General features: G+C 66.5%; 48 protein-coding genes and 2 pseudogenes (2 of these 50 only partly in view). 16 read left to right on the top strand and 34 right to left on the bottom strand.

All coding sequences use genetic code 11. The annotated features are described in order from the left end of the window. Positions 1–1284 carry the 3' portion of a M36 family metallopeptidase gene (locus tag BSE24067_RS00505; RefSeq protein ID WP_151062800.1) on the top strand. Its footprint begins 435 nt before the window's first position, so the window shows 1284 of its 1719 coding nt (coding positions 436–1719); its start codon lies off the left edge, out of view; it ends in the stop codon at positions 1282–1284. Between the two features lie 256 nt (positions 1285–1540). After that, positions 1541–1906 carry a YbjQ family protein gene (locus BSE24067_RS00500; protein WP_151062801.1) on the top strand — a complete coding sequence of 122 codons (366 nt, stop codon included), beginning with the start codon at positions 1541–1543 and terminating at the stop codon, positions 1904–1906. A 64-nt stretch (positions 1907–1970) separates the two neighbouring features. On the opposite strand, the gene BSE24067_RS00495 is transcribed toward BSE24067_RS00500, so the two are convergent. Both BSE24067_RS00495 and BSE24067_RS00490 read right to left on the bottom strand, forming a co-directional pair. Then, positions 1971–2342, bottom strand: a complete 372-nt coding sequence (locus tag BSE24067_RS00495) for a DUF1493 family protein (protein WP_151062802.1) — start codon at positions 2340–2342, stop codon at positions 1971–1973. Further along, positions 2342–2773, bottom strand: a complete 432-nt coding sequence (locus tag BSE24067_RS00490) for an STM2901 family protein (RefSeq protein ID WP_151062803.1) — start codon at positions 2771–2773, stop codon at positions 2342–2344. Before BSE24067_RS00490 ends, BSE24067_RS00495 begins: the two co-directional genes overlap by 1 nt. Positions 2774–2891: 118 nt before the next feature. On the opposite strand from BSE24067_RS00490, the pseudogene BSE24067_RS00485 reads away from it, so the two are divergent. Further along, positions 2892–3104, top strand: a pseudogene (locus BSE24067_RS00485) (YbjQ family protein); the annotation flags it as partial. 48 nt (positions 3105–3152) lie between these two features. On the opposite strand, the gene BSE24067_RS00480 reads toward BSE24067_RS00485, so the two are convergent. The 4 genes from BSE24067_RS00480 to betC form a co-directional block, all read right to left on the bottom strand. Further along, entirely contained in the window at positions 3153–4403 is a 1251-nt protein-coding gene (locus tag BSE24067_RS00480; protein ID WP_151062804.1) for an MFS transporter, read from the bottom strand. Positions 4404–4636: 233 nt separating this feature from the next. Continuing rightward, positions 4637–5776, bottom strand: coding sequence for a porin (locus tag BSE24067_RS00475; protein ID WP_040140797.1), 1140 nt, complete (start codon positions 5774–5776; stop codon positions 4637–4639). Positions 5777–6030: 254 nt separating this feature from the next. Then, positions 6031–7002, bottom strand: a complete 972-nt coding sequence (gene choX / locus BSE24067_RS00470; protein WP_151062805.1) for a choline ABC transporter substrate-binding protein — start codon at positions 7000–7002, stop codon at positions 6031–6033. Between the two features lie 45 nt (positions 7003–7047). Continuing rightward, positions 7048–8583, bottom strand: a complete 1536-nt coding sequence (gene betC / locus BSE24067_RS00465; protein WP_151062806.1) for a choline-sulfatase — start codon at positions 8581–8583, stop codon at positions 7048–7050. A 200-nt stretch (positions 8584–8783) separates the two neighbouring features. On the opposite strand from betC, the gene BSE24067_RS00460 reads away from it, so the two are divergent. Both BSE24067_RS00460 and purU read left to right on the top strand, forming a co-directional pair. Beyond that, positions 8784–9710 (top strand): choline sulfate utilization transcriptional regulator, encoded by a 927-nt coding sequence (locus BSE24067_RS00460; protein WP_174904666.1) that lies wholly within the window; start codon positions 8784–8786, stop codon positions 9708–9710. Between the two features lie 226 nt (positions 9711–9936). After that, positions 9937–10821: a formyltetrahydrofolate deformylase gene (gene purU, locus BSE24067_RS00455; RefSeq protein ID WP_151062808.1), complete on the top strand. Its 885-nt coding sequence runs from the start codon at positions 9937–9939 to the stop codon at positions 10819–10821. A gap of 142 nt (positions 10822–10963) precedes the next feature. Here purU and BSE24067_RS00450 read toward each other — a convergent pair whose 3' ends face one another. The 11 genes from BSE24067_RS00450 to BSE24067_RS00400 form a co-directional block, all read right to left on the bottom strand. Continuing rightward, positions 10964–12619 carry a trimethylamine N-oxide permease gene (locus tag BSE24067_RS00450; RefSeq protein WP_151062809.1) on the bottom strand — a complete coding sequence of 552 codons (1656 nt, stop codon included), beginning with the start codon at positions 12617–12619 and terminating at the stop codon, positions 10964–10966. 178 nt (positions 12620–12797) lie between these two features. Next, positions 12798–13661 (bottom strand): glycine betaine ABC transporter substrate-binding protein, encoded by an 864-nt coding sequence (locus tag BSE24067_RS00445; protein ID WP_151062810.1) that lies wholly within the window; start codon positions 13659–13661, stop codon positions 12798–12800. A 133-nt stretch (positions 13662–13794) separates the two neighbouring features. Beyond that, on the bottom strand, positions 13795–14943 hold the full coding sequence (locus BSE24067_RS00440; protein ID WP_151062812.1) for an FAD-binding oxidoreductase: 1149 nt from the start codon (positions 14941–14943) through the stop codon (positions 13795–13797). A 36-nt stretch (positions 14944–14979) separates the two neighbouring features. Then, on the bottom strand, positions 14980–16221 hold the full coding sequence (locus BSE24067_RS00435; RefSeq protein WP_151062813.1) for an aromatic ring-hydroxylating oxygenase subunit alpha: 1242 nt from the start codon (positions 16219–16221) through the stop codon (positions 14980–14982). Positions 16222–16273: 52 nt separating this feature from the next. Further along, positions 16274–17059 carry an electron transfer flavoprotein subunit beta/FixA family protein gene (locus BSE24067_RS00430; protein WP_151062814.1) on the bottom strand — a complete coding sequence of 262 codons (786 nt, stop codon included), beginning with the start codon at positions 17057–17059 and terminating at the stop codon, positions 16274–16276. After that, positions 17056–18225, bottom strand: coding sequence for an electron transfer flavoprotein subunit alpha/FixB family protein (locus tag BSE24067_RS00425; RefSeq protein WP_151062815.1), 1170 nt, complete (start codon positions 18223–18225; stop codon positions 17056–17058). Before BSE24067_RS00425 ends, BSE24067_RS00430 begins: the two co-directional genes overlap by 4 nt. Before the next feature lie 4 nt (positions 18226–18229). Further along, on the bottom strand, positions 18230–20155 hold the full coding sequence (locus tag BSE24067_RS00420; RefSeq protein ID WP_151062816.1) for a (Fe-S)-binding protein: 1926 nt from the start codon (positions 20153–20155) through the stop codon (positions 18230–18232). 3 nt (positions 20156–20158) lie between these two features. Next, complete coding sequence (locus BSE24067_RS00415) at positions 20159–22222, bottom strand: NADH:flavin oxidoreductase (RefSeq protein WP_151062817.1); 2064 nt, start codon at positions 22220–22222, stop codon at positions 20159–20161. 82 nt (positions 22223–22304) lie between these two features. After that, complete coding sequence (locus BSE24067_RS00410) at positions 22305–22838, bottom strand: DUF5943 domain-containing protein (protein ID WP_151062818.1); 534 nt, start codon at positions 22836–22838, stop codon at positions 22305–22307. Positions 22839–22976: 138 nt separating this feature from the next. After that, a complete protein-coding gene (locus BSE24067_RS00405; RefSeq protein ID WP_151062819.1) occupies positions 22977–23948 on the bottom strand; it encodes a dipeptidase in 972 nt (323 codons plus the stop codon). Positions 23949–23991: 43 nt separating this feature from the next. Continuing rightward, on the bottom strand, positions 23992–25266 hold the full coding sequence (locus BSE24067_RS00400) for a serine hydroxymethyltransferase (RefSeq protein ID WP_069243290.1): 1275 nt from the start codon (positions 25264–25266) through the stop codon (positions 23992–23994). Positions 25267–25713: 447 nt separating this feature from the next. Here BSE24067_RS00400 and BSE24067_RS00395 point away from each other — a divergent pair, with 447 nt between their 5' ends. Then, positions 25714–26754 carry a GlxA family transcriptional regulator gene (locus tag BSE24067_RS00395; RefSeq protein ID WP_244130514.1) on the top strand — a complete coding sequence of 347 codons (1041 nt, stop codon included), beginning with the start codon at positions 25714–25716 and terminating at the stop codon, positions 26752–26754. Positions 26755–26898: 144 nt separating this feature from the next. Here the strand turns inward: BSE24067_RS00395 and BSE24067_RS00390 are convergent, their stop codons facing one another. Further along, complete coding sequence (locus BSE24067_RS00390) at positions 26899–27873, bottom strand: fimbrial protein (protein WP_151062821.1); 975 nt, start codon at positions 27871–27873, stop codon at positions 26899–26901. A 575-nt stretch (positions 27874–28448) separates the two neighbouring features. On the opposite strand from BSE24067_RS00390, the pseudogene BSE24067_RS00385 reads away from it, so the two are divergent. Beyond that, positions 28449–28797: pseudogene (locus BSE24067_RS00385) on the top strand (helix-turn-helix domain-containing protein). 35 nt (positions 28798–28832) lie between these two features. Here the strand turns inward: BSE24067_RS00385 and BSE24067_RS00380 are convergent. Next, the gene (locus BSE24067_RS00380) at positions 28833–30245 is read right to left on the bottom strand and encodes a discoidin domain-containing protein (RefSeq protein ID WP_151062822.1); all 1413 of its coding nucleotides are present in this window, start codon (positions 30243–30245) and stop codon (positions 28833–28835) included. A gap of 317 nt (positions 30246–30562) precedes the next feature. Here BSE24067_RS00380 and BSE24067_RS00375 point away from each other — a divergent pair, with 317 nt between their 5' ends. Both BSE24067_RS00375 and BSE24067_RS00370 read left to right on the top strand, forming a co-directional pair. Then, entirely contained in the window at positions 30563–31984 is a 1422-nt protein-coding gene (locus BSE24067_RS00375; protein WP_151062823.1) for an aminotransferase-like domain-containing protein, read from the top strand. An 8-nt stretch (positions 31985–31992) separates the two neighbouring features. Then, positions 31993–32820, top strand: a complete 828-nt coding sequence (locus BSE24067_RS00370; RefSeq protein WP_170297413.1) for an ATP-dependent serine protease — start codon at positions 31993–31995, stop codon at positions 32818–32820. 168 nt (positions 32821–32988) lie between these two features. Here the strand turns inward: BSE24067_RS00370 and fdhA are convergent, their stop codons facing one another. The 8 genes from fdhA to BSE24067_RS00330 form a co-directional block, all read right to left on the bottom strand. Next, positions 32989–34185, bottom strand: a complete 1197-nt coding sequence (fdhA, locus tag BSE24067_RS00365; protein ID WP_151062825.1) for a formaldehyde dehydrogenase, glutathione-independent — start codon at positions 34183–34185, stop codon at positions 32989–32991. 305 nt (positions 34186–34490) lie between these two features. Beyond that, positions 34491–35681 (bottom strand): HlyD/EmrA/EmrK family protein, encoded by a 1191-nt coding sequence (locus BSE24067_RS00360; protein ID WP_151062827.1) that lies wholly within the window; start codon positions 35679–35681, stop codon positions 34491–34493. After that, positions 35681–37501 (bottom strand): efflux transporter outer membrane subunit, encoded by a 1821-nt coding sequence (locus BSE24067_RS00355; protein WP_174904665.1) that lies wholly within the window; start codon positions 37499–37501, stop codon positions 35681–35683. The genes BSE24067_RS00360 and BSE24067_RS00355 overlap by 1 nt, the downstream gene beginning before the upstream one ends. A gap of 8 nt (positions 37502–37509) precedes the next feature. Further along, entirely contained in the window at positions 37510–38448 is a 939-nt protein-coding gene (locus BSE24067_RS00350; RefSeq protein WP_151063002.1) for a glycosyltransferase family 2 protein, read from the bottom strand. A 10-nt stretch (positions 38449–38458) separates the two neighbouring features. Then, complete coding sequence (locus BSE24067_RS00345; protein ID WP_151063003.1) at positions 38459–40048, bottom strand: DHA2 family efflux MFS transporter permease subunit; 1590 nt, start codon at positions 40046–40048, stop codon at positions 38459–38461. Continuing rightward, entirely contained in the window at positions 40045–41328 is a 1284-nt protein-coding gene (locus BSE24067_RS00340) for a glycosyltransferase (RefSeq protein WP_151063004.1), read from the bottom strand. The genes BSE24067_RS00345 and BSE24067_RS00340 overlap by 4 nt, the downstream gene beginning before the upstream one ends. Positions 41329–41345: 17 nt before the next feature. After that, positions 41346–41915: a methyltransferase family protein gene (locus BSE24067_RS00335; protein WP_151063005.1), complete on the bottom strand. Its 570-nt coding sequence runs from the start codon at positions 41913–41915 to the stop codon at positions 41346–41348. 67 nt (positions 41916–41982) lie between these two features. Beyond that, positions 41983–42885 (bottom strand): alpha/beta fold hydrolase, encoded by a 903-nt coding sequence (locus BSE24067_RS00330; RefSeq protein WP_151063006.1) that lies wholly within the window; start codon positions 42883–42885, stop codon positions 41983–41985. A 716-nt stretch (positions 42886–43601) separates the two neighbouring features. Between BSE24067_RS00330 and betI the strand changes: the two genes are divergently transcribed. The 3 genes from betI to betA are packed head-to-tail and all read left to right on the top strand — an operon-like array spanning position 43602 to position 47411. Further along, entirely contained in the window at positions 43602–44186 is a 585-nt protein-coding gene (gene betI, locus BSE24067_RS00325; protein ID WP_151063007.1) for a transcriptional regulator BetI, read from the top strand. A 32-nt stretch (positions 44187–44218) separates the two neighbouring features. Continuing rightward, positions 44219–45688 carry a betaine-aldehyde dehydrogenase gene (gene betB / locus BSE24067_RS00320; RefSeq protein ID WP_151063008.1) on the top strand — a complete coding sequence of 490 codons (1470 nt, stop codon included), beginning with the start codon at positions 44219–44221 and terminating at the stop codon, positions 45686–45688. A 22-nt stretch (positions 45689–45710) separates the two neighbouring features. After that, positions 45711–47411 (top strand): choline dehydrogenase, encoded by a 1701-nt coding sequence (betA, locus tag BSE24067_RS00315; protein ID WP_151063009.1) that lies wholly within the window; start codon positions 45711–45713, stop codon positions 47409–47411. A gap of 80 nt (positions 47412–47491) precedes the next feature. Here the strand turns inward: betA and BSE24067_RS00310 are convergent, their stop codons facing one another. The 6 genes from BSE24067_RS00310 to BSE24067_RS32215 form a co-directional block, all read right to left on the bottom strand. After that, the gene (locus BSE24067_RS00310) at positions 47492–48616 is read right to left on the bottom strand and encodes a hypothetical protein (RefSeq protein WP_151063010.1); all 1125 of its coding nucleotides are present in this window, start codon (positions 48614–48616) and stop codon (positions 47492–47494) included. 237 nt (positions 48617–48853) lie between these two features. Next, positions 48854–49357: an activator protein gene (locus BSE24067_RS00305; protein WP_151063011.1), complete on the bottom strand. Its 504-nt coding sequence runs from the start codon at positions 49355–49357 to the stop codon at positions 48854–48856. Positions 49358–49481: 124 nt separating this feature from the next. Next, complete coding sequence (locus tag BSE24067_RS00300) at positions 49482–50306, bottom strand: OmpW/AlkL family protein (protein WP_151063012.1); 825 nt, start codon at positions 50304–50306, stop codon at positions 49482–49484. A 75-nt stretch (positions 50307–50381) separates the two neighbouring features. Further along, positions 50382–51635, bottom strand: a complete 1254-nt coding sequence (locus BSE24067_RS00295; RefSeq protein WP_151063013.1) for a DUF2957 domain-containing protein — start codon at positions 51633–51635, stop codon at positions 50382–50384. Positions 51636–51706: 71 nt separating this feature from the next. Continuing rightward, the gene (locus tag BSE24067_RS00290; protein ID WP_151063014.1) at positions 51707–53305 is read right to left on the bottom strand and encodes a DUF2957 domain-containing protein; all 1599 of its coding nucleotides are present in this window, start codon (positions 53303–53305) and stop codon (positions 51707–51709) included. A gap of 498 nt (positions 53306–53803) precedes the next feature. After that, positions 53804–54151, bottom strand: a complete 348-nt coding sequence (locus BSE24067_RS32215) for a hypothetical protein (protein WP_254600342.1) — start codon at positions 54149–54151, stop codon at positions 53804–53806. A 153-nt stretch (positions 54152–54304) separates the two neighbouring features. On the opposite strand from BSE24067_RS32215, the gene BSE24067_RS00280 reads away from it, so the two are divergent. The 3 genes from BSE24067_RS00280 (at position 54305) to BSE24067_RS00270 (ending at position 56880) form a co-directional block, all read left to right on the top strand. Beyond that, a complete protein-coding gene (locus tag BSE24067_RS00280) occupies positions 54305–55249 on the top strand; it encodes an ABC transporter ATP-binding protein (RefSeq protein ID WP_151063015.1) in 945 nt (314 codons plus the stop codon). 5 nt (positions 55250–55254) lie between these two features. Then, positions 55255–56025, top strand: coding sequence for an ABC transporter permease (locus BSE24067_RS00275; RefSeq protein WP_040138628.1), 771 nt, complete (start codon positions 55255–55257; stop codon positions 56023–56025). 153 nt (positions 56026–56178) lie between these two features. After that, positions 56179–56880, top strand: a complete 702-nt coding sequence (locus BSE24067_RS00270) for an oxygen-binding di-iron domain-containing protein (RefSeq protein WP_151063016.1) — start codon at positions 56179–56181, stop codon at positions 56878–56880. A gap of 33 nt (positions 56881–56913) precedes the next feature. On the opposite strand, the gene BSE24067_RS00265 is transcribed toward BSE24067_RS00270, so the two are convergent. Then, positions 56914–57144 carry a hypothetical protein gene (locus BSE24067_RS00265; protein WP_151063017.1) on the bottom strand — a complete coding sequence of 77 codons (231 nt, stop codon included), beginning with the start codon at positions 57142–57144 and terminating at the stop codon, positions 56914–56916. 154 nt (positions 57145–57298) lie between these two features. Between BSE24067_RS00265 and BSE24067_RS00260 the strand changes: the two genes are divergently transcribed. Beyond that, positions 57299–57671: the 5' portion of an ATP-binding protein gene (locus tag BSE24067_RS00260; protein ID WP_151063018.1), read on the top strand. Its footprint extends 1397 nt past the window's final position; the window shows 373 of its 1770 coding nt (coding positions 1–373); its start codon is at positions 57299–57301; the stop codon falls past the right edge of the window.

Below are 57671 nucleotides of genomic sequence, written 5' to 3'. Positions count from 1 at the left end.
AAGGACGGCCGCATCCTGTACGTCGCGAGCAACACGATCAACGGCGTGGTCGCGACCACGCGCAAGGCGCAGGCCGTCGACCAGCAGCAGGCGCGCGACCGCGCACGCTCGTATCTTGGCGTGAGCGGCTTCACGAGCGTCGATGCAAAGCTCGTCGCGTTCGTCGACAAGGCCGGCACGCATACCGCATGGAAGGTGCGCGGCCGCCCGCAGGACGGCCCGAAGGGCGACTGGGAACTGCTGATCGACGCGGACAGCGGCGAGGTGCTGCGCGCCGAGGACAAGGCGCTCTACGCGACGGACGGCACCGGTTTCGTGTTCCGCCCGGATCCGTTGTCGCCGACGAAAAGCAGCTACGGCAGCACCGGCTACAAGGACAACAACGACGCCGACTCGACGCAGCTCACGGCCGCGCGCGTGCGCGTGACGCTGAAGGATCTCGCGCAGTCGAACGCGCGCTACGTGCTGTCGGGCCCGTATGCGTCGTGCGTCGATTTCGACGCGCCGCGCGACAACGCATGTCCGTCACAGGCAACGCCCACGTTCGAATTCACACGCGGCAACCTGTATTTCGAGGCGGTGAACACGTACTACCACATCGACACGTTCCTGCGGTACGTGAACCAGACGCTCGGTATCAACGCAATGCCGTACCAGTACACGGGCGGCGTGCAGTACGACCCGCACGGCGAATCGGGCGACGACAACTCGTCGTATTCGTCGAGCACCGGCCGGCTGACCTTCGGCCAGGGCGGCGTGGACGATGCGGAAGACGCGGATGTCGTGATCCACGAACTCGGCCACGGGATCCACGACTGGGTGACGAATGGCGGCCTGTCGCAACAGGAAGGGCTGTCGGAAGGCACCGGCGACTATCTGGCCGCCGCGTACAGCCGCGACTTCAACCAGTGGAGCCCGGCCGACGCGCAGTATTACTGGGTCTACAACTGGGACGGCCACAACGAATACTGGGGCGGCCGCGTGACGAACTGGAACGTCGGGCGCACGTATGCGCAAGCACGCGGCGCGGAGATTCATACGGCCGGCCAGTACTGGGCGTCGTGCAATCTCGTCGCGCGCGACGCGATCGGCGCGCAGGCAATGGACAAGGCGTTCCTCAAAGGGCTGTCGATGACGAACAGCTCGACGAATCAGAAAGCCGCCGCTCAGGCGGTGCTGACGGCCGCCGCCGCGCTCGGCTACAGCAGTGCGCAGCTCACCGCGATCGGCAACGCATACAACAAGAGCTGCACGTACGGCGTGACCGTGCCGCAGAAGTCGTAACGCGCGAGCAGGCGGAGGGCGAGTCGCGCGATGTGCGACGCGCCCTCGTCTCTCCGACATCGCAACCGTTCGGCCGATCGTGGCAACGACGGCGGCAGCAGCGACGACGGTCAAGCACCGAACGATCTGCGTCGAACATTTTTTTTCGCAGGAACGCACGCACGAACGCATACCGTTGCTAACGCCTTCCGCCTTTCGCCTTTCGCCTTCCGGATAGAATCGCTGTTCGATCACTCCCGCATCACGGTGCGCCGCCATGACCGAATTCTCCCGCTCCCCCGATACGTTGACGCCCGAGCGCGTCACCACCGCGTTCGACCTGCCCGACCACACGATCGTCCGCTCGCTCGGCGTCGCGCAGGGCATCGTCGTGCGCTCGCGCTCGATCGTCGGCTCGTTCGGCGCGTCGCTGCAGACGCTGTTCGGCGGCAACATCACGCTCTATACGTCGCTGTGCGAAAAGGCGCGCCAGCACGCGTTCGACAAGATGCTCGACGATGCGCGCAAGCTCGGCGCGAACGCGGTCGTCGCGATGCGCTACGACTCGACGGAGATCGGCACCGGCGTCACGGAAGTGATCTGCTACGGGACGGCCGTGCATGTGGCGCCGGTTTCAGGCTAAATCCCGGAAGCGCCCGCCGGCATACCGAGCCGCACCGGGCGGCTCGCTGTGGCCTTTGAAGGATTCAGTGCAGATTGCTCGTCACGGCCTCGATTTCTGCCGTATCCCACCGCCCGCGTCGCATTGCTTCAGCCAGCATTCCGAGCGTCAGCGCGACGAGCTGCGGGTCACGATATTTCTTCGAGAAGATCCCCATGACCGATCTGACGACATCCCAACTATCAGGCCCAAAGTATCGGCTGTAAGGAAAGTCTTGAGCGGCGACATTGAATTTCTCCGCCCATTTGTCGATAAACTCGACAGCATCGACGCCCGTCAGACGAAGGTCTTCTTCGAGCCTGCTGTCCGGCGTCAGTTTCAGCGCGCCGCCAAAAATCGGCCGGCCGAGTTCCTCTCGCGCAAAAGCTTCGAGTCGATTCCAGATTTCGTCCGCCATCACAGCACTCGATCTTCAGGTTTCACGATTCGGTTGTACGACGCGACGGAGTTTCGCACGATAAAGAAAACGTCGGTCGAAAGCATGACAACCCCGACAATGGGAATCGCCCGACCGACGAATGCCCCGAGACTCCGGGTCATCGCAATGCGGAGCCCCCCGACGCCTGCCTTCGTAATCGTTGGCAATCGGATTTTGACATTGAAGGGCAACAAAGTACGAGCCGCCATCGATACAACCGAGGTGCCGGCCACCGCGCCGCGGAGCTTCCCGGCGACCGGCACATCGTTCTGGCCGAGCAATATTGCTGCCGCACTGGCGAGGTCGGCAAACCCCAGCTGTTTTTGGGCTTCGTCCAGTGCTACATATACGAACAGATCGGCGGGTGTAAGGCCGTGATGGATACCGTAGGTGTATCGGTTATTTCTCATCGTCTTCCTATTTTCGCGCGGGGCGACGCTGCTCTCTCAGCGTGAAATGCCCCGATTGTGTTGCTTAGACGACGAATCCTAACCGCTACTTGCTTTCCCGCATCTTGATATTTCAACAGGGGCAGCGACGCTATCGGGCGACAGTATCGCGCCGTACGCGTCGCTGTGCGAGAACGCGCGCCAGCACGCGTTCGACAAGATGCTCGACGATGCGCGCAAGCTCGGCGCGAACGCGGTCGTCGCGATGCGCTACGACTCGACGGAGATCGGCACCGGCGTCACGGAAGTGATCTGCTACGGCACCGCGGTGCGCGTGACGCCGGCCGCGTAAGCGCGCCGGCACACCGTTGCGCACGAAACGATCGGCGCACAGCCGGCTTCAATGATCGCGTTCGAGCGACTTCATGTTCGTGAGCTGCGGAAAGAGCCGCATCCACGCCAGCGCGACCGCGATGGTCGCCACGCCGCCGACGACGATCGCCGTCGGCGCGCCCCACCATGAGGCCGTCACGCCCGATTCGAATTCGCCGAGCTGATTCGACGTGCCGATGAACAGCGAATTGACCGCGCTCACGCGGCCGAGCATGTCGTCCGGCGTGCGTAGCTGCACGAGCGACAGCCGCACGACGACGCTGACCACGTCCGACGCGCCGAGCGCCGCCAATGCGATCAGCGACAGCGCGAAATGCCGCGACATTCCGAACACGATCGTCGCGATACCGAACGCGATCACGCCGCCGAACATCGCGCGGCCCGGCCGCCCCTTCAGCGGAAAACGCGTGAGCCACAGCGTGCCCGCGAGCGCACCGACCGCGGGCGCCGCGCGCAGCGCGCCGAGGCCCCATGGCCCGACCTGCAGGATGTCGCGCGCATAGATCGGCAGCAGCGCGGTCGCGCCGCCGAACAGCACCGCGAACAAGTCGAGCGACAGCGCGCCGAGGATCGCCGGCTCGCGCCGGATGAACGCGATGCCGGAAAACACCGAACGCAGCGTGACCGGTTCGCGCGCGGGCGGCGCGCTGCGCAGCGGAATCGTGCCGCTCAGCAGCGCCGCGATCGCGAACGCGACGACGCTCGTGCCGAACGCGACGGGCGCACCGATGCCGTACAGCACGCCGCCGAATGCAGGCCCGAGAATCTGCGCGGCCTGATTCGCGGACGTCGACAGCGCGGTCGCGCGCGGCAGGTCGCCGCGCGGCACGACGGCCGGCAGCAGCGACGACACCGACGGCGATTCGAACGCACGCGCGGTGCCGACGATCGCCGCCAGCGCATACACGCCCGGCGCCGTGAGGCCGCCTTTCACCGCGCCGAACAGGAACACGCCGGCGGCCAGCGCCTCGACGCTCTGGCAGATCGTCGCGATCCGGCGACGGTCGTAACGGTCGGCCACTTGCCCGACGACGAGCGTCAGCGCGAACATCGGCACGAACTGCGCGAGCCCGACGAGCCCGAGCGCGAATGCGCTGTGCGTGAGCGCATACACGTACCAGCCGATCGCGACCGACAGGATCTGGAATGCGAGCGACGACATCACGCGCGTGCCCCAGAAGCGCTGGAACGGTGCGTGACGGAACAGGTTCGCGGGTAACGGCGGCGGTGACGCGGATTCGGGTAACGGGGCGGTCATCGGAGAGACGTCTTCGGACGGAGGCTGGCGATCGTGAGGCTGCCGATCGGCGGGGCGCGATGCGGCCAAAGCGCGATGATAGCGTCAACCGCCGGAACGCTGCCGGATGTCCGCTCCCGCGCGACGACACGCTGCTCGCCGCGCCGCATCGTACCGCAAAAAAAAAGCGCGAACCATGGTTCGCGCCAAAGAGAGACCTCGCTGAAGACGTCGAAAGATGTAATCCGCCTCGCTCAGAAAGAATGCCGCATCCCGATCCGCACGTCGGCCTGCGTCTGCGTCGTCGATGGCGTGAAGCTGTAGCCGATCACCGCATCGACGCCCTGCGACGCGCGCAGGTAATCGCCGGAGATATATACGTCGGTGCGCTTCGACAGCAAATAGTGCAGGCCGGCCGTGCCCTGGTTCCAGTGGTGGCCTTCGAAGCGCGTGTGCTGGTAGCCCGCGATGAAGCTCAGCGCCGGCGTGAACTGATACAGGCCGCCGCCTTCGTACACCTGCATGTGCGACGACTGGCCGAAGCCCTTGATCGTCGTGTACGAATAGTTGGCGTCGAGCGTCAGCTTGCCGATCGTGTAGCTCGTGCCGATGCCGAACGTGCCTTGGCTGTCGACGTCCATCGCGGTGTTCGAGAACAGGTCGGTGCGCGCGCCGGTCGCCGGATCGACGGTCACGGTCTGCTGCCCGAGGAACGTATGCGTGCCGATCATCGCGTACGGATCGAACGCATAGATGCCGTTCGGGTTGTTCAGGCGCGTGTACGCGGCGCCGATCGAGAAGTCGCCCTTCGTGAAGCTCGCGCCCGCGCTCCATGCGCTGTTGCGGTGGAAGTTGCCGGCGACGTTGCCGAACGAGTACATCGCGCCGAACTTGAACCCGTTCAGGTCGTTCGACAGGAATTTCACCGAATTCGGCAGGCGGTCGCCGTTGAAGCGGTCGAAGTCGCCCTGGTGGATCGCGTAGCCGCTGCCCCATGCCGAGATGTTGTAGATCGACACGAGTTCGTTCGTGATGTCCAGCTGATTACCGAACGACAGCGTGCCCCAATCGTTCTGAAGACCGACATAAGCCTGACGCCCGAATTCCGCGCCGCCGAAGCCGAGCTGCCCGTTGCCGAGGTGGAAACCGCTTTCGAGCGTGAATACCGCCTTCAGGCCGCCGCCGAGGTCTTCCGTGCCCTTCAGGCCGAAGCGGTTGCCGTACGCGATGCCGTCGTCGAACTTGACCACGTGCGAGCCGCCCGTGTTGTTCACGTACGTGATGCCCGCGTCGATGATCCCGTACAGCGTCACGCTGCTCTGCGCATGACCGATGGCGGGAATACAGGCCGCGCATGCGAGCGCGGCGGCTACGGCAACTTTCTTTTGCTTCATTGTCGACTACCCCCTGAACCGTTCGATGGAAGGAACCGCCGCTCGACGCGTGCCGCAATACGCCGGCTGATTCGAATTCGGTACGTCCGCTGGCTTCGGTATTTCGTTTTCCGCAATAACGCAGCCATTGGCGAAAAATACAAACCCATATTTCGCGTCACCCGTCTGAAGGCGACACCAAATGGTCTTGATGCGACTGGTGGGGAAAACACGGAGACGGGCGGCGCGGCAAAAACCGGCCGCCCGGACGGGCATCAACGCGCGTCGAGCGCCGCACGAACGGCCGGCAGCGCCGGCGTGCCGGACGCCGTGGTCACGCCGTCGAGCCAGCCTGCGACGAGCGCCGGGTCGGCCTTCAGCACGCGCTGCGCCGCGACCGCGGGCGACGTCTTGTTCTCGAGCATGTCGGCGATCATCCTGTTCTCGACGTCGACGGAGAACGTCATCTGCCGGAACAGGCGCGCGAGGTTCGCGCACTGGCCGGCAAAGCCCGCGCGCGTGACCGTGTTGACCGTCGCGCCGCCGTAGTTCGGGCCGAAATACGCGTCGCCGCCCGACAGGTACGTCAAGTGGAACTTGGTGTTCATCAGGTGCGGCTCCCACGCGAGAAACACGATCCAGCGCTTGTCGCGCACCGCGCGCTCGACCTGCGTGAGCATGCCCGTCTCGCTCGATTCGACGAGCGACCAGTTCGCCGGGCCGAGCGCGTGGTCGGACAGCATCCGCTTGATGTTCTGGTTCGCCGGCGCACCCGGCTCGATCCCGTAGATCTTGTCGCCGAAGCGATCCGCATGGCGCGCGAGATCGGCGAACGTGTGCACGCCCGCCGCCGCGACGTAGTCGGGCACCGCCAGCGTGAACTTCGCGCCGCTCAGGTTCGCGTGCAGCACGTCGATCGTCTTCTCGTCGACGAACGGCTTCACGAGCGGCGCCTGCGCAGGCATCCAGTTGCCGAGGAACACGTCGACCTGCCCTTTCTTCAAGCCCTGGTACGTGATCGGCACCGACAGGTTCGCGACGTCCTGCCGATAGCCGAGCGCCTTCAGCACGACGCCCGCCATCGCGTTCGTCGCGTCGATGTCGGTCCAGCCGGGCGCCGCCATCTTCACGTCGCGACACGTCTGCGGATCGGCCGCGTGCGCGGCCTGCTGCATCGCCAATGCGCATGCGGCCGCGGCCAGCGCCGTGCCGAGCCTGCGGTTTGCTGCGTGGGTGAGCCGTTTCATGGTGTGCTTCCTCCGTCGTTCGTCAATGTCCGGGATGCGGATCGTTCAGCGCCCGACGCGCGGAAAGCGCGCCATCGCTTCGAGCGTGTCGAGTTCGATGTGATTGCGCATGTAGCGCTGGCTCGCATCGGCAAACGGCTGCCAGTCCCACGCCTGGATGCGGCCCTGCGTGGTCGCCGCGTAATGGAAGCGGCGGCGCCGCTGGCTCGCGCGCACCTGTGCGTCGAGCGCCGGCAGGTTCCAGCGTCGCGCGGCTTCCGCGCGGAATGCGGCCAGCACGTCGGCGGCTTCAGGCAGGCCGGCGAGGTTCGTGCGCTCGCGCGGATCGTCGCCGAGGTTGTAGAGCTGATCGGGGTCGGCCGGGCAATGCACGTACTTCCAGTCGCCGCGGCGGATCATCACGATCGGTGCGATCGCGCCTTCCGCGAGATATTCGCCGAGCGCGACGTCGTGCGCGGGCGTGCCCTGCAGATGCGGAACGAGACTCGCGCCGTCCACAGGGTCCGGCCAGCCGCCGGCCGGCGCCACGCCGGCCAGGTCGACGAGCGTCGGCAGCAGGTCGACGTGCGACACGGGCCCGCGCACGCGTGCGGCGCCGAAGCGGCCGGGCGCGTGCACGATCAGCGGCACGCGGCAGCCGCCTTCGAAGAACGTCATCTTGTACCAGAGGCCGCGCTCGCCGAGCATGTCGCCGTGGTCGGACGTGACGATCACGATCGTGTCGTCGGCGAACCCGCATTGCTCCAGCGCGGCCAGCACGCTGCCGAACTGCGCATCGACGTACGACGTCGCGCCGTAGTATGCGCGGCGCGCGGCGCGGATCTGCGCGTCCGTCGGCGGCGTGCGGTCGTTTTCGCAGACGAAGCGCAGCCGCTGCGAATGCGGATCGCTTTGCGCGGCATCGAGCCGCACGGCCGGCATGTCGATTTCTTCGTCGTCGTACAGATCCCAGTACTCGCGCGTGATCGCATACGGATCGTGCGGATGCGTGAGCGACACGACCATGCAGAACGGCCTTTCGTCGTGGCCGGCCGCGCGCTCGCGCGCGACGTCGTACAGCTTCTGCTTCGCCGCGAACGTCACCTCGTCGTCGAAGTCGAGCTGGTTCGTGCGTACGCACGGGCCGGCCTCGAGCACCGAACTCATGTTGTGATACCAGCTCGGCCGCTCGGCCGGACGATCCCAGTCGGGCACCCAGCCGAAGTCGGCCGGATAGATGTCGGTCGTGAGCCGCTCCTCGAAGCCGTGCAGTTGATCGGGCCCGCAGAAGTGCATCTTGCCGGACAGCATCGTCCGGTAGCCGCCGGCACGCAGGTAGTGCGCGAAAGTCAGCGTTTGCGCGGGCAATTCGGCGGCGTTATCGTAGGCGCCGATACCCGACGGCAGCTTGCCGGTCAGCAGCGAGAAGCGCGACGGCGCGCACAGCGGGCTCGCGCAGTACGCGGCGTCGAACACCACGCCTTGCTTGGCGAGGCGGTCGAGCGTCGGCGTGCGCGCGACGCGGTTGCCGTATGCCGGCAGCGCGAACGGCGTCAGCTGGTCGGCCATCAGGATCAGGATGTTGGGAGTCTTGTTCGTCATCGCGGTCGTGGGGAAATCGGTGTTCGAACGGAGCGGCGCGGCGCTTCGGCGGCGACGCGGCCGGCATGACGGACGCAGCGTGCAGAAAGTGCGGCGCGCACGTTTCGCGACTGGCAGAATCGCGGAAAGGCGGCCGCAACGCCGTGCCGTCCGAAGCACTATCGCCCGCCCGAATTCGCGCGGGAAGGCGTCCGGCCCTTATGAGGCCATTAGAGGGACTTATGTCGAAGCCCGAACCGTTACCGTCGATGCAGGCACTGCGCGCGTTCGAATCGGCCGCGCGTCTGCAGAGCTTCACCGCCGCCGCACGCGAGCTCGGCTCCACGCAGCCGGCAGTGAGCCAGCAGGTGTTCCAGCTCGAGGCGGAACTCGGCGTGCCGCTGTTCGAGCGCAGCCCGCGCGGCGTCACGCTGACGACGGACGGCCAATGCTTGTACGAAGCCGTGCGGGTAAGTCTCGATACGTTGCGCGGCGCCACCGCGACGCTGCGCGCGCGCCGCGAGCACGGCGCGCTGACGATCGTCACGGATTTCGGTTTCGCGACCTACTGGCTGATGCCGCGCCTCGCGGGCCTGAAGCGCGTGATGCCGGACGTCGACGTGCGGGTCGTCACGTCGCAGGATTACGACGCGCAGCGCGACCACGCGGACATCGCGATCCTGTTCGGCGACGGTCACTGGCCGTCGTGCACGGCGGCACGCCTCTTTCCCGAGTCGGTTACGCCGGTGTGCTCGCCGGCGTTCCGCGACGCGCATCCGCACGTCGCGCGGCCCGACCATCTGCACGCGCTGCCGCTGCTGCACGTGCAGCCGACCCGGCCCGAGCGCTGGCTGTCGTGGGCGGCCTGGTTCGACGCGCACGGCCTCGACACGCTGGCCGCCGCGCGCGGCGTGACGTTCAACAGCTATGCGCTGGTGATCCATGCGGCGCTGCTCGGCGAGGGCGTCGCGCTCGGCTGGTCGCCGCTCGTCGACGAGCTCGTCGCGTCCGGGCAGCTCGTGAAGCTCGTCGACGCGCCGGTCGTCACGTCGCGCGGCTACTTCCTCGTGCGGCCGCCGCAGCGGCCCGAGCCGGATGCGACGCACGTGTTCCGGCGCTGGCTGCTCGACGCGTGCGCGTCGGCGTGACGGGGCGCTCGGCTGCACGCTCGAACCACGCTGAACGCCTGCGTCGGCACGGCCGGACCGGCGGCCCGGCGCGCGGCGCTGGCGCGCCGATACCAGCCACACGGCGGGTTGGTTCTATCCGAGCCCAAATCGTCCTGATTTACTTGAGTCTCCCGCGGCCCGCGTCGCGCGGCGCCGTTGTGCGCCGCCGCACGGCTTTCGCGCTCCATGACATCCGAGGAATTTCATGACCGCCGACTCACGCCCCGATCAATTCGTCCTGACGCTGTCGTGCCCGAGCGCGGCCGGCCAGGTCGCCGCCGTCGTCGGCTTTCTCGAGCGCCATCGCTGCTACGTCGATGCGCTGAACGTGTTCGACGACGATCTCAGCAACCACTTCTTCGTACGCTGCGTGTTTCATCCGACGGATGAAACGCTTCAGATCGACGCGCTGCGCCAGGAGTTCGGGCCGATCGCGGCCGCGCTCGCGGGCGGCCCAGGCGACACGCAATGGGCGATCCATGACGTGAATGCGCGTCCGAAGGTGCTGATCATGGTGTCGAAGCTCGAGCATTGCCTCGCGGACCTGCTGTTCCGCTGGCGGATGGGCGAGCTGAAGATGGACATCGTCGGCATCGTGTCGAACCATCCGGACTTCGAACCGCTCGCCGCGCAGCACGGGCTGCCGTTCCGCCACTTTCCGATCACGGCCGACACGAAGGCACAGCAGGAAGCGCAATGGCTCGACTTCTTCGAGTCGAGCGGCGCCGAACTCGTGATCCTCGCGCGCTACATGCAGGTGCTGTCGCAGGAAACCAGCGCGAAGCTCGCGAACCGCGCGATCAACATCCACCACTCGTTCCTGCCCGGCTTCAAGGGCGCGAAGCCGTATCACCAGGCGCACGCGCGCGGCGTGAAGCTGATCGGTGCGACCGCGCACTTCGTGACCGACGATCTCGACGAAGGCCCGATCATCGAACAGGTGGTCGAACGCGTCGATCATGCGCTGCGGCCGGAGCAACTGCTTGCGGTCGGACGCGACGTCGAATGCATCACGCTCGCGCGCGCGGTGAAGGCATTCATCGAGCGCCGCGTGTTCCTGAACGGCGACCGGACGGTGGTGTTTCCGTAAGCGCCCGCATTCGGCGAGCCGCCAACAAAAAAACCGACCGGCAACCAGCCGGTCGGTTTTTTTCGTGCAGTCGTTCGTCGCTTCGCGCGACGGCCGCCGGTGCGGTGCCGGCTTCGCCGCGCGAAGCGCCGCCCGCTTGCGTCTATTTCACCCACGCGAAGTAGTACGACAGCCAGATCGTGAGCGCCGCGCCGACCAGCGCCGCGTACGGCATCAGGCTCAGCCACATCGCGCGCTTCGGCACTTCGAGTTCCATGTCGCGCTGCATCTGCGCGGGGAACCGGCCGCGATCCTGCCAGTAGTGGCGATACAGGAACACCGGCACGATCAGCAGCATCGCGATCAGCCCGTTGCGCAGCGTGCCTTCGCCCTGCAGGTTCGCGCCCGCGCCGACATAGACGAGGTTCGCGTAGCCGCAGATCGAACCGGCGACGAGCAGCCACGTCGGGCAGCGGAACGGCCGATCCCAGTTGCCGCGGTCCATCCGGTGGATCCAGCCGGACTGCAGGTTCAGGAATACGAACAACATGTAGCAGACGTTCGAGATCGACAGCACCGTCATGTAGTCCGACATCATCAGCAACACGAGGTTGAAGCCGAGATCGGTCCACATCGCCCGCGTCGGCGAGCCGTGCTCGTTCACGTGCGACAGGTACTTCGGCAGCCAGCCGTCGACCGATGCCTGATACAGCGTGCGCGACGAGCCCATCATCGACGTCATCACGATCAGCAGGATCGACAGCATCAGCATCACGACGACCGCATTCGCGACCCACGCGCCGCCGCCGACGATCTTCGCCATCGCGGCCGCGACGCCGGTGCCGTCGCCGATCGCCGGATCGAGCATCGCCTGCGTGCCGAGCGCGCCCTGGAATGCCATCGGCACCAGCGTCATCACGACGAGACACAGCGCGCCCGACCAGAAGATCGCCTTCGCGGTGTCGCGCCGCGGATCGCGGAACTCGCGCGTGTAGCAGACGGCCGTCTCGAAGCCGTACGACGCCCAGCCGGCCATGAACATCGCGCCGAGCGCCATCGTGACGCCCTGCCCGTTCCACGAGCCGAACGTCGCGGCGGTGAGGTTGCCTTGTGCGTCGTGACCGAGCGGCAGTAGCGGGAGCAGGTTCGACATCGGCACGTCGCCGGTGACGAACGGCACGATGCCGACGATCAGGAGCGGAGTCAGCGACGCAATGCCGAGAATGCGCTGTGTGCGCGCCGCCTTCGATGCGCCGCTGTGCTGAAGCTTGAACGTGATGAGAAGCAGAATCGTCGCGATGATGAACGTCGCATTGATTCGCAGAGACAGACCAGGCTTGATGAACCCGAGATCCGCCACCTTGAGCTGCCACTGCAGCACCGCCGCGTTGGCGGGAAAGAGACTCGTGAGCGCGTAGCTCGCCGCGAGGCCGCAACCGAGCGCGAGCATCGGCGACCACGCGAGCCAGTTGCACCACACGGAAACCGGGGCAATCAGCTTGCTGTAACGGACCCAGCCGATCGCGCCATACACCGACGCGCCACCCGATTTATGGGGAAATAGCCCCGATATTTCCGCATAAGTCGCGCTTTGAATCAGCCCCATCGTGATCGCGGCGATCCAGATCGCCCACGCGGGCTGACCGATCGTCGCGCATACGCCGCCGATCGTGAACAGCACGCCTGCCGGCACGCCGCTCGTCACCCAAAAAGCGTCTTTCCAGGTCAGGCCACGATGCAGCGTATGGCCCGTCGAATCATGTGAGATGGTTGCCTCAACATCACTGGTGCGATTCGCACGCAGTCCTGCCTGACTCATCCAAGTCCTCCTGAGATGACTCCGCACAAGGGCCGTAGTGTAACAACTTACGGGCTTTTTTGCAGAATCGGTAAAAGAAAACCGGGATATGGCCGCATGAATTCACGATTGTTTCGGATTCCTGCGTGCCATTCCCGGCATATTGTTGTGATGATTGTCGCGACGAATCGCCGCGGTGTTACTGCGCGCCTTCAGTCCACGAATTCACGCGGTCCGCATGCGCGGCGATCCATGCATCCGCGGCCGCTTCCGGCTTCGAGCCGTTCTGGATCGCGAGCATCACGCTGTCGATTTCACCCGGCTTCCACTGGAATTTCTTCAGGAACGTGACGACCGGCTTCGCCTTCGTTTCGAGCTGCGGATTCACGACGCTGTCGACGTGCTCCGCGCCGCCGAACACCTTCTTCGGATCCTCGAGGAAGCGCAGCTTCCACTTCGCGAACATCCAGTGCGGCGCCCAGCCGGTCACGATCACCGGCTTGTTCGCGCCGACCGAGCGCGACAGCTCGGCCGTCATCGCGCTGCCCGAACTCGGCATCAGCGTGTAGCTGAGCCCGTAGTTCTTGATCGCTTCGTCGGTCTTGCGCATCACGCCCGCACCGGCGTCGATGCCGACGATGCGGCCGCCGAAGCTGCTCTTCTCGGCGTTCAGATCCTCGATGCTCTTTGCCTTCACGTAATCGGGGACGATCAGGCCGATCTTCGCGTCGGGAAAGTTCGCGCCGACGTCGACGACCTTGCTCTTGTATTCGCTCCAGTAGGAGCCGTGCGTGACGGGCAACCACGCCGACAGCGTCGCGTCGAGATCGCCGCGCGCCACGCCCTGCCACATGATCCCGGCCGCCACCGGCACGAGCTGGACCTGGTATCCGAGCTTCTTCTCGATCACGCGGGCAGCGACGTTCGACGTCGCGACGCTGTCGTCCCAGCCTTCGACGTAGCCGATCTTCAGCGTCGGCTTCGTATCGGCAAGCGCCGACGCACTCAGTGCCACCATCGCCGACAGCGCACCACCCCACAACAGTTTTCCGAACAGCTTCATGGTCGATCTCCTTGATATGCGCTTACCGCGCGTTGCCTCTCTAGGTTCTTCAACCACAAATCCACGGTATCGTTCTTTTCCGACAGATGCTTGTCCGAACGCGACGCGTCCGGACAGCCGGTGGCGTAGTGGACTACTTGTCGATCACGAGATCCGACAGCGGCTTGCTGCAGCACAGCAGCACCATCCCCTGGTCGATCTCGCGCTGGCGGATGCCGCCGTTGTGCTTCATCTCGACCTGCCCCGACACGAGCTTCACCTTGCAGGTGCCGCACATGCCCTGCGTGCACGATGCGGGCAGCCGCACGCCCGACTGGCGCGCCGCGTCGAGCACGTGCTGCCCGGAGGCGCACGAAATTTCGCGGTTGCTCTTCGCGAAGCTGACCGTGTACTGCTTCGTCGCGACGTCGCCGCCGTCGGCCGCAGGCACGAGTTCGGCGAGCACGTCGTCGCTCGCCGTCTGCGCGAGCGTTTCGAACGAGAAGCTCTCCTCGTGATACTGCTTGCGGTCGAACCCGGCTTCGTCGAGCAGGTCGCGCACGGCCTTCATGTACGGCGCGGGGCCGCACGTGAAGATCTCGCGCTCCATGAAGTCCGGTGCGATCAGCTTCAGCAGCGGCAGCGTCAGGAAGCCCGTCACGCCCGGCCAGTTCGTGCGCGCGCCGACGCGCTCGACGACGAACGACGTGCGGAAGTTCGTGTGATTCGACGCGATCAGATCGAGCTCGCGCGCGAAGATGATGTCGTCCGGCGTGCGTGCGCTATGCACGAACACGATGTCGCGATCCTCGGCGAGATCGTGGTGCGCGCGGCTCATCGACATCAGCGGCGTGACGCCCGAGCCGGCCGACAGGAACAGGTACTTGCGCGCCGGATGCCGTGCGCACGTGAATTCGCCGGCCGGGCCGAGCACGCGAATCGACGCGCCCGGCTGCAGGTTGTCGTGCAGCCAGTTCGACACCTTGCCGCCCGGCACGCGCTTCACCGTGATCGAGATCGTGTGCGGCCGCGCCGGCGACGACGAGATCGTGTAGCACCGGTTGATCGTCTCGCCTTCGATGTCGAGCTCGAGCGTGATGAACTGCCCCGGCTCGAACGAGAACGCACGGCCTTGCGGCGAACGGAAGAAGAAACTCTTCACGTCGTGGGTTTCCTGCCGAACGTGGCAGCACACCAGCGTTTCCTCGACGTCGCTCGTCCAGCGCTCCGGAAGCGCGTTCCAGAACGCCGGGTGGGTGACCCGGCTGTCCGCCGGCTCGAAATTGGCCGCATCTCGCATCATGTGTAGCTCCGCTTCAGTGCTGGGTAGTGCCGGGTACTACGCGCCGGTTTGTGCGGCGAGCCGGCCGATGTACCAGGCCGAGAATTTTTCGACGAGACCTTCCGTGTACGGCGAATACGGGCCGGGCTCGTACGCGCTGCTGGTCGCGCCGCGCTGCGAGAATTCGACGAGCGCGCGATCCTGGTCGTTGGTCGCGTTCCACACGGCCGTCAGGTTCTTCACGTCGTAGTCGATGCCTTCCTTCGCGTCCTTGTGCACGAGCCACTTGGTACGAACGAGCGTCTTGCCGGCCGACAGCGGAATCACCGAGAACGTCACGATGTGGTCGCTCATGAAGTGGTGCCACGAGTTCGGCTGCGTCCAGAACGACAGGCCGCCGAGGTCGGCCTGCTCGAACTTGCCGAGCAGCTTCTTCGATGCGACCTTCGCGTCGAGCGTCTGCGATTCGCCGTGACGGTCGAGCGGCAGGCGCTGCGTGCGGAAACCCGTCACGTCGAGCAGCTTCTCGATTTCGGCGGACGGCAGGCCCATCTCGGCCCACTCCTTGCCGCGGCGCACGCACGTTTCGGCGAACGCGTCCATGCCTTCGGCGTTCGCGTCGGAGCGCTGGTAGCCGAAACCGTATTCATACAGCGAGATCGTCAGCTCCGGATGGTTCGCGACGCAGTGATAGCATTCGCGGTTGTTCTCCATCGTGAGCTTCCAGTTGCCTTCCTCGATGATGTCGATCTGTGCGGCGATCTTCGTGTTCGGCAGATCGTGCGGCAGCAGATACGGCTCCATCTCGGCGCGCAGCTGCGCGAAGTCGGCCGGCGGTTCCTCCGCGAGGCACACGAAGATCAGGCCCGCGAGATTCTGCACGTGCACCGATTTCAGGCTGTGCTTGCAGCGGTCGAACTTCTCGCCCATGTGCTCGGCGAACATCAGCTGGCCCGTCAGGTTGTAGGTCCAGCTGTGGTACGGGCACACGATGTTGCCGACCGAGCCCTTGTCCTCATTGCACAGGCGCGCGCCGCGGTGACGGCACACGTTGTGGAACGCGCGGATTTCCATGTCGTCGTCGCGCACGATCAGGATCGAGTCGCTGCCCAGTTCGACGGTCACGTAGTCGCCCGGCTCCGGAATGTCCGGTTCGATCGCGACCTGGATCCAGTGCTGGCGGAAAATCGCCTCCATGTCGAGGGCGAAGATCTCCTCGCTCGTGTAGAACGGCGCCTCGAGGCTGTAGCCTTCCTTGCGGCGTTCGATCAGTGCACGAATGTCTGCCGATACTTTCATCGTTTGCTCCGGATTCCTTGCATCCCAGTGTGGTTGCCGACAGGCATCAAAATCAGTAGTCGATGAGCTGATGCTCGCGCAAATACGCGAGGATCACTTGTGCTTTTTCGACTGAACTCCCTTCATTTACGACGTTGCCGCCGCGGCTTTCGGTCGTTGTCGCGGACAACATCCGCGCATGCCCGGAGCGCTTCTCGGCGGCGACCAGCTTTACGGGTTTACGCTCGATCGGCCCGACCTTCCACGCGGCCGCATCGGCATCCGCGCCGGTCGACGCGAGCGCCGGGCGGATCGCGCCGGCCCGCAGCCGCGCATACGCGTAGCGCGGCGCCACGTTCGCGAGCGGATGGACCGCGACGACGGCCGGCAGCGCCGTGTCGACGCGCCGCCGCAGCCCTTTCGGCAAGAATTGCCGGACCGCCGCGCGGCCGCCGCCAACCGTCACGTCGACGGCCGAGCCGACGAGCGGATAGCCGAGCGCCGCGGCGACGCGATACGGGAGCATGCCGGTGTCGTACGCGCCCTCGGCGCGCGTGCCGGTCAGCACGAGGTCGTAGCCATCGACGCGGGCGGCGATCGCGTGCACGGCATCGTCGCCGTCGCGGCAGGCCAGCACCTCGACCTGGCGCGCGCCGAGCGCAAGGTATTCGGCGAGCGCCTCATTCGCGGGGTCGCCCGCGTGAATCACGTCGAGCTGCGCGCGATGCTGCTCCGCGAGCTGGCGGCCGACTTCGAGCGCGGCCGCGTCGTTGCGGCTGTAGCGCGCCGTGCCGCTGACCGGGTGCCGGCCCACGGACACGAGCACCGCGATGCGTTGCAACTGGCGGGGGGCGTTCATGCTGCGACTCCTTCGGTTTCACGGCTGCCGACCGCAGCCGGCGTTTGACCGCGCGCCGCGCGCGCGGCCTGCACCTGTTCGATCAGCGCGGCGATCGTCGCCTGCGCGTCGCCCACCACCGTCAGGTTCGCGCGCTTCGCGATCGGCGCGCTGCCGTCGAGGTTCACCGCGATCACGTGGCGGCAGTCCTTGATCCCCTGCAGGTGCTGCACCGCGCCCGAGATGCCGAACGCGATGTACACGCTCGCCTCGACCGTCTTGCCGGTGGCGCCCACCTGCTTGTCGCGCGTGAAGTGACCGTTGTCGACCGCGACGCGGCTCGCGCCGATCGCCGCGCCGAACACGCCCGCGAGCCGCTCGAACGCGCCGATGTCCGACACGCCGTTGCCGGCCGACACGATGAAGTCGGCTTCCTCCAGCGCGACCTGCGCCGCGTCGATTTCCTCGAGGCCGAGGTCGCGGTACGGTTGCGCCGCACCGCCGGCCGGGCGGATGAAGTCGGCGGCGACGCGTTCGCCCGCGCCGACGAACGGCAGCTTCGCCTCGACCGCGTTCTGCGCGAGCAGGATCACGTCGGGCAAGCCGCGCGTCGCGAACGCGCGACCGGCATGCGCATACGCGCCGACATGCTTCGCGTCGATCTCGACCACGTGCGTCGCGACGCTGGCACCGGCCGCCGCCGCATAACGCCGGCCGAGATCGCCGTCGCCGGTCGCGTTGTCGGGCACGAACACGTGCTTCGGCGCGAGCGCCGCGGCGCACGCCTGCAACGCTTGCAATTCGCTTTCGGGCGCGAACGCGCGGCGGTCGAAGCCGGCGAGCTCGAGCAGCTTGTCGACGCCGAGTTCAGCCGCGTCGTCCTTCAGTTCGCCGAAGACCAGCAGCGCGACTTCCGTCTGCGCGTCGGCCAGCACCGCGGCGGCGGCGATCGCCTGCCGCGCATGATCGTCGAGCGCGCCGCGCTCGGCATGCGCGACCACCAGCATCACGTGCTTCGGGTCCTGCACTGCGCGGCGCGGCTTCGCGGCCGCGGCGCCGTGACCGTGCGCGGACCACTGCGCGGCGCTCGCGTCGGCGCTGCCTTCCTCGCCGAGCGTGATGCGCTTCAGGCCGGCGGCCGTGATGATGAACGGCCGGCGCGGATCGATTCGTTTGATCGTGTTCATCGATTCACTCCAGCGAGGCAGCAACGAGTTCGGCCACGTCGAGCACGTCCGGGCGCGGGCCCACGACACCTTCGAGCATCGCCGTACAGTTCGGGCATCCGACCGCCACCACGTCGGCGCCGATCGCGCGCGCGTCGGCGATGCGGATGTCCGGAATACGCTGCTTGCCCGGGATGTCCGTCAGCGGCGCACCGCCGCCACCGCCACAGCAGCGCCCGCGCATGCCGTTGCGCTCCATCTCGACGACCTGGATGCCGATCGTCTTCAGCAGCTTGCGCGGCGATTCCGTCTCGCCGTTGTAGCGGCCGAGGTAGCACGGGTCGTGATACGTGGTGCGCTTCTCGCGCAGCGCGTCGACGGCCTTCGGCGCGATCTTGCCGCTGTCGGCGAGCTCCGCCATGTACGTCGTGTGATGCTTGACCGTCACGCGCAGCCCGAGCGCGCGGTATTCGTTGCGCAGGCTGTGCATCACGTGCGGGTCGGCCGTCACGATCTGCTTGTACGACAGCGAGCCGAGCGTGCCGATCAGGCGCTTCGCCATCTGCTGGAACGTCGCTTCGTCGCCGAGACGGCGCGCGACGTCGCCGGTGTCGGTCTCGGTGCCGCCGAGCACCGCGTAATCGACGCCCGCCTTGTTCAGCACCTTCACGAACGCGCGCAGCGTACGCTGATAACGCATGTCGAACGCGCCTTCGCCCGCGACGATCAGCACGTCGACCGGCTTGCCGGGTTGTGCGACCGGCGCGTTCAGGTCGACCGACCAGTCGTAACGTGCGGCCGTGTCGTAGCCGCCCATCGTGCCGGTTTCGCGCAGGTTCGCGAGCACTTCCTGGCCCTTGCCCGGCACCGTGCCGTGCACGAGCGTGCGGTTGCGGCGCATGTCGACGATCGCATCGACGTGTTCGATCAGCATCGGGCACTCCTGCACGCATGCGCGGCAGGTGGTGCACGACCACAGCGTCTGTTCTTCGATCAGGCCGGACACGATCGGGCCGTTCGGCTCGCCGCGATGCTGGCCGACCGCGAGGCCCGGCGTCGGGCTGCCCGCGTACGCGGCATCGGTGCCGCCCGCCATCCCGACGACGAGATCCTGGATCAGCTTCTTCGGGTTCAGCGGCTGGCCCGACGCGAACGCGGGGCACGCGGCTTCGCACTTGCCGCACTGCACGCACGCGTCGAAGCTCAGCAGCTGGTTCCAGCGGAATTCGACGGGCTTCGCGACGCCGTATTCCTCACGCTCGATGTCCGGCAGCTTCAGCGCGGTCGGCGGCGTGGCCGTGCCGTTGCCCGTGAACGAGTCGCGGGTTGCCGCGAAACGTTCCTGGCGCGGGTGGAACGCGAGATGCAGCAAGCCGGCGATCGCATGCTTCATCGGGCCGCCCTTCGCGGCGCCGACCGTCATCGTGAATGCGCCGACGCCGATCAACAGCGCGCAGAGCACCGCGAACGCGCCTGACATCGCGCCGGCCGGCACGACCATGAACAGCACGAGGCCGAGCGCGAACGAGCCGAGCAGCCACGGCAGCGCATTCCACGGGCCGCGCGACAGGCGGGCCGGCACGTTCTTCGCCGCGCGGCGGCGCCAGACGAACACCACGCCGACCAACATCGCGAGCGCCGCGAGGAAGATCAGCTTGTCGAGCCACGGCGAGTAGATCGCGAGGCCGTAGTTGACGAACACCAGTGCGAGCGCGGCGATCGCGCCGCCGGCGGTCGCGACGTGGGTCTTCGCGATGTACGGATCGCGCGCCACCACATGGTGCAGATCGACGAAGTAGCGCTTCGGGATCGCGAACAGGTTCGCGACGCCGAACGAGCCGGGCGCCGTCGCGCGCCCGAGACGCCAGTAGGACGAGCGCTTCGCGACCGCGAACGCGAGCCCCGCCACCGACAGCCACAGCAGTGCGGTAATGAGGAAAGCCGGATTCATTTTTTAGAAATCCTTGACGAGACGCAGCGAGTCGTAGATCGCACCGTGGACGTTGTGCATCGAGATGCAGTCGCCGACACGGAACAGCAGGAAGCGGCCGTTGCCCAGTTCTTCCGACAGGCACGGCTGCGGCTCGGCCGCGAACAGCGTGTGCGGATCGATCTGGCCGCGGTTCACCGACTCCGGCTTGAGCTTCCAGTACAGCTCGTCGTTCGGCGACGAACCGTTCTCGATCACGACCTGGTCGACCGCGCGCTCTTCCAGTTCTTCCGTGTATTCGTTGCGCAGCACGGCGATCTTCTTGCCGTCTTCCTCGTACACGCGGTCGAGCATCGTGTTCGGCGTCTGGATCACGCCGAGCGCATACAGGCGGCGATAGAAGATCGGGAACGTCGTGCCGCCGCAATCGTCGGCCACCTTCACGTCGGGCGTCACCACCTCGACCTTCGAGCCGCGGCTCGCCATGAAATCGGCGACGCCGGCGCCCGCATGCGTGCTCACGCCGTCGAACAGCAGCACGTTCTGCTTCGGCTCCACCTTGCCGGTCAGGATGTCCCACGAGCTGACGGCCAGCCCTTCGGCGACGCCCCATGCCGGCACCTGCCACGTGAAACTCGAACCGCCGGTGGCGAGCACGACGATGTCCGGCTTCTCGGCCATGATCATCTTCTCGTCGGCGGCGACGCCGAGGCGCCGATCGACGCCGATGCGCTTCGTTTCCATGTCGAACCAGCGGATGATGCCCGACATCTGTTCGCGCTGCGGCGCCTTCGCGGCGATCATCACCTGGCCGCCCACTTCGGCGTTCTTCTCGAACAGCACGACGTCGTGGCCGCGCAGCTTCGCGACGCGCGCCGCCTCGAGGCCGGCGGGGCCGGCGCCGACCACGACGATCTTGCGCTTCGGGCCGCGCGACTTCTCGATGATGTGCGGCATCGTCGCTTCGCGCGACGTCGCGGCGTTCTGGATGCACAGCACGTCGAGGCCGTTGTACTGGCGGTCGATGCAGTAGTTCGCGCCGACGCACTGCTTGATTTCGTCCTCGCGGCCGTCGCGGATCTTGATCACCATGTGCGGATCGGCGATTTGCGCGCGCGTCATGCCGACGAGGTCGATCATCCCGTTCGCGAGCAGGCGCTCGGCCTGGCCCGCATCGCGGATGCTCTGCGCGTGCATGACCGGAATCTTCACGACCGACTTGATGCCGGCCGCGAGATGCACGAACGGCTCCGGCGGCAGCGCCATCGGCGGCATGCAGTTCGCGATCGTGTTGTGCGTGTCGCCGCCCGAGCCGACCACGCTCAGATAGTCGATCAGGCCCGTCTCGGACATCGCCTGCGCGATTTCCTTCAGCGCTTCGTGATCGAGGCCGTCCTCGTGGAACTCGTCGCCGCACATGCGCAGGCCGACGCAGAAGTCCTTGCCGACCGCTTCGCGCACGGCCGTCAGCACTTCGATGCCGAAGCGCAGACGGTTCTCCAGGCTGCCGCCCCATTCGTCGGTGCGATGGTTCGAGCGCTTGCTCCAGAACTGGTCGATCAGGTGCTGGTGCGCGGCCGAGATTTCGATGCCGTCCATGCCGGCCGCCTTCACCCGCTTCGCGGCAGCCGCGAAGTCGCCGATGATGCGGCGGATTTCCTCGATCTCGATGATCTTCGCGTTGCCGCGGTGCACCGGCTCGCGCACGCCCGACGGCGACATCAGATGCGGCCAGTGCTCGCCGTGGAACGACGAGCGGCGGCCCATGTGCGTCGCCTGGATCATGATCTTCGCGCCGTGCTTGTGCATCGTGTCGGCCAGACGCGTGAGCGGGTCGATGATCTTGTCGTTCGACAGGTTCACCGACTTCCACCAGCCTTGCGGGCTGTCGATCGACACGGGGCTCGAGCCGCCGCAGATCGCGAGGCCGACGCCACCTTTCGCCTTCTCTTCGTAATAGCGGATGTAGCGGTCGCCCGGCAGGCCGCCCGGCTCGGCATACACCTCCGCGTGCGCGGTGCTGACGATCCGGTTGCGCAGCGTCAGCTGGTTCAGCTGCATGGGTTTGAACAGGTGGGGATAACGCATCGCAGGCGACCTCTGGCGTTCGAATGTCTCGTGTTGCGGGTGTTGTTGTGTTGCCGTGTTGCTGTGTCGTGACGTCAGCGCATCAGTGCGCGATCGGCGACACTTCGAAGACGCAGTGGTCGTGGTGCTCGGCCGCACACTGCACTTCCTTCGACTGCGCGCGCGGCGCGCCCTTGCCTTCCGGCGTCGTGTCGTTGACCCAGTCCATCGCGCCGGCGAACCAGCCCGCGAACATGTAGCAGAGCTTGCCTTCCTTGCCCGGCTGCTGGAGCACGAACGACGAATGGCGCAGCTCGATCTTCGCGCGTGCGCCGGCCGGATCGGCCTCGATGATCGAGAACAGGCCCCAGCCGCGTTGCGACAGGCGCTTCAGGTAATGCTCGAACACGGCCATGCCGGTGATGCCATGCAGCTTCGCTTCCTTGTCGCACCAGTGGTACGCGGACTTGTAGCCGGCCTTGTACAGGATCTCGGCATACGCTTCGACGCCGAGCGCTTCCTCGACGGCGACGTGGTTGTTCGTGAAGAAGTGGCGCGGCACGTACAGCATCGGCAGCGCGTCGGTGGTCCAGACGCCGGTATCGGGATCGACGTTGATCGGCAGTTGCGGTTGCATCGTGGTGACTCCGTGAGGAAAAATTGCCGCGCGGCTCGGGCGCTGGCGCGACATCGTCCGCGTGCCCGCGCGCCAGGCGCCGGCACGTCCCGATTGTTCTAGTGTTGAATTTCTGCTGGCGTTCGGGCCGGCGGGCGCTTACGCGCCCCACACATCCTTGAACACGCGCACCCAGTTCTCGCCCATGATCTTGCGGATGCGCGACTCCTTCCAGCCGTGGCGTTCCATCGCCGCGGTCAGGTTCGGGAATTCGCCGATCGTGCGGATGCCGTCCGGGTTGATCACCTTGCCGAAGTTCGTCAACTGGCGATAGCGGCCCTTGTCGTGCGTCAGCATGTCGAAGAACTCTTTCGCGTAGTCCTGCGTGAAGTCCGTGCCGATGCCGACCGCGTCTTCGCCGATCAGGTTCACGACGTAGTCGATCGCTTCGATGTAGTCGTCGATGTTCGCTTCGATCCCGCGCTTCAGGAACGGCGCGAACATCGTCACGCCGACGAAGCCGCCGGCGTCGGCGATTTCCTTCAGCTGCGCGTCGCTCTTGTTGCGCGGATGTTCCTTCAGGCCCGACGGCAGGCAGTGCGAGTAGCACACCGGCTTCTTCGAGAACGCGATCGCTTCCGACGACGTGTTGCCGCCCACGTGCGACAGGTCGACCATGATGCCGACGCGGTTCATCTCGGTGATCACTTCGCGGCCGAAGTCCGACAGCCCGCCGTCGCGCTCGTAGCAACCGGTGCCGACGAGGTTCTGCGTGTTGTAGCAGAGCTGCACCACGCGCACGCCCATGTCCGCGAACGCCTCGATGTAGCCGATGTTGTCTTCGAACGCGTGCGCGTTCTGGAAGCCGAGGATGATCCCCGTCTTGCCTTCCTTCTTCGCGCGGAAGATGTCGTCGGTCGTGCGCACCAGCGTCAGCAACTCGCTGTTGTCGCGGATCTTCTTCTTCATCACGCCGATGTTGTCGACGGTCTTGGTGAAGTTCTCCCACACCGACACCGTGCAGTTCGCGGCCGTGATGCCGCCACGGCGCATGTCCTCGAACACCGGCTTCTCGAACTTCGAGATGTTCAATCCGTCGATGATGATGCTGTCCTGATGCAGCGTGCTCATATCTGCCTCTCGCTCCAGTCTCTGCTGTGTGTGGGGTCGTCGATCAGTAAATCGGGAAGCGCTCGCAGAGCGCGAAAATCTCGCGGCGCACGCGCTGTTCGGTCGCGCGGTCGCCTTCCGGGTTTGCGCGCAGCGCGTCGAACACTTCGAGAATCAGTCGGCCGATCTCGCGGAACTCCGCGACGCCGAAGCCGCGCGTGGTGCCGGCCGGCGTGCCGAGGCGGATGCCGGACGTGACGGTCGGCTTCTCGGTGTCGAACGGAATGCCGTTCTTGTTGCAGGTGATGCCCGCGCGTTCCAGCGCCTGCTCGACCGGCGCGCCCTTCAGGCCCTTCGGGCGCAGGTCGACCAGCAGCAGATGGTTGTCGGTGCCGCCGGTGACGAGATCCACGCCGCCCGCCTTCAGCACTTCGCCGAGCGCCTGCGCGTTCGCGAGCACGTTGTCGATGTAGGTCTTGAAGTCGGCGTGCAACACTTCGCCGAACGCGACGGCCTTGCCGGCGATCACGTGCATCAGCGGGCCGCCCTGCAGGCCGGGGAACACGGCCGAGTTGATCTTCTTCGCGATCTCCTCGTCGTTGGTCAGCACGAAGCCGCCGCGCGGGCCGCGCAGCGTCTTGTGCGTGGTCGACGTGACGACGTGCGCGTGCTCGACCGGATTCGCATGGCGGCCGGCGGCGATCACGCCCGCGATGTGCGCCATGTCGACCATCAGCTTCGCGCCGACGCTGTCGGCGATCGCGCGGAAGCGCGCGAAGTCCAGCGCGCGCGGGTACGCCGAGAAGCCGGCGATGATCAGGCTCGGCTTGTGCTGGTGCGCGAGTTCCTCGACCTGGTCGTAGTCGATGCGCATCGTGTCGCGGTTCACGCCGTACTGGACCGCGTTGAACCACTTGCCCGACAGCGCCGGCTTCGCGCCGTGCGTCAGGTGGCCGCCTGCGTCCAGCGACATGCCGAGCACCGTGTCGCCCGGCTTCGCCAGCGCGAGCATCACCGAGCCGTTCGCCTGCGCGCCCGAGTGCGGCTGCACGTTCGCATAGCCGGCGTTGAAGATCTGCTTCACGCGCTCGATCGCCAGCGCCTCGACCTCGTCCGCGAATTCGCAGCCGCCGTAGTAACGCTTGCCGGGATAGCCTTCCGCATATTTATTGGTCAGCACCGAGCCCTGCGCCTCGAGCACCGCGCGCGACACGATGTTTTCCGACGCGATCAGCTCGACCTGCGACTGCTGGCGCTCGAGCTCCTTCAGGATGGCGCTGCGCACCGGCGCGTCGCGCTCGGCGAGGGGCTGCGAGAAGAAAGGCTGGGTGTTCGACATAGTGCGTCCGTGACAAAGAATAAAGGGCGTGAAACCGAAGCTCGAGGCCCGCCGTACCTGGGTTTCCAGCGCATCCAGTGCAAGGCTGCCGACGGCTCTATTCTTGTCGTTCGGATTTTCGGCGGATTGATGAATTTAGACGCGTTCTTTGCCTTTTCCGCCATGCGCGTCCGTTTTGTACAAGTAACCGGTCGTGCTTTTTCGGATGACCAAGAAAGCAGCATGCCGCGGTTCACCCATGGACAGGCACTTCGCCGGTGCCTGTGCTGCGCGTCCGGGGTGCAGCGCGGCCCGCTTACGGTGCAGTGCAACATCGCCCGCACGCCCATACAACGTATGGAGCTAGGGTTTAGCCGTATGGCACGCTTGTTGCGCTCGCTCACACAATACGGCAGCCCGATCCGTGCCTCGGGCCAAAAGCTATTAGAGATTCAAGGAACGCTCCCCATGTCCCCCGACCGCACAGCGTCGCTGTCCCACTTCGCGTTCATGCCTTTACCGAACTTCACGATGATCGCGTTCACGAATGCGATCGAGGTGCTTCGGATGGCGAACTACCTGAGCGGACAGCCGCTCTACCGCTGGTCGGTAATCAGCCCGGACGGCGGCCCGGTCACGGCGAGCAATGGACTCACGGTCGACACGGGGCCGGCCGAGTGCGCCGGCCAGCCGGATATCGTGTTCGTGTGCGGCGGCGTCGATGTGCAGCGCGCGACGACGCCCGCCCATCTGTCGGCGCTGCGCCGCTTCGCGCGCGCGGGCATTCCGCTCGGCAGCCTGTGCACGGGCACCTACGCACTCGCGAAGTCGGGGCTGCTCGCGGGCTACGCGTGCGCGATCCACTGGGAGAACATGTCGGCGCTGAAGGAAGAGTTTCCGGACACGCGCTTCCTGAAGGAGCTGTTCGTGATCGATCGCGACCGCATCACGTGCACGGGCGGCGTCGCGCCGCTCGACATGATGCTGAACCTGATCGCCGCGCGCGTGGGCACCGCGCGCGTCACGCAGATCGCCGAGCAGTTCATCGTCGAGCACGTGCGCGACACCAGCGCGCAACAGCGGATGCCGCTCGTCGCACGGCTCGGCTCGGCGAACAAGTCGCTGTTCGAAGTGATTTCGCTGATGGAGAACAACATCGAGGAACCGCTGTCGCGCGAGGAACTCGCGCGGCTCGCGAACATGTCGCAGCGCCAGCTGCAGCGTCTGTTCCGCGAGCACCTCGGGATGACGCCGACGCACTACTACCTGACGCTGCGGCTACGGCGCGCGCGCGAACTGCTGCTGCAGACCGACATGTCGATCATGCACATCACGATGGCGTGCGGCTTCCAGTCGGCGTGCCACTTCAGCAAGAGCTATCGCGACGCGTTCGGCGTTGCGCCGACGCGCGAGCGCCGCAAGCAGGTTGCGCCGCTTGCGCAGGGTGCGGGGGCTGGCGTGTTATTGCCGTCGACATTGCATGCCGGGCCGGTTCACGCCCCAGCTTGAAGGAAAACGTCGAATCTGCTCGACAAGCTTTTCGCCGACGGGTTCGGCATCGGAGCACCGTTCGTGCTTCGCGCTCTGTAGGCTCGCTGGCCGCGGCAGCCGGCAGAATATTGGTGCGATTCGGCTAGCCTCCGTATCCCGGCGCTACTGGTAGGAGATCCCGAACGTCACGCGTGAATTTACCGTGCCCGGTGCCACATTGGGCGATGTAACGACGTATTCCGCATTCAGGTCGAGCGTTCCTTCGCTGCCGACAATCGACGCCATGCGTTTGCGGTCTGTTCCGCTCGGCGGGACGACACCATTGTCGTCGGCACTTCTCAAGTAGAGCGCAACGCCACGGGCCGTGCCCGTGTTGGCGAGCGCATTGGCATTGCTCGAATCCGCCGTGCCGGTGAACGTGAATGCAGCCCCTTTTACGCCTTCATCGCATTGCCGGACTTGCAGCGAAAACGGGACACGCCCGACGGTCCCGCCGACCGGCGGCAATTTCGACAGTACGATCGGTGACAACTTCACGGTCTTCGTCTCGTCCCCGACGCGCAGCGAGCACGTTCCTCTCGTGAACTTGACGCTGCCGTTGATCAATCGTCGAAAGTTCCTGTAAGGATTTTCATTAGCCCCCCCGTCTCCATCCATCTGAAAAATCGCATAGTTTGCTATATCGGCCTTTCCCGTTTGCGGAGCACTCCCCTTTCGCAGCAGAACGATCGAATACGAAATATTAAAAGTAGCAGTATATGCCATGGGTCTATTATCCCAAACAGTAGTTGAAAATCCAGTAGGAATTCGACCACTCGACTGCGTATATGTTTTCCCGTTATATACAATTCCGACTTCAACACCACTCGCCAAAACAGTCTTCGCCGGATTAACCCAAAAATTCACCCCCTCCCTAACAGCCGACGAACACCAGATGGTTTCCGTGATTACCGGAGACTGCCATATCACGTACGCGTCGGGCGTTGATGCCAATACGTACAAGTCGCTCGGCAACGTAGTAGTGGCGACCACCGCTCCTCCCATGTCACCCAGGTAACAATTCAGCGCATAACTTTTCGACTGAATAAACAGGGAAAATGCGAAAACACAAGCCAATTGCGAAATCAGTTTTTTCATATCATCAACATATCCGGTTCACATCCTCACACGCGGACAAACGGCCTCGAAATCCGGATTTCTCCAATTTCGCACGACATCGATGGCGGCTCTTCGTGTCGGACCAACTCCAACCGCTCCCGCAGAAATCGATGTGCTCGCGGGCATACGGGAAACAAGCAACGGCATGGCTTCGCGATTTCAAGCGATCGGGCCACGTACCATGGCGGGAAGCACGCGGACGACGTGCGGTTCAAACCTGCCCGATGCACGGCCGCGACGAATGAGGACACAACCGGGTGAGCGTTCTTGCGTCCGCACGCGGCCACTAAAGGTGCGAGCGCGATTATGCGTTTGCGCTCCGATGTTCAAAAAGTCGCACTATTCTAGAAATTCCGAGCCGCATCACGAAATATGACAAGTACTAAAAGATCAAACAAAACGCCGGTTCCAGTACGATAAGACAGCCAGGTGTTTCTGACACCCGTCCATCAATCCGCGAAATTCTGGGCACTCCGCGGGAAAAAGGGCGCCGTGACTGGCGGCTCGGCGCTCGAGACGAAGATGAACACGACGATGTCGAAGCGATCTCGCTGATGAAAACCAACATCGGGGAGCTCGCACGGCTCGCGAACATGTCGCAGCGGCAGTGGCAGCGGCTGTTCCGCGAGCACCTCGGGATGACGCCGACGCACTACTACCTGCCGCTGCGGCTGCGGCGCGCGCGAACTGCTGCTGCAGACCGACATGTCGATCATGCACATCACGATGGCGTGCGGCTTCCAGTCGGCGTGCCACTTCAGCAAGAGCTATCGCGACACGTTCGGCGTCGCGCCGACGCGTGAGCGACGCAAGCAGGTTGCGCCGCTTGCGCAGGGGTGGCTGCGGCCGGGCCGGCGTTTCCGGTACATGCGATTCATGCGTGAAGTAGGCGCGGTGCGATAAAAAAAGCGGCCTTGAAGGCCGCTTTCCATTTGCGCTTACGATCCCCACACCTGCATTTCGTCGAGCGAATACCCCCACTGCGTCGCCCGCTTCGTGCCGAGCATCCGCACGTAGCGGCCCTGCGCGTTCAGGTTCGGCAGCGTGACGTGACCGTACGACACGCCGTTGTTCGTCGAATAGACCGTCGTCCAGTTCACGTTGTCGTTCGACGTCTGGATCTGGTAGGCGAGCGCGCCCGCATCCCAGTAGAGATCGACGCCGCTGATCTTCTTCACCGCGCCGAGGTCGACGGAGATCCATTGCGGATCGACGCCCGCGCCTTCCGGCGAATCCCAGCGCGTGCTCGTCGTGTTGCCGTCGAACGCCTTGTCGGCCGTCAGCGTCGCGTTGTAGCTCGCCGATGCGGCGGCAGGATGCCCTTGCGACAGCAGCGTCGGCTGCGCGACCGCCGGGCCGCCGTAGTAGTTCGATCCGAGCTTCGCCTTGTTCGAACCGGCATTGACGCCGAACTGCGACAGGCTCCAGCGCTGGCCCGTCGTCACGTCGCCGACGTAGATCTGATAGCCGCCCGCCGTCGTCGACGAGAAGAACACGTAGTTCGTGCCGTTGACCGGCGCCGGGTCCGAGTTGTTGCTCATGCAGTCGTTGATCGGCAGCGCGTTCGGCGTCGATGCCGGATCCGCGGTCTTCGCATAGATCTGGTCTGCGCCGCCGCTGTCCTTCCAGCGCGCGTAGAACACCATGCCGTCCGCGCGCACGGCCGGGTAATAGGTCTGCAGCCCGGCCGGATGATCGAACGTGACGGCCTGACCGGTCGCGATCGTGCGCTTCATCAGGCCCATGTTCGAGCCGGTGCCCGTCGCGTAGTACACGGCGCTCGCGTCCGGCGCGAGGAACGGCATCGAGTATTCGGCGCCGGCCGGCGCGTTGGTCAGGCTCACGACCGACGTGAATACCGGGCCCGCGCTCGTGTACGACAGCGTGCCCTGCTTCACGTCGCCGTTCTGCTTGAACACGAGCGTCTTGCCGTCGGCGCTGAACTTCGGATCCTCGTTGCGCGTCGCACCGGTGCTGTGCGTCATGTTGACGGGCGCCGTGCCCGCGCCGAGCTGCACCATGAACACGTTCCATGCGCCGTTGCTGATGCCCATGAACGCGAGCCACTTTCCGTCGGGGCTGAACACGCCGTTCATCGGATCGGTGATGCCCCACGTGCTCTTGCTGAGCTGCGTGAGCGTATGGGCGGAAAAGTCATACAAGAACAACTGGCTCGTGCCGTCGCCGTACTTGACGTAGCTGTGATAGACGAGCTTGCCGGTGAGTGCGGCGGGGAACGATGCGTTGGACTGAGTCGGGGGATTGCTGATGCAGGCGGCGAATGCGGTGTTGCTGAACAGGCTGACGGTGATGCCGGCCGCGAGGCTCGCGGCGAAAAACTTCAATTTCACGCTATTTATTTCCGGATAAAGGTGAAGACGCCGTAGACAAGGCCCCGCGCACGGTGCGCGGTGTCACTGATCCGGTTGGGCTCCGTATCGATCAGGCATCGGGAATGAAGCTTGCGCAGAGAGCGGGAACAAACCTTGCGCAAGCGTCGGGAATGAAACTTGCGCAGCATGCCCGTGCGCTTGTCTGATGAAAAGACTCAGATTGTTCAGATAGTTTGCGGATCAGCGGCGATGCAGCAGTGTTTGGGGCGGGATTGAATGCGGCGAACGCCGTGCTACTCTTTTTTCAGCGACGGCCTGTGGGCCGGAGGGCAGGCATGAAGCGATACGCGGAGCTCGCACAGACGATCGCCGACGCGATCCGGCGCGGCGACCTCGCGGCAGGCGCGCGCATTCCCACGGTGCGCGCGGCTTGCCGTGCCTATCGGGTAAGTCCTTCCACGGTGTTTCGCGCGTACTACACGCTGGAAAGCGAGGGACTGATCACTGCACGCGCCCGCTCCGGCTATTTCGTTTCGAATCTTCACGACAAGCGCGTGCGCGAAAGTCACGACTCGCCGCGCAAGCCGGGCGCGGCGCAAACCGGTGACGACGGTGCGCTGTTCCAGTTGATCGACTCGCTCAAGCGCGACGACATCGTGCCGCTCGGCTCCGCGTTCGCGAGCTACTCGCTGTTTCCGATGAGCAGTCTGTGGCGGTTTGCGGCGTCGGCGGCGCGCAACATGGACCGCTCGAAACTGCTCGCCGGGCTGCCGCCCGGCCACGAAGCGCTGCGCCGCCAGATCGCGTCGCGCTATCTGAACGCGGGCGCGTCGTTGCCGATGGACGAAATCGTCGTCACGACCGGCGCGGCCGAAGCGCTGACGCTGTGCCTGCAGGCGCTCACGCGTCCCGGCGACATCGTTGCGATCGAGCGCCCGGCGTTCCCCGCGGTGTTGCAGACCGTGCAGCGGCTGCACCTGAAGGCGATCGAAATCCCGGTCGACCCGCGCACAGGCCTCGATCTCGACGCGCTCACCGACGCACTCGACGCGCATCCGGTGCGCGCGTGCTGGTTCATGACGTCGTTCCACAATCCAACCGGCGCGACGTTGCCCGACGAGCGCAAGCGCGCGCTGGTCGATCTGCTCGCGTCGCGCAAGGTGCCGCTGATCGAGAACGACGTATACGGCGAACTGCACTTCGGCCCGACGCCCACCCGCCCCGCGAAGCACTATGACGACGACGGGCTCGTACTGCATTGCAGCTCGTTCTCGAAATGCCTTGCGCCCGGCTTCCGCGTCGGCTGGGTCGCGGCCGGACGCTATGCGAAACAGGTCGGGCACGTGAAGAATGCCAGCGCGCCGGCAGCGGACGTGCCCGCGCAACTGGCCATCTCGAGTTACCTGCGCGACGGCGCGTACGACCGCTTCCTGCGCCGGCTGCGGCGCAATCTGGCCGCGCACCAGGCGCAGATGCTGGCGGCCGTTCGCGCTTACTTTCCGGCCGACACCGAGGTCTACGCGCCGCGCGGCGGCTATTTTCTGTGGATCGAATTGCCGCCGCACGTGGATGCGATGCAGTTGTTCGATGAAGCGATGGAGAACGGTGTGAGCGTTGCCCCCGGTCCGATCTTTTCGGTGACGGGCGCCTTTCGCCGTTATGTCCGGCTGAACTACGGCCGGCCGTGGACCCCTGCCGTCGAGGACGCGATGCGCACCATCGGTACGCTCGCGGGGCGGCAACAGCAGACGAGGTAGCAACGACCATGCGAGTCCTTCCCAACCGGAAAGTCCGCACACGCGACACGCTGCGCGGCACCCTGTCCCTGCGGGCCGAGCCGCGCGGCGCCGTCAGCCAGCGCTGCCGGCAGTGCGGTTTCCTGGCGTTTCGCGCGCGCGAGCAGTGCCCCGTCTGCGGACTGGGAAACTGGCCGTTCGCACCGCTCGGCGACGCGCGCTACGACACGCAGCCGGCCCCCGCGATGCACGCCACGCACCCGACGCAACCGGCGCCGACGTGGTCGTCGCGTGTCGCCGCCGCGGTGCGCAGCGCCGCGCAGCGGCGGCCGCGCGCATCGAGCGCGCCGCTGCTGAGCATCGTGACGCTCGTGCTGATGGTCGGCGGCTATGTGACGTTCGACCGGATGTGCCGGTCCGATCCCGTCTGTCGCGGCCAGGGCGCGCCTGACGCGGCAACGATCCATGCCGGCACGCATGCCGCGGATCCGGCGCCGGCGCAGCCGGTCGCGCCCGCCCCCGTCTTCGCATTGCGTCCGGACGACGGCTCCCGCCCCATCGCGAACGAGCCGGTGCTCACGGCCGCCGCGCCACCCGATGCCGATACCGGCAAACCAGCGCGGGCGACCGGACACGCGACTGCACGCACGCCCGGACGCGCGGCGACGACGCTCGCGCGGCACGCGCCGGTACGCGGGCCGGACAGCGCGCGCGGCGGCATTCGCGTCGCCGACTGGAAAGGCGGCGTCCCGGCACGGCGCCCGCATGCGGTTCGGCGCGTGAGCACGCACGCACGCCACGGCCACCGCGCCGCGGCGACCGAGACTCAACTGGCAGAGCTCTACCGCGGCCACTGAGCGCATCGCGCGACGGTTCGATGTGCCGGACCGGCGCGCCATGATCGGGATTCACCGATACCCGAGCCTCACGCTGACGCGACGCGACGCGACGTGACGTGACGCACCCAATAAAAAACGGGCGGCGCCGTTTCCGGTGCCGCCCGCTGCTTGCGTGCCGCGCGTGCGTCAGGCCGCGAGCAGGCCGTGCGGATCGATCACGAATTTCCGCGGCGCGCCGCCGTCGAACTTCTTGTAGCCTTCCGGCGCCTGGTCGAGCGAGATCACTTCGACGTTGACGATCTTCGCGATCGGCAGCCGGTCGAACAGGATCGCCTGCATCAGGTTGCGGTTGTACTTCAGCACCGGCGTCTGGCCCGTGAAGAACGAGTGCGACTTCGCCCAGCCAAGGCCGAAGCGAATGCTAAGGCTGCCGTGCTGCGCGGCCTTGTCCTTCGCGCCCGGATCGTCCGTCACGTAGAGGCCGGGGATGCCGATCGCGCCGGCCGGGCGCGTGATTTCCATCAGCGAATTCAGCACCGTCGCGGGCGCTTCCTCGGAATGGCCCGACGAACCGTGGCCGTGCGCCTCGAAGCCGACGCAGTCGACCGCGCAGTCGATCTCCGGCACGCCGAGGATCTGCTCGATCTGCTCGCCGAGCGACGCATCCTTCGACAGATCGACCGTTTCGAAGCCCATCGCCCGCGCGTGCGCGAGGCGTTCCGCGTTCATGTCGCCGACGATCGTCACCGCCGCGCCGAGCAGCCGAGCCGATGCAGCCGCAGCCATCCCGACCGGGCCCGCGCCCGCGATATAGACCGTCGAGCCGGGCTTCACGCCCGCGCTGACCGCGCCGTGATAACCGGTCGGCAGAATGTCGGACAGGCAAGTGAGATCGCGAATTTTCGCCATCGCCTGGTCGCGGTCCGGGAATTTCAGCAGGTTGAAGTCCGCATACGGCACGAGCACGTACTCGGCCTGGCCGCCGATCCAGCCGCCCATGTCGACGTAGCCGTACGCGCCGCCGGCACGCGACGGGTTCACGTTCAGGCAGACGCCCGTATGCGTGTCCTTGCACATCGCGCAGCGGCCGCATGCGACGTTGAACGGCACCGACACGAGATCGCCGATCTTCAACGTCTCGACGTCCGGGCCCACCTCGATCACTTCGCCGGTGATCTCGTGACCGAGCACGAGGCCGATCGGCGCGGTCGTGCGGCCGCGCACCATGTGCTGGTCGGACCCGCAGATGTTCGTGCTCACGACTTTCAGGATCACGCCGTGGCCGATCGCACGGCCGGTCGGATCGACCATCTTCGGATAATCGATCTTCTGAACTTCGACCTTGCCCGGCCCAAGATAGACGACACCTCGATTGCTGCTCATCGTATTGTCTCCATGTCTCGTTGGATGGCGTCGCGATGCGTCGGCGGATGCGGACACGCACGCAACTGCTGTTCGAGAGTAGTCCCGGAGGCAGGGGCGCCGATGTCTCAAACCCGACATGCGTTTGAACGGCGCCGACATCGATGGCGGAAATGCGAAAGTCGGGGCGGGAACGGGCGCGTGTATGACGGGCGGGAATGCGCGGCCGCGATGCCGGCCGGGGCGTGATGCGCTGCGATTCGGCCGGCCCGCCGCTCGGGCCGCGCGGTCGCGCGCGCGGGGCCGGCGCGGCGCTTGATCACGTCCTAGCCGCCCTGATTCTCGCGGATGATGGCCGCGGCGGCCGCTTCCGCGTCGCTCGCGACACCGTCGTGCACGCGCGTGCTGACGGCCGGCGTCGGCGGCTCGCTGTCAAGCGCGTGGCCGTCGCGGTTGCGCGTGTCGACGGTCGCGCGCATCGACAACCCGACCCGCAGCGGATGCGCTGCCAGATCGCGCGGATCGATCGCGATCACGACCGGCACGCGCTGCACGACCTTGATCCAGTTGCCGGCCGCGTTCTGCGACGGCAGCATCGAGAACGCACTGCCGGTGCCGGCCGAAAAGCCCTGCACGCGGCCGCGATAGACGACGCGTGATCCGTACAGGTCTGACACCACGTCGACCGGCTGGCCGACGCGCATGTGACGAATCTGCCCTTCCTTGAAGTTCGCTTCGATCCACAGCCGATCCAGCTGCACGATCGACATCAACGGCACGCCCGGGCCGACCTGCTGGCCGGCCTGCACCGAACGCTGGCCGATCGTGCCGTCGACCGGTGCGACGATCGTCGTGCGCTTCAGGTTCCGGTACGCGAGCTTGAACTGCGCGGCCGCCTGCACGACGGCCGGGCTTTCATCGACGGGAAGCCTGGTGCCGAGCGCGCGCGCGGCTTCGAGCTGCGCGTGCGCGGCCGCGAGATTCGCCTGCGCGCCGGCCACGGCCGCGCGCGCACGCGCGAGTTCCTCGGGCGCGACGATCTCGACCGACGCACCCGAACGCGCGGCAAGCGCGCGCTGCGCGAGCGACAGATCGGCCTGGCGCGCGTTCACGGCCTCCACGTACATCGTGTTCGAGATCTTCGCGTTCGCGACCTGCCGCACGGCCTGCACGAGTTGCGCCTTCGCCTGCGCGAACGCGACGGACGCCTCCGTATCGTCGAGCTTCACGAGCGTCTGCCCCGCGCGCACGGCCTGCGTATCGGCGACCAGCACGTCGGTCACGGCGCCCGGGATCTGCGCGGCGACCTGCACGATGCTGCCGGCAACGTACGCGTCGTCGGTGTCCTCGTAATAGCGGTCGTGCAACAGCCAGAACGCGATCCAGACGAGCGCGGCCAGCAGCACGAGCGCGAAGAACACCGTGAAGCGCTTGCGGCGCGTCGCGCGGCGCGCATCGAGCGCCGGGTCGGTCAGTGCGGCCGGCTGCGCGGCGGTATGAAGATTGTCGTGGTGCATCAGTCGCTTTGCGTAACGATCAGGCGGTCATGCTGAAACAGCGGAATCACGGGCGCGCGCGGAGCGGCGGCGACGGCGGGGACCGCATTGCGCACGCGCGTGCTCGTTTCGATGCTCGCGCTCGAGGTGGCGGCGGTCGTGCCGCGCGATGCCGCGAGCGCCGCCGGACGGCCGGTCTGGACTGGATGCGCGGCGGCCTCGCTACCCGATGCAGCCGCGCGACGCGCTTGCGTGCCGGCGTCCGTCGCATTGCGCGCGACAGAATTCGCCATCGCGCCGCGCTTCGCCCGCACGTTTTGCGCGCTACCTGCGGCACGCGCAGGCGTAGCCGCCGCAGTACCCGTTGCGCCCGCATCGAATCCGCCGCCGAGCGCGCCGATCAACCCGACGCGCAGCGCGCGCTGCTTGCCGAGCAACGCGATCAGCTGCGCGCGCTCGTCGATCAGCGTCAGATCCGCGACATCGACGTCCTTCTGCATCAGCACGCCGCGCCGATGGCGGTCGGCCGCGATCTGCACGATCTTCTGCGCGGCGGTCACGGCATCCTGCTGCTGCGCGACGAGCGTCTGCGCGGTCTGCAGCGACGTGACGATCTGCGCGACCTGCCCGAGCGCGTCGTCGACGGTCTTGTTGTACAGCCCGATCGCGACGTCGGCCTGCGCGACGTCCGCGCCGAGCTTCGCCTTCAGCCGGCCTCGATCGAAAATCGGCAATGAGACGGCCGGGCCGACCGAGCCCGCGAGCGAGTCGCGCGAGAACAGCGATGCGGGCGTCAGCGCGAACACGCCGCCGAGCGCAACGAGGTTCACGTCCGGATAGAACTGCGCGCGCGTCGAATCGGCGTTCGCGAACGCGGCCTCGACCCGCAGCCGCGCGGCGACGATATCGGGCCGGCGGCCGAGCAGATCGGCGGGCAGCCGCGCGGGCAGCGCGCCGCCGGCGAACGCGCCGACGCGCGGCCGCTGCAGCGACAGCCCGCGCTCGGGGCCGCGGCCGGACAGCACGCCGAGCTGCAATTGCGCGAGCTTGATCTGCTCGTCGTTCAGCGCGATCTGCGCGAGCAGGCGGCTGCGCTTGATCGACGCATCGCTCGCGTCGTACGCGTTGTCGAGGCCGCGCGCGGTACGTTCGCGCAGCACGGCCGTCACGCGCTGGCTGATCTTCAGTTTCTGCTGCAGCAGGTCGCGCACCGCGTACGCCTGATCGAGCTGGCAATACACGGTGACGATCGCGACGGCGAGCGTGAGCCGCACCTGCTCGGCCTCGACGGCCGCCGCATCGCGCATCGACATCAGGCTCTTCGTCGCCGCGCGGTTCTTGCCCCACAGGTCGAGCTGGTAGTTCAGCCCGACGAACACCGACGACGGCGACACGACCGGATCACCGAAGATCTCGACCGGCACGCGATAGCCGCCGGCCGATACGTCGGCGATGTCGCCCGGCTTCGGCATTCGCGCGCGGCTGACCGTCGCGCCCGCGGTGCCGGTCAATCCCGTCAGCGCATCGAACTGCTGAAGCTGCGCCTGTGCGATCCGCAAGCGCGCCTGCGCAACCTGCAGATCCGGACTGTTCTGCGCGGCCTCGGCGACGAGTTCGTCGAGTTGCGGATCCTGCAGTTGCCGGACCCAGTCGGGCGCGGGCCACGCGCCGTCCGCGCCGGGCCCGGTGGTCTGCGCGAGCGCGTCGCCGGCCGGCGCGCGCAGCGACAGCGACGGCAGAAACCCCGACGGCACGCAGCCGCCCAGCGTCAGCAGCGCTGCCGCCGCGACGATCGTCCAGCCGCCCCGCGTTGCACGCGCCGCCTTTCCGATGCGTTTCATCGCGCGCCTCATCCTTGCCGGACGCGCTGCGCGCGAGCGGCGAGACGCGGCCGCGCGCGCTCGAGCGGGCCGAGTCGTCCGAACAGACCGTCCGCGATGCCGCACAGGATGCCGGCGAGCTTGTCGCGCTTGTCGCGCTCGACGAGCGCGATCTGCACGACCTGCCACACGGTCAGCAGGTTCGGCACGATCGCCACCGGAAAACGCAACCCGTACTGGATCCCGAGCTGCACCGCATTGCGCGCGCTGTAGTAGCGTCGTTGCCACGAGTGATTCATCGACGTCATTTCGAAAGGGCCGAACGCATGACGCTGCTTCGCGCCGATCCGGTGCGGCAGCACCAGCGACGGCACGACGTACAGCGGCACGTTGCGCGCGAGCGCGCGGAAGCTGTACTCGGTGTCGACGTGATCGATGAACAGCGTCTCGTCGAAGCGGCCGAGCACGTCGAACGCGGCGCGCGACACGACGCAGCCCGACGAGATCAGGAATGCGCAGCGCTGCGGCGGCGCATCGGGCGCAAGGCTCAGCCGGCGCAACCCGAGCCCGTTCGTCGCGAGCGCCGGCAGGAAGCTTTGCGCGTTCTCGTCGAAGATGCGCGGGCCGGCGAGGAATGCGCGCGCGGCGAGCGTCGCGCAAACATCGCTCATCGTCGCGAAGTAACCCGCAGGCACCGACGAGTCCTGATCGAACAGCGCGACGGCATCGACGCCGTCGCCGAACAGCGCGGCCAGTCCCGCGTTGTACGCGCCCGCGATCCCGTCGCGATTGCCGTGATGCAGCAGCGCGATGCCGTCGCGCGCGCACAGCTCGCGCGCACGCTCGTCGGGCTGCGGCGTATTGTCGACGACGAGCAGCGCGTCGCACGCGTGCCGCCACGCGCCGAGCGCCGCGAGCTGCGCGCCGCTCGGGTGATACAGGATCACGAGTGCGCCGAGTGTCGTCATGCCGCTCTCCTCAATGTCCGAACGAAGCCGCCGCGCCGCGCTTCGGCCGCGTCAGCCACATCATCGCGGCGAGCACGATGCAGGTCATGCTCGCCATCCGGAACATGTCGCCCGTCGCCATCATGTATGCCTGCTGCATCACGACCTGATGCAGCGTCGACAGCTCGCGCACGCCGTCGACGCCCATCGCGTTCAGCGTGTGCACGAAGCGCTGCGTGTTGGCGGACGCGTGCGTGACCGACTGCGACACGACGTCGTAGTGATAGGTCGCGCGGTTGTCCCACAGCGTCACGCTCATCGCGGTGCCGAAGGCGGCCGACAACGTGCGCAGGAAGTTCGACAGGCTCGATGCGGCCGCGAGCCGGTCGTCCGGAATGCGCGACAGCGTCGCAGCGGTCAGCGGAATGAAGAAGCATGGCAGCCCGATGCCCTGGATCAGCCCGGGCGCGGCGATCTGCAGGAACGTCATCTTCAGCGTGAAGTGCGCGTCCCACGCGAGCACGGCCGCGAACACGACGAAGCCGAACGTCGCGAGCACGCGCGCATCGAAGCGGTGCGCGTGCAGGCCGACGAGGATCGAGAACACGAGCGCGAGCACGCCGAGCGACGCGGTCGCGAGCCCCGCATGAAACGCGTTGTAGCCCATCACCGCCTGCATCCACAGCGGAAACACGACGCCGACCACCGAGAAGCTCATCATCCCGAGCGAGATGATCAGCACGCAGAACGAGAACGTGCGGTCGCGAAACAGGCTCAGGTCCACGACCGGATGCGCTTCGCCCGCCTCCCAGATCAGCAGCGACACGATCGCGAGCGCCGCGACCACCGCGAGCGCGACGATCAGCGGCGAATCGAACCAGCCCTTGTCGTGGCCGAGATCGAGCATCGCCTGCAGCGAGCCGACGCCGATCACGAGCAGCACGATGCCCGGCACGTCGATCGGGCCGGCCGCGCCGCGCTGCGCGTCGGGCCGCAGCATCGCGGTGCACACCGCGAACGAGAACAATCCGATCGGCAGATTGATCAGGAAGATCCACGGCCACGAGAAGCTGTCGACGATCCAGCCGCCGACCACCGGCCCGAAGATCGGCGCGAGCAGCACCGTCATCGCCCACAGCGCGAGCGCGATCGTGCGCCTGTCCGGCGCAAACGTGCGCAACAGGATCGTCTGCGACAGCGGCACCATCGGCCCCGAGCACAGCCCCTGCAGCGCACGGCACACGACCAGTACGTGCAGGTCGCGCGCGAGCCCGCACAGCAGCGACGTCAGCGTGAACAGCAGCACCGCGCCGACGAACAGCCGCAGCTCGCCGACGCGCCGCGCGAGCCAGCCGGTCAGCGGCACCGCGATCGCAGCCGCGACCGAATACGAGCTGATGACCCACGTGCCCTGACTGTTCGACACGCCGAGGCTGCCGGAAATCGCCGGCACCGCGACGTTCGTCACCGTCGAGTCGAGCACTTCGATGAAGGTCGCGAGCGACAGCGCGAACGTGAGCAGCGCGAGCCGCGCGCCGCGCACGGGCTGCGTGGCGGCGGATACGGTTGCGCCCGCATCGGGGGCGGCGGATCCGTGCCGAAGCGGCGATGCCGTGCTCATGCGCCCGCCGCCACGACAGTGCCCGATGCCGGCACGCGGCCACGCTTCGGCGCGAAGCGCTCGATGAAATCGGCGGCCGTCTCGCAGCCGTCCGGCGCGGCCTGGATCAACGCACGCGCGCGCTGCGCATGGACCGCGAATTCGGGTTCCCCGAGTACGCGCGCAAGCGCTGCGCCGATGCGCGCGCCGTCGACGGGACCGTCGACGCGCACACCGCAGCCGCTCGCCACGACGCGCTGCGCATTGTCGAACTGATCGTGCGCGAACGGCGTCACGACCTGCGGAATGCCGGCTTCGAACGCGAACGCCGCGGTGCCGATCCCGCCGTGATGCACGAGCGCGCGGCACCGCGGCAGCAGCGTGCGCATCGGCACGAAGCGGCGCACCAGCAGCCGGTCGTCACCCGGCGCCGTATCGTGCGGGCTCAACAGGATGCCGCGTACACCAGTGGTTCGCACCGCGTGCGCGACCGCGCGCGCATAAGCGGCGTGATCGACGAGCGTCGACCCGGCCGTGAACACCACGGGCGGCTCGCCCGCCGGAAGAAACGCGTCGAGCGCGGGGTCGTCCGCGGGCGCGGCGACGTCGTTGAACAGCGGAAAACCGCTCTGCAGACAATGCGCCGGCCAGTCGCGCTGCGCCGGCGCGAACCAGTCCGGAAACAGGCACAGCACGCCATCGGTCGAATGCAGCCAGCGGCCGAGCACGCGCCGCGCGGGCGCAAGCCCGAGTTCGCCGCGCACCGCATTGAGCGCCGGCCCGCACACGCGGTCGAGCACCTGCCGCTCGATCAGCGTCATCAACGCCGCCTTCACCGGCAGCGGCCAGCGCGCGGGAATCGTCAGGCGCGGATGCGTCGGCGGCACGTACGCGGACAGCAGCGTCGACGGCGATACCTGCACCGACACGTACGGTGTGCCGTGCAGCTCCTGCATGAAGCGCGCGGAAAACGCCCACAGCGTGCCGACCAGCACGGTGTCGCAATCGGTCAGCGCGCGCAGCGCGTCGTAATGCGGGCGCAGCACCGGCGCGATCACCTGCCACAGCGTGCGGAACGACGTGCGCGGATCCCACAGCGCCGGGTTCGCCATCGCGGCGTCGTACTCGGCGGCGGTGCCGACCGGCACGAACGCGAAGCCGCAACGGCGCACAGCCGCCTCGAACGGCGGATGCGTGCAGAACGCGACCTCGTGGCCGCGCGCCGCGAGCACGCGCGCGACGCCCAGCAGCGGATGCACGTCGCCCGCCGAGCCGATCGCCGTCACGATCACCTTCGCCATCGCGCGCCTCGCAGGAATCAGTAGAAGCCGGGAATCAGCGCCGCGACCTCGCGGCGGTACTGGGTATACGCCGCGCCGAAATAGCCGGTGAGCCAGCTCTCCTCCACGCGCACCTTGTACGCGAGCGACGCGAACACGAGCGCGACGCCGAGCGCGCCGCGCCATTCGCCGCCGATCAGCGCCGCGCCGACCAGCGCGATCAGGCAGCCGGTGTAGATCGGATGGCGCACGAGACCGTACGGGCCGGTGCGCACGAGTTCGTGGTTTTCCTTCAGCGTGACGGACACGCTCCAGTTCGTGCCGAGATGCAGGCGCGCCCATACCGAGAACAGCAGCCCGGCGACGAGCACCGCGAGCCCGCATTGGGCCTGCAGGCCGAAGCGGTGCCAGTCGGGGGCGAGCGCCTGCCACGACGGATCGGGCAGGATGATCAGCGCGCCGCCCACGATGAGCGGAATCGACTGCAGCGTGCGCGAGCGCGACGCCTCCTTGCGCACGGTCGTCTTCACGGCCTGCGACGTCGCAACCCAGTAAGCGAGCCACACGGCCCACGGAACGACGATGGCGATGGTCTGAACGATATTCACGGCTGGCCTGCCTCGTGTGGATGGGAATTCGGACGCGCCCGATGGGCCCGGTGCGCGCAGTGCTGGATTACGACGACAGCGCCGGCATCGGCGCGGACACGCACGCGTGCGCGGCGCCGAGCGCGATGCCCGCGGCAGCGGGCGGCGCATCGCAGAAGAAGCCGAGCAGCGCCGCGCGCGTGTTCTCGCGCTGTGCACGCCCTTCGATGTCGAGGAAATGGCCGGCGTCTGGAATCGTCGCGAAGCGCGCGCGCGGCACGTGCGCGGCGAGTTGGCGAACGTCGGCCGGCGTCGTGTATTCGTCGCGCTCGCCGTTCAGAAACAGCAGCTCGCAGCCGATGTTCGCGAACTCGCTCAGGTAACGCTCGGGTTGCAGCGACAGGATCTGATCGACGTGGAATGCAACCTGGTCCTGCTCGTCGCGCGGCAGGCGCGTCAGATAGCGGTAGTTGTACAGCTTCATGATGCGCGGCAGGTAGCGGCCGACCGTATCGTTCAGCAGCTGCGCGGCCTTCAGGTTCTCGCCGGCCGCGATGTAATCGCGCGCGCGCGTCACGTAGTCGACCATCGCGTCGTTCAGGAACGGCGAGAACGAGCAGATCGCCGCGCGCCGCACGCTCGGGCAGCCGCGCGCGAGCGCGAACAGCGACGCGACGCCGCCCCACGACACCGACACGAGGAACGCCGGCGCGAAGCGCTCGACGAGGTACTGGAGGATCGCGGCCTCGTCGTCCTTGGTCAGGATGGAGCAGCCGGGGTTGTGTGCGCGTGACTGCCCCGCATACGGCAGGTCGAAACAGATGGTGTTCATCCGCTCGCCCAGGTACTGGACGGTCTGCCCGAACGACGCGGTCGTCGCGAGCGCGCCGTTGACGAGCATCGCGGTGTCGAACGACGGGTCGAACACGTTCCGTTCGACGTAGACCTTCAGACCATTCGGCAGCGGGACCACGTGTTTTTCGGTCGGCATCGTCGTTCTCCGGTGGATGCGGCGTCTCGGCGTCGCGGCATGCTGCAGGTGCGCAATCGCTGGCGCGGGCCGCGTCGCAGTCATTGCACGCGCCCATTGCCGACGCACCGCGGCAAATGCGCGCGGCGCCGATTCATTCCTTGCAGTGCGGCGCCATACTAATACGGGCAATATTACTTACTCAAGTCATTCCAACGATTCCCTCTACTCCGTCTGGAAATATGCCCGATTCAAATTTTTCCAGCACTTTTTATGGTATGCGGAATCGAATACGGCGGATCGCAATCGTTTGCGCGCCGCCGCGCAAACATCGGGATAACCGCGATATTTCCTTTATATTCAAAGCACTACTTCGCTTAAATCGCCCGATTGAAACGGATTTCATAAAATTACCGATGCGGCCGAAACGCATTCGAAGTCGAGAATTCTCGAAAATCTCACATAACGCGACATTCTTTCATGTTGTAATGAATCGAATTCGGAAACTGTTTCGCCTATTGCGTCATCCGCATTCGATTTGTTTTAAACAAACTTGAAATTATTTAACCTCCTTTCAATTCGTTTTTCCGCATCCGCACAATGGTTACGACGACCGGGTCGGGTCGTTGCCAGCCGCATTCCCGTCCGACCCTGGTTTTTTGTTGATTGAACGTTCAATAAAAAACCGCTAAGCTCTCGACTTCCAGCAACGGCCCGTCCGGGCGAAGGGAGTCGCGATGCCGAAAGTCGGAATGCGGGAGATACGCCGTGCACAGTTGATCGACGCGACGCTGCGCTCGATCGACGAAGCCGGCCTGCCCGGCACGACGCTCGCATCGGTCGCGCAGCGCGCGAACATCTCGACGGGCATCGTCAGCCACTACTTCGGCGACAAGGACGGCCTGCTCGAAGCGACGATGCGCCACGTGCTGCGCGATCTGTGGGCTGCCACCACGCAACGCCGCATCGCGGCCCGCAAGGATCCGCGCTCGCGGCTGCGCGCGATCGTCGCCGCGAACTTCGACGACACGCAGGTCAGCGCGCCCGTGATGAAGACGTGGCTCGCATTCTGGTCGCAGAGCATGCACGACGCGATGCTCAAGCGGCTGCAGCACGTCAACACGCGCCGCCTCCATTCGAACCTGTGCGCCGAATTCGCGAAGGCGCTGCCGCGTGCGAAGGCACGCGAAGCCGCCAGCGGCCTGGCCGCGCTGATCGACGGCCTGTGGCTGCGCGGCGCGCTGGCCGGCGGCCCGATCGACACCCGGGCCGCATTGAAGCTCGCCAACGATTACATCGACCTGCTGCTCGCGTCCGACTGACGCGCGACGCAGTCGCCCTCAAGGAGATCCTCATGTCCGTATACGGTTTGCAGCGCCTCTACATCGGCGGCGGTTACGTCGACGCCACCAGCGGCAAGACTTTCGACACCTTCGATCCTGCCACCGGCGAACTGCTCGCACAGGTGCAGCAGGCGAGCGCGGCCGACGTCGACCGTGCGGTCGCGTCGGCGCAGGACGGCCAACGCGAATGGGCGGCGATGACCGCGATGCAGCGCTCGCGCATCCTGCGCCGCGCGGTCGAGCTGCTGCGCGAACGCAACGACGAGCTCGCGGCGATCGAGACGCGCGACACCGGCAAACCGATCGGCGAAACGCTCGCGGTCGACATCGTCACCGGCGCGGACGTGATCGAGTACTACGCGGGCCTCGCGACCGCGATCGAAGGGCTGCAGGTGCCGCTACGCGCCGAGTCGTTCGTCTATACGCGCCGCGAGCCGCTCGGCGTGTGCGCGGGCATCGGCGCATGGAACTACCCGATCCAGATCGCGTGCTGGAAGACGGCGCCTGCGCTCGCGGCCGGCAACGCGATGGTGTTCAAGCCGAGCGAAGTCACGCCGCTCACCGCCCTGAAGCTCGCGGAGATCTACACCGAAGCCGGCGTGCCGGCCGGCGTGTTCAACGTCGTGCAGGGCGACGGCTCGGTCGGTGCGCTGCTCACCGGCCATCCGGACATCGCGAAGGTGTCGTTCACCGGCGGCGTCGAAACCGGCAAGAAGGTGATGTCGCTCGCCGGCGCGTCGTCGCTGAAGGAAGTGACGATGGAACTCGGCGGCAAGTCGCCGCTGATCGTGTTCGACGATGCGGACCTCGACCGCGCGGCCGACATCGCAGTGACCGCCAACTTCTTCAGCTCGGGCCAGGTCTGCACGAACGGCACGCGCGTGTTCGTGCACCGCTCGATCAAGGACGCATTCACGCAGAAGGTGCTCGAACGCGTGAAGCGCATTCGCGTCGGCAAGCCGACCGACTCCGGCACCAACTTCGGCCCGCTCGTGTCGGCCGCGCAGCTCGACAAGGTGCTCGGCTTCATCGAAAGCGGCAAGGCCGAAGGCGCAAAGCTGCTCGCGGGCGGCACGCGGCTGACCGACGACCACTTCGCCAACGGCCAGTACGTCGCGCCGACCGTATTCGGCGATTGCCGCGACGACATGAAGATCGTGCGCGAAGAGATCTTCGGGCCGGTGATGAGCATCCTCGATTTCGAATCGGAGGACGAAGTGATCGCCCGCGCGAACGACACGCACTACGGCCTCGCGGCCGGTGTCGTGACCGAGAACCTGTCGCGCGCGCACCGCACGATCCATCGCCTCGAAGCCGGCATCTGCTGGATCAACACGTGGGGCGAATCGCCGGCCGAGATGCCGGTTGGCGGATACAAGCAATCCGGTGTCGGACGCGAGAACGGCATCACGACGCTCGAACACTACACTCGCATCAAGTCGGTACAGGTCGAGCTCGGCCGCTACAACCCGGTGTTTTGAGAACGAGAGGAGTGACCCCGTCATGACGACACGCGAATACGACTACATCATCTGCGGCGCCGGTTCCGCGGGCAACGTGCTCGCGACGCGCCTGACGGAAGATCCGAACGTCACGGTGCTGCTGCTCGAAGCGGGCGGCCCCGACTACCGCTTCGACTTCCGTACGCAGATGCCGGCGGCGCTCGCCTATCCGCTGCAGGGCCGCCGCTACAACTGGGCGTACGAGACCGACCCCGAGCCGCACATGGACAACCGCCGGATGGAATGCGGCCGCGGCAAGGGGCTCGGCGGCTCGTCGCTGATCAACGGGATGTGCTACATCCGCGGCAACGCGCTCGACTACGACAACTGGTCGACGCACAAGGGGCTCGAGAACTGGACGTATCTCGACTGCCTGCCGTACTTCAAGAAGGCCGAGACGCGCGACATCGGCCCGAACGACTATCACGGCGGCGACGGCCCCGTGTCGGTCACGACCAGCAAGCCAGGCGTGAACCCGCTGTTCGAGGCGATGGTCGATGCGGGCGTGCAGGCCGGCTATCCGCGCACCGACGACCTGAACGGCTATCAGCAGGAAGGCTTCGGCCCGATGGATCGCACCGTCACGCCGAAGGGCCGCCGTGCGAGCACTGCGCGCGGCTATCTCGACCAGGCGAAGGCGCGGCCGAATCTCGAGATCGTCACGCACGCGCTCGCCGATCGCATCCTCTTCGACGGCAAGCGCGCATCGGGCGTCACGTACCTGCGCGGCAGCGAGCGCGCGAGCGCGCATGCACGCCGTGAAGTGCTCGTGTGCAGCGGCGCGATCGCGTCGCCGCAACTGCTGCAGCGCTCGGGCGTCGGCCCCGGCGCGTGGCTGAAGGAACTCGACATTCCGGTCGTGCTCGATCTGCCCGGCGTCGGCCAGAACCTGCAGGACCACCTGGAGATGTACATCCAGTACGAATGCAAGGAGCCGGTGTCGCTGTATCCGGCGCTCAAGTGGTGGAATCAGCCGAAGATCGGCCTCGAATGGATGCTGAACGGCACCGGCCTCGGCGCGAGCAACCACTTCGAAGCGGGCGGCTTCATCCGCACGCGCGACGACGACCCGTGGCCGAACATCCAGTATCACTTCCTGCCGGTGGCGATCAACTACAACGGCTCGAACGCGATCGAGATGCACGGCTTCCAGGCGCACGTCGGCTCGATGCGCTCGCCGAGCCGCGGCCGCGTGAAGCTGCGCTCGCGCGATCCGAACGATCATCCGAGCATCCTGTTCAACTACATGGCCGAAGCGCTCGACTGGCGCGAGTTCCGCGATGCGATCCGCGCGACGCGCGAGATCATGCGGCAGCCCGCGCTCGACCGCTATCGCGGCCGCGAGCTGAACCCCGGCGCCGACTGCAAGACCGACAAGGAGCTCGACGCGTTCGTGCGCGCTCGCGCGGAAACCGCGTTCCACCCGTCGTGCTCGTGCAAGATGGGTTATGACGACATGGCCGTGGTCGACGAAGAAGGCCGCGTGCACGGGCTCGAAGGGCTGCGTGTCGTCGATGCGTCGATCATGCCGATCATCACGACCGGCAACCTGAACGCGCCGACGATCATGATCGCCGAGAAGATCGCGGACAAGATCCGCGGCCGCCAGCCGCTCGCGCGGGCGGACGTCCCCTACTTCGTCGCGAACGGCGCGATGGCGCGCAACGTCGCGAAGGCGGTGCGGCAACCGGAGACGGTGTAACCGCGCAAGCGCCCTTCGCCGGGCGCGGCGGCCACGACGGGCACGGCTCGCGGCGTTCTCGCCGCGGGCCGTTTTTCATTTCACTGGACGCGCCCGTCGCTCATGCCGAAGCGCGTGATGGACGCCACGGCCCGGCGCACGCGTTTTGCGCGCACGATCGGATTCGATCGCGACGTCAGGCTCATCGCGCCGCGCAACCGGTCGAACGCGGCGTCTTCGTTCCCGCCGAAGCGGCCGACTGCCGGCCATGCGAGCGTTTCATCGAGCCAGATCTTCCACGCGTCACCGTGAAAACGGCGCGCGAATTCGCGCACCATGTCGGGCGCCGCGATCACGATGCCGGCCAGCAGGTAGTACGCCCAGAAGCTGCCGGCGCCGACGAGCCGCTCGAGCCGGCACACGGACACCGCCGCGAGCAGGCCGTCGGCGGATCCGAGATCGGCGCGCCGTTCGCGGATCGCGCGTGCCACGAGATTGTGCCGGCCGCCGTACGCGGCGGCCGAAATCCCTTCGCCGGCGGCCAGCTCCGCGCTGAACATCGCGAGCGCGGCCAGTTCGTCGATGTGCGCGGCATCGTCGCGCGGCCCGCAGACCCGCAACACGATTGCGTCGATGATCGCGCCCGGCCGCGCCGACGGCGCCGCGCACGCCGCCGCGGCGGCCGCGCGTCGTTCTCCAAGGTTCCTCGCAGACGGCTGTTCGTCGATCGCGGATCGTTCGTGTTCTTCGTGCCCGGTAACGCCGTCGCGGCCGGTTTCGACGCCATCGGCAATTCGCTCGAGTGCGGCCCAGCCGTCATCGGGGTCGTCGAACGCCCACGCGTCGATGAAACCGTACGCGGTTTCGAATACCGCGCGCGATCCCGGGCAGCATCGTTCCGCGTGCGCAAGCTGCTGCGCGTCGGGCACGTGCATGCATGCGTCGAGCGGGCCGGTCACGTTGCATGCGCAACCGCTGCCGTCCGCGGCCATCCACGGCGCGAATGCATGCAGCATGGCGATCGCGCCGTGCGACAGGTTCGCGCCCGATTGCACGCGTGCCGCGGCGACGGGCGACGGCGGGGCGATCGTTGCGCCGGCGTCGCCCGCCGCGATGCACGTCGCGCCATTCAGATGCTCGATCAGATACTGCAGCCACGCTGCCGTGCGCAGCCGGTCGGGCGTCGCACCGCGGGCATCGCCATACTTCGCGGGGTCGGTGAGCATGGTGGTCCGGAATGGTTCTGACAAATCGGAATCGTCGTCGTGTATTGGCCGACGCACGCGGCACGGCACATCGCGCCGGCCGCTGCATGGCCGCCCGCGCCGGATCGCGATGCGGGCGGCCATCCGTTCGTCACGCCGATACGCGCGACGATGCGGACCCATCGCGAAACCGGAACGCCCGCCGCGCATCCTTGCACGGCCCTCGTATTGGCAAGCGCCCGGCGTCGATCGCGATGCTTACTGCACGTGGAACTTCGGCGACGTGGCGACCGTGCCGCTGACCGCACAGTCCGGCGTCAGCACCGCGTTGTTGAACGTCAGCGACGAGTTCGGATCGCTCCACGCCGTCACCACCTTGCTCGGCCCGCAGGTGCCGAGCAGCGTGACGCTCACCTTCGCGTTGTTGATCGACAGCTGCGCCGTGCTGTCGGCCTGGCCCGTCCACGGCGCCGCACTCGTCGCGCTGCCGCTGATCAGGCCGCAGGTCGCGCCGCCCGAGAACGTCGTCGACGTGATGCTGACGATGCCCGTCGACGTGATCGTGCCGTTGAACGTCGCGTTGCAGCTCGCGTTGATGGACCCCTTGCTGAGCGTCGTGATCCCCGACGCGGAGAACGGTTCACCGTTCGGATTCATCGGCTGACCGTCCGCGCGCGACACCGTCACCGCGAACGCGGGCGCGGCCGAAGCCGCGGTGAATGCCACTGCAGCAACAAGCGATACGATTTTGCGAATGCTCATTTGCACTGCCCCCTCTCTCATCACAAATGGCGGCACGCCGCCGGGAACGCGACCGTCCGGCCGGATTGCGCCGGTCCAGCCAGTCGCAGGAAAACCGCCGGCGCACCGATGCGCGCCGAACGGCTCAGAACTTGTAGGAAATCCCGACGAACGTGATCAGCGGATCTGCCTTCAACCGCGTGCGCGTGGTCGCGAGCGTCGAGCCGTCGGCGGCCTTGATCACGAGCGACGAGTAGGTCTTCAGCGGCATGTACGTGAGCGTCGCCGTCAGCCCCCAGTGCTTGTCGATCGCATAGCTCGCGCCGACGTTGTAGACCGGCGTGAACGATGACGACGCCTTGCCCTCCACCGACGTCGGCCCGGGCTTACCGGCGCCGGCCGCGAGCACGCTGCCGAGGTTCTCGTTGATGTCCCTTGCGAAATTGCCGTTCAGCTCGATGTTGCTGAACCAGCTGTAGGCCACGCCGATCCCGACGAACGGCCGAAACTTCGCGGTCGGCGCATTGAAGTAGTACTGCAGAATGATCGTCGGACTCCATTGCCGCGCGTTCTTCACGGCCGGCTGGTTCGACGTCTTGTCCATGTCGACCGAGCCGAGCGCGCCGGACGGACCGGGCGGCCGGATCACGCCGTGCCCGGTCAGCGTGAATTCCGGCGGAATGCCGAGCACCGACGTGACCGCGATATGGTCGGTGAAGAAGTGCGTGAGCGTGAGGCCGACCGTATCGGCGTTGTTGACGGTCAGGCTCGTGCCCGGCGACGTGAACGATCCGGGCAGCCGCAACGGCCCGTTGATCGGCATGCTCGCGAGGTTCGTCGTCAGGCCGTTGGTCGAATCCTGCGGCATGATGTGCAGCCAGCCCAGCGTCGCGACGTTGTCGCCCGCCTGCTGGGCCGATGCGAGCGTCGACACGCCTGCGACGACACCCGCGACAATCAGCTTCTTCATGAAGTCTCCCCTCATTCTGTCCGGGCGGCGCCGCGCACTGCGCGCAGCACCGCCGTGTCTCCATCCGCGCGCGGGTTACTGCACGAACGCGCCGACCGTGAAGTACGGATTGCTCGCATCGGCCATGTCGAGGAATCCGAACACGCCGCCGGTGAACACGAACTTGCCGGTTGCCGGCCCCGACGCCGCGTCCGCATGCACGGTCGTCACGACGCCCGGCACCTTCTGCGTGAAATCGAGGTTCAGCGCACGCGCGAGCGCGGCCTGCGACGCGTTGAACGGATCGAGCAGCGTCGCCTGCGCGCCGACGAGCGCGGTCGCGCGGTAGTTGAACGCGCTGTCGACGCCCGTGTACTCGCCGTTCTGCGACCCCTGCGCGATCGCCGCCTGCGGGCTCAGGAACGAGATGCCCGATTCGTCGTCCGCGCTCGGCGGGCCCTGCGTGAGATCCGCGTTCGCGGCACCGGTGCGAATGAAGATCGGCACGAGCTGGTTGCGCAGCTTGCCGACGATCAGGATCCCCTTGCCGGCTTTCGCTGGATCGAGCGCGGCGAGCGTCGGTGCAATCTGCGGCTGGTAGTTGAGCGACTGGAACGCCGGTGCATCGGCACGCAGCGTGAACGGCTGGTTCACGATCGCGCTCGATGCGAACGGCTGCCCGCCGTTCTTCTTGCCGAAGTTGTCGGTCTCGACGTAGCTGCCGTCCGCGTTGATCGTCACCTGCTGGTCGAGCGCCACCGGCTGAAAGTTCTGCGACGGCACCTGGTGGTAGCCGAGCTGGTTGTAGGTGCCGGCGATCTTCGACAGATCGGTTTCGAGCGACGAGAAGCTGATGAACGGGTAGTACGGAAACGTCGTCTTCGGAATCCTGCCGACGCCGATCACGCCGTCGAACTGGATCGTCGCGCCCGGAATCGCGCCGCCCAGCACGCCTTCGCCGAGGAACAGCCGTGCCGGCCGGTTCGGATCGAGGCTCGCGTTCTGCATCCGGAACGTGCACTGGTTCAGCTTCACGGTCGGCAGGCCGGTTTCGTCGGCCAGCGTGCCGTCGACGACGTTGGCCGGGGCCGTGTCGCGCGTCGGCTGCACGGTGCCGGCCGTGGCCGGCACCGGCGATGCGAGGTACGTGATCCGATACGTCATCCTCGTCGTGTCGAGCTGCACCTTCACGAGCTCGCCGGATCCGGAGCCGCCGATGAACACCGTGTCGTAGTCGATCGCCTGCGGGCACAGCCGGACCGCCGGCGCGGGCGGCGGGTCGCCGTCGCCGCCGCATGCGGCCAGCAACGGCGCGATCGACGCGGCGGCCATCCAATGCTTCACATTCATAGGAATCCTCTTTAATTTCGATTCGCCGGCGGCGACGCATGCGCCGCCGGCGTTCCGTGCTCGAGACGCGGTTACTGGACGAACGCGCCGACCGTGAAGAACGGGTTGACCTTGCTGTTGTTGACGACCATCGCGTAGATGTTGCCGGCCGTCACGAGCCAGCCCGTGTCGCCCTTGCTGAAGATCGCCACGTTGCCGTTCGCGCCCTTCGCGTTGAAGTCCTGCGTGGCCGTGACCTTGATCTTGCCGGGTGTGGCCTGCGTGTAGTCGAGCGCGAACTGCGACGTGACCGACGACGTCTGCGGGTCGATGAACGCCGCGGTCACGCCCTGGAACAGCGTCGACGTGTAGTTCGCGGCGATCGTCGATACGGCGGTGCCGTCGGTGCAGTTGCCGGCTTCGGGCAGGAAGAACGTGCCGTTGAACGTGCCGGGCAGATCAGGATGCGCGCTGGTGCTGCTGAAGCTCGGTCCGGAGACCGCCGGCGCGCCCGACACGCCGTTGGACGTCACCACTGCGCACGCGGACGCGCTCGTCGCACCGATGAAGCCGCCCTTCAGCACGTTGGCCGCGACAGGCTGCGCGGGCGACAGCATCGAGATGCCGACTTCCGCGTCGGCGACGGACGCCAGCAGGTTGGCAGCATCGGCATGCGAATAGCCGACGCGAATCACGATCGGCACCAGTACGCCGTTCAGTTTGCCGACGATCATCACGCCATGCGCCTGGGTCGGCGCCAGCAGCACGAGCGGCTGTTCCTGCCCGGCCGACGGATACGGCAAACCCGGGCTCGCGCCGCTGACGAACACGTTGTCGGCGCTGCCGTCCGCGTTCCTGCGCAGCGTCCACGGCGTGCCGGTCGTCTGGCACGAGTAGTCGCTGCCCGGCGTGATCGTGCACGTGCCGTCCGCATTGAGCGTCTGGTTCCAGTTCACGACATCCGGCTGCCAGCCCTGCGGCGTGGCCGTCTGATAGCTGCTGCCGGTCGGCGACAGATGAACGCCGACCTCGTTGTACACGCCTGCCACCTTCGTGAAATCCGTCTCGGTGTCGGTAAAGCCGATGAACGGATAGAAATCGAACGTGCGCGACGGCACCGTGCCGAGATTGAGGCCGGGCACGACCGGAATGCCGTCGAACTGGATCGTCGCGCCCGGAATGCCGCCGCCGACCACACCGTTGCCGACGAACAGCATCGGCGGATCCGCACGGTTGATCGTCACTGCATACGCGCCGTCGCTCGTCGCGCCGCTGTCGAGCACGAACGCGCAACGGTTCTGCTCGGCGGTCGGCAGATTGGTCGGATGATGGAACGCGCCGCTGATCGTCAGGCCCGCGCGCGTGTCGTTGACCTGCCCCGCCGATGTCGGCACCGACGAGTCGATGAACTGCATCTGGTACGTGAGCTTCGTCGTGTCGAACTTCACCTTCGCGTATTCGCCGCTGCCCGCCCCGCCCGTATAGGTCGTCGTGTAGTCGAGCGAATCCGGACACAGCTTCTTCACGACGGGCGGCGTCGTTTCGGCGCCGCTCGGCCCGCATGCGCTGCCGGAGCACTGCGGCACGTTGATCGGGCCCGGATCGTCACCGCCGCCGCAACCGGCGACGAACGGCAGCGCCAGCACGGCGCACGACAGGATCGCCTTCCGCCATTCAGGAATGCAAATCATCAACCCCTCCTTTTGAGGTACGACAAGTCTCGTCCGAGCGAGCTGCATGGCCCGCCGGTTGGTATCGCGCCGCCGCGCGGCATGCGGCGCATGATGCTGTGCGCGTTGCGCCGTGCTGCGGTTCACGCGGATGCAGTGAGGGCCGATGCGGCGCGCACGCACGCTCCGGCAGCGCCGCCACATCGCACGGCGCCATCGGGAAATCGAAACGGAATGAGATGCGTCGCTACAGCGGCAACGCGAAGCGATGATGCAAGCGCGCGATCGGCGGCGCGCCCGCATCCGGCGACAAGCAACGAAACGGCAGTCCGGCTGCCCCCTCGGATGGGCGTGTCATGGTTTGGTCTCCATACGTACGCTTGATTCGTTATCGTGATGCGTCGTTTGCCGAGACTATGATCGGACGATTCGCCCAAGTAAATGGATGCAGAGTTCCAAACGAACGGAACCGCGCGATCCTAGCGCGTGCACGCCATTTGACAGTTTTTCAAACGGCCTTCAATTTATTTGCTCAGACAAATACCGGAGGCGATGTCTCACACGATGATCGCGGGCGTGCCGTAGCTGCCGGACAGCGCCGCGAGACGCGTGCCGGCCGTCGAGCACGCGCAGCGCCTCGTTATAGTCGTGCACTTGCGCGTCGTACGGCTGCGCGTCCACCCGGAGCACCTTGATCCTGGCCGGCCCGACTTCAGCGACGATCGTGGATTTCCACGCAACGCCGGACCACCCCGCCAGCCAAAAACGCCGTGCATTGTTCGTTCTCTTCAAATAAAACGCATATTTATTGAACAATTCCCGCGCATTCCGTGCGAATCGCGCATCGGTATTGCATGCCGTTCCCATCGAAATGCATTTCCATCTTCCGATTGCTAATATGGCGGTCCTGCGATCCCGCACCACAACGCCGTTCGACATGACGCCCGTGCGCCATGCCGCACCCGACACCGGGCACGCGCGGCGCACAACGCCGGACGAGCGGCCGTGCCATCCGTGAGCATGCAACCGATCCTTTCCGTCTCCGACCTCTCCAAGACTTACGCGTCCGGCTTCCAGGCGCTGAAGCACGTGACCCTCGACATCCAGCCCGGCGAGATCTTCGCGCTGCTCGGGCCGAACGGCGCGGGCAAGACCACGCTGATCGGCTCGATCTGCGGGATCGTCACGCCGACCGAAGGCCGCGTGACGGTCGGCGGCCACGACATCCGCGACCACTATCGCGCTGCCCGCGAAATGATCGGGCTCGTGCCGCAGGAGCTGACCACCGACGCGTTCGAAACCGTGTGGGCGACTGTGTCGTTCAGCCGCGGGCTGTTCGGCAAGGCGCCCGATCCCGCATACATCGAGAAAACGCTGAAGGTGCTGTCGCTGTGGGACAAGCGGGACAACAAGCTGATGACGCTGTCGGGCGGCATGAAGCGCCGCGTGATGATCGCGAAAGCGCTGTCGCACGAGCCGCGCATCCTGTTCCTCGACGAGCCGACGGCCGGCGTCGACGTCGAGCTGCGCCGCGACATGTGGAAGCTCGTCGATTCTCTGCGCGAAAGCGGCGTGACGATCCTGCTGACCACGCACTACATCGAGGAAGCCGAGGAAATGGCCGACCGGATCGGCATCATTCTCGGCGGCGAGCTGGTGCTCGTCGAAGAGAAGCGCGAACTGATGCGCAAGCTCGGCAAGAAGCAGTTGACGGTGCAACTCGAGCACCCGCTCGCGACCGTGCCGGCCGAGCTCGCCGCGTTCGGCCTCGAACGCGCGGCCGACGGCACCGCGCTCGTCTACACGTACGACTCGCAGCGCGACGACGCCAGCATCGCGACGCTGATCAACGCGCTCGGCGCGGCCGGCATCGGCTTTCGCGACCTGCACACGACGCAGAGCTCGCTCGAGGACATTTTCGTCAGCCTGATCGACAATCGCCGCAACGGCGCTCAAGGGGCCTAACGCACATGGCGAACTGGAATTTCCACGGCATCCGCGCAATCTACCGCGCCGAAATGGCGCGCACGCGCCGCACGCTGATGCAGAGCATCATCGCGCCGGTGATCTCGACGTCGCTGTACTTCGTCGTGTTCGGCTCCGCGATCGGCTCGCGCATCAGCGACGTGAACGGGATCGGCTACGGGTCGTTCATCGTGCCGGGCCTCGTGATGCTGTCGCTGCTGTCGCAGAGCATCTCGAACGCGTCGTTCGGCATCTACTTCCCGCGCTTCACGGGCACGATCTACGAGATATTGTCCGCACCCGTGTCGTACTGGGAAATCGTGATCGCGTACGTGGGCGCGGCCGCGTCGAAGTCGTTGCTGCTCGGGTTGATCATTCTCGCGACGGCCGGCCTGTTCGTGCCGCTGCACATCCTGCATCCGTTCTGGATGGTGCTGTTCCTCGTGCTGACGTCCGTCACCTTCAGCCTGTTCGGCTTCGTGATCGGGATCTGGGCCGACAGCTTCGAGAAGCTGCAGCTCGTGCCGCTCCTGATCATCACGCCGCTCACGTTCCTCGGCGGCAGCTTCTATTCGGTCGACATGCTGCCGCCTGCCTGGCGCATCGTCACGCTGTTCAATCCGATCGTCTACCTGATCAGCGGCTTCCGCTGGTCGTTCTACGGGCTTGCCGACGTGCACGTGTGGATCAGCCTCGCCGCGACCACGCTGTTCCTCGCGATCCTGCTCGCGATCGTCGCGTGGATGTTCCGCACCGGCTACAAACTGAAGAACTGACGCATCACGGCCTGCACTGTCGGCCGGTTCGCGGATCCGCGGCGACGCTGCTAGACTGGATCGGGAGATCGACTGTTGCCGCCTGCCGCACCGCAACCTGCGGCGCGCGCGGGCGGCGCCGCTCCCGCCCCATTCCCTGCGCGAGGATTCCCGATGAGCGCCTCCCGAATCGACGCCGTCCGCGACGGCCTGTTTCGCGCGACGTCCTACGTCGACACGTTGAACCTGTGCTTCAGCCAGTTCTTCGTACGATCGCCGCACGGCGACGTGCTGTGCGTCGAAACCGGCACCCGCGCCAACTTCACGCGGCTGAGCGCTGCGCTCGACACCGTCGGCATCGCGCCGTCGATGGTCAGCAGCGTGATCGTCCCGCACTTCGAGGCCGACGAAATGGGCGCGCTGCCCGATTTCCTCGCGGCCAACCCGGCGCTCGTCGCGTACGGACATCCGATGTGCACATGGGGGCTCGCCGATGTGTTCGGCGTGCGCGCCGTTCCGCTGAAGGACGGCGAACCGGTGACGCTGTCCGGCATCGACGTCGTGCCGGTATTCACGAAGCACGTGCATCAATGGGACGCGCTGGTCGTGTATCTGCCGGCGTACAAGGCGCTGCTGTCGTCGGACATTCTGATGCGCTTCGGGCGCGAGGATGCCGAAGATCCGCTGCCCGAGATCCTCGATGCAATCACGCGCTCCGATTACCTGCCGTCACTCGCGCACCTCGCGGGCGCGCTGCGCCGCATCGAGGCGCTCGATCTCGACATCATCCTGCCGATGCACGGCCCGGCGATCACGCGCGACATCCCGCGCGTGATCGCCGGCGTAATCGCGCACTGCGAGGCGGCCGCCGCGTAGCGCGCGCTGCCGTATGCGGCCGACAGTGGCCGGTCAGGCGCCGGTCACGACGAATTCGGCGGCTGCCTTGCTCTGGACCGCGGCCATCACCGCGAGCTCGCGCTCGCTGCGCGGCTCGCCGGACACGACGCCCGTCGCGTGCTTGGCCTTCGCGCCGAGCGGAAAGAACACGAACGACGCGCCGGCCGGCGCATCCGGCTCGGCTCGCAGGCGTTTGTTCAGGATCTTCAGGTACTTTTTCTTCGAGACTTCCTTCGCTGCCATGGCGCCCTCCGCGTCAACGTGATGCCGGTCAGCATATCAGCTTTGATGGGCGGCTCCGGCACGCCGCCGCGCGATCGATCTGCACTAGAATGAGTCGGCCTACGCGGCTTGCCGCGCCGAACCGCGGCCGCCATGTCCTGATCGGAGCGATTCCATGCACGTCGAGTTGTTCGCGCAGCACCACGATTGTCGCGGCTGGAAAGGTGAAATGGCGCAGCGCGTCGCCGCCTTCGACTGGTCGGCAACCGGGCTCGGGCCGCTCGACGACTGGCCGGCGAGCCTCGTCGCGGCCGTGCGCACCGTGCTCGCGTCGCCGCTGCCGTTGGTGATGCTGTGGGGCGAGCCCGGCTACATGATCTACAACGACGCGTATGCGGCGTTCGCCGGCGGACGCCATCCGTATCTGCTCGGCAAGGCGGTCGAACTGGGCTGGCCCGAGGTCGCCGACTTCAACCGCAACGTGATGAATACCTGCCTCGCGGGCGGCACGCTGACGTATCGCGACAAGGAACTCGTGCTGCTGCGCA

This window comes from Burkholderia latens, assembly GCF_902499045.1.
Classification (GTDB): Bacteria; Pseudomonadota; Gammaproteobacteria; order Burkholderiales; family Burkholderiaceae; genus Burkholderia; species Burkholderia latens.
Note: the sequence above shows the minus strand (reverse complement) of the source record. Positions and strands in the feature narration are given on the sequence as shown.

Excerpts from the sequence above, each read along its gene's own strand:
- BSE24067_RS00500 (WP_151062801.1), top strand. The coding sequence starts at position 1,541 with ATGACCGAATTCTCCCGCTCCCCCGATACGTTGACGCCCGAGCGCGTC.
- BSE24067_RS00495 (WP_151062802.1), bottom strand. The coding sequence starts at position 2,342 with ATGGCGGACGAAATCTGGAATCGACTCGAAGCTTTTGCGCGAGAGGAA.
- BSE24067_RS00490 (WP_151062803.1), bottom strand. The coding sequence starts at position 2,773 with ATGAGAAATAACCGATACACCTACGGTATCCATCACGGCCTTACACCC.
- BSE24067_RS00480 (WP_151062804.1), bottom strand. The coding sequence starts at position 4,403 with ATGACCGCCCCGTTACCCGAATCCGCGTCACCGCCGCCGTTACCCGCG.
- BSE24067_RS00475 (WP_040140797.1), bottom strand. The coding sequence starts at position 5,776 with ATGAAGCAAAAGAAAGTTGCCGTAGCCGCCGCGCTCGCATGCGCGGCC.
- choX (WP_151062805.1), bottom strand. The coding sequence starts at position 7,002 with ATGAAACGGCTCACCCACGCAGCAAACCGCAGGCTCGGCACGGCGCTG.
- betC (WP_151062806.1), bottom strand. The coding sequence starts at position 8,583 with ATGACGAACAAGACTCCCAACATCCTGATCCTGATGGCCGACCAGCTG.
- BSE24067_RS00460 (WP_174904666.1), top strand. The coding sequence starts at position 8,784 with ATGAGGCCATTAGAGGGACTTATGTCGAAGCCCGAACCGTTACCGTCG.
- purU (WP_151062808.1), top strand. The coding sequence starts at position 9,937 with ATGACCGCCGACTCACGCCCCGATCAATTCGTCCTGACGCTGTCGTGC.
- BSE24067_RS00450 (WP_151062809.1), bottom strand. The coding sequence starts at position 12,619 with ATGAGTCAGGCAGGACTGCGTGCGAATCGCACCAGTGATGTTGAGGCA.
- BSE24067_RS00445 (WP_151062810.1), bottom strand. The coding sequence starts at position 13,661 with ATGAAGCTGTTCGGAAAACTGTTGTGGGGTGGTGCGCTGTCGGCGATG.
- BSE24067_RS00440 (WP_151062812.1), bottom strand. The coding sequence starts at position 14,943 with ATGATGCGAGATGCGGCCAATTTCGAGCCGGCGGACAGCCGGGTCACC.
- BSE24067_RS00435 (WP_151062813.1), bottom strand. The coding sequence starts at position 16,221 with ATGAAAGTATCGGCAGACATTCGTGCACTGATCGAACGCCGCAAGGAA.
- BSE24067_RS00430 (WP_151062814.1), bottom strand. The coding sequence starts at position 17,059 with ATGAACGCCCCCCGCCAGTTGCAACGCATCGCGGTGCTCGTGTCCGTG.
- BSE24067_RS00425 (WP_151062815.1), bottom strand. The coding sequence starts at position 18,225 with ATGAACACGATCAAACGAATCGATCCGCGCCGGCCGTTCATCATCACG.
- BSE24067_RS00420 (WP_151062816.1), bottom strand. The coding sequence starts at position 20,155 with ATGAATCCGGCTTTCCTCATTACCGCACTGCTGTGGCTGTCGGTGGCG.
- BSE24067_RS00415 (WP_151062817.1), bottom strand. The coding sequence starts at position 22,222 with ATGCGTTATCCCCACCTGTTCAAACCCATGCAGCTGAACCAGCTGACG.
- BSE24067_RS00410 (WP_151062818.1), bottom strand. The coding sequence starts at position 22,838 with ATGCAACCGCAACTGCCGATCAACGTCGATCCCGATACCGGCGTCTGG.
- BSE24067_RS00405 (WP_151062819.1), bottom strand. The coding sequence starts at position 23,948 with ATGAGCACGCTGCATCAGGACAGCATCATCATCGACGGATTGAACATC.
- BSE24067_RS00400 (WP_069243290.1), bottom strand. The coding sequence starts at position 25,266 with ATGTCGAACACCCAGCCTTTCTTCTCGCAGCCCCTCGCCGAGCGCGAC.
- BSE24067_RS00395 (WP_244130514.1), top strand. The coding sequence starts at position 25,714 with ATGTCCCCCGACCGCACAGCGTCGCTGTCCCACTTCGCGTTCATGCCT.
- BSE24067_RS00390 (WP_151062821.1), bottom strand. The coding sequence starts at position 27,873 with ATGAAAAAACTGATTTCGCAATTGGCTTGTGTTTTCGCATTTTCCCTG.
- BSE24067_RS00375 (WP_151062823.1), top strand. The coding sequence starts at position 30,563 with ATGAAGCGATACGCGGAGCTCGCACAGACGATCGCCGACGCGATCCGG.
- BSE24067_RS00370 (WP_170297413.1), top strand. The coding sequence starts at position 31,993 with ATGCGAGTCCTTCCCAACCGGAAAGTCCGCACACGCGACACGCTGCGC.
- fdhA (WP_151062825.1), bottom strand. The coding sequence starts at position 34,185 with ATGAGCAGCAATCGAGGTGTCGTCTATCTTGGGCCGGGCAAGGTCGAA.
- BSE24067_RS00360 (WP_151062827.1), bottom strand. The coding sequence starts at position 35,681 with ATGCACCACGACAATCTTCATACCGCCGCGCAGCCGGCCGCACTGACC.
- BSE24067_RS00355 (WP_174904665.1), bottom strand. The coding sequence starts at position 37,501 with ATGAAACGCATCGGAAAGGCGGCGCGTGCAACGCGGGGCGGCTGGACG.
- BSE24067_RS00350 (WP_151063002.1), bottom strand. The coding sequence starts at position 38,448 with ATGACGACACTCGGCGCACTCGTGATCCTGTATCACCCGAGCGGCGCG.
- BSE24067_RS00345 (WP_151063003.1), bottom strand. The coding sequence starts at position 40,048 with ATGAGCACGGCATCGCCGCTTCGGCACGGATCCGCCGCCCCCGATGCG.
- BSE24067_RS00340 (WP_151063004.1), bottom strand. The coding sequence starts at position 41,328 with ATGGCGAAGGTGATCGTGACGGCGATCGGCTCGGCGGGCGACGTGCAT.
- BSE24067_RS00330 (WP_151063006.1), bottom strand. The coding sequence starts at position 42,885 with ATGCCGACCGAAAAACACGTGGTCCCGCTGCCGAATGGTCTGAAGGTC.
- betI (WP_151063007.1), top strand. The coding sequence starts at position 43,602 with ATGCCGAAAGTCGGAATGCGGGAGATACGCCGTGCACAGTTGATCGAC.
- betB (WP_151063008.1), top strand. The coding sequence starts at position 44,219 with ATGTCCGTATACGGTTTGCAGCGCCTCTACATCGGCGGCGGTTACGTC.
- betA (WP_151063009.1), top strand. The coding sequence starts at position 45,711 with ATGACGACACGCGAATACGACTACATCATCTGCGGCGCCGGTTCCGCG.
- BSE24067_RS00310 (WP_151063010.1), bottom strand. The coding sequence starts at position 48,616 with ATGCTCACCGACCCCGCGAAGTATGGCGATGCCCGCGGTGCGACGCCC.
- BSE24067_RS00305 (WP_151063011.1), bottom strand. The coding sequence starts at position 49,357 with ATGAGCATTCGCAAAATCGTATCGCTTGTTGCTGCAGTGGCATTCACC.
- BSE24067_RS00300 (WP_151063012.1), bottom strand. The coding sequence starts at position 50,306 with ATGAAGAAGCTGATTGTCGCGGGTGTCGTCGCAGGCGTGTCGACGCTC.
- BSE24067_RS00295 (WP_151063013.1), bottom strand. The coding sequence starts at position 51,635 with ATGAATGTGAAGCATTGGATGGCCGCCGCGTCGATCGCGCCGTTGCTG.
- BSE24067_RS00290 (WP_151063014.1), bottom strand. The coding sequence starts at position 53,305 with ATGATTTGCATTCCTGAATGGCGGAAGGCGATCCTGTCGTGCGCCGTG.
- BSE24067_RS32215 (WP_254600342.1), bottom strand. The coding sequence starts at position 54,151 with ATGGGAACGGCATGCAATACCGATGCGCGATTCGCACGGAATGCGCGG.
- BSE24067_RS00280 (WP_151063015.1), top strand. The coding sequence starts at position 54,305 with ATGCAACCGATCCTTTCCGTCTCCGACCTCTCCAAGACTTACGCGTCC.
- BSE24067_RS00275 (WP_040138628.1), top strand. The coding sequence starts at position 55,255 with ATGGCGAACTGGAATTTCCACGGCATCCGCGCAATCTACCGCGCCGAA.
- BSE24067_RS00270 (WP_151063016.1), top strand. The coding sequence starts at position 56,179 with ATGAGCGCCTCCCGAATCGACGCCGTCCGCGACGGCCTGTTTCGCGCG.
- BSE24067_RS00265 (WP_151063017.1), bottom strand. The coding sequence starts at position 57,144 with ATGGCAGCGAAGGAAGTCTCGAAGAAAAAGTACCTGAAGATCCTGAAC.